Below are 57,671 nucleotides of genomic sequence, written 5' to 3' on the forward strand. Positions count from 1 at the left end.
ATGATCGGGCAGGCTCAAGCTTTGCCGTGATGGAAAAGGCTGAATGGGAACTGGAGGAATTATTCCAGAACACCGATATTTTCCATTTATCTGGCATCACCCCTGCCCTTTCAGCTAGCTGGCGAGAATTGACAGTAACGCTTTTGAAGGCGGCCAAAAAAGCGGGCTGCAAGATCAGTTTTGACGTGAATTACCGCGGCAAATTATGGACGCCGGAAGAAGCGGGAAAATCTATCCGAGCTATTTTACCTTATGTCGATTATTGTTCGGCAGGCAGCTTGGATGCTCAGCATTTTCTAGGTATCCCCGCTTATGCTGGTGCGTCAGATAAAGAAGAAACGATTTATTACTATCAAAAAATGCAGGAAGCCTATCCGAATATTTCTGTTTTTTATTCTACAAAACGGACGGTTCATTCGGCCAGTGTAAATGAACTGACTGGAACATCATGGGCTGATGGCACCTATTATGAATCTCAATGCCATCTAATTGATCCGATTATTGATCGGGTCGGCGGCGGCGACGCGTTTGCCGGTGGGATTCTTCACGGACTTTTAATGAAGGATTCGTATCAAAAGGTGGTTGATTTCGCGACAGCGGCCTCAGCCTTGAAGCATACCGTTCATGGCGACTGCAATCAGTTTAGTCAAGAAGAAGTGGAAGCCTTTTTGGCCCTTGGATCAGGAAAAATTAAACGATAAGATTTAAACGCTACGAAAAATTACTATTATATAAACCCATTTGATTCACAACACAAGGAGGAATTCAGCAATGCAAAACATGGAAACACGCTACACCCATAGCCCAGAGGATATCCGTCACTATTCGACAGAACAATTAAGAGATGAATTTTTGGTGGAAAAAGTTTTTGAGCCGGGAACCATCACCTTAACTTATACCCACAACGATCGTATGATTTTCGGCGGCGTTACCCCTACAAAAGAGCCCTTAGAAATCGTTCTATCTAAAGAACTAGGTGTAGATTATTTTCTAGAACGCCGCGAGTTAGGTGTTATCAATATTGGCGGGCCTGGATTTATTGAAATTGACGGAAAAAAAGAAGAAATGAAAAAGCAAGATGGCTATTACATTGGTAAAGAAACTCGTCAAGTCATCTTCTCTTCACAAGACGCGGACAATCCAGCAAAGTTTTACGTTAGTTCGGTGCCAGCACATCACAAATATCCCAACGTGAAAATCAGTATCGATCAGATCAAACCGATGGAAACTGGCGAACCGTTGACCTTAAATGAACGCAAAATTTATCAATACATTCACCCGAATGTCTGCGAAAGCTGTCAACTGCAAATGGGCTACACTATTTTAGAGCCCGGCAGTTCTTGGAATACGATGCCGTGTCATACCCATGAGCGCCGCATGGAAGCCTATGTTTACTTTGATATGGAACAGGATACGCGCATTTTCCATATGATGGGCAAGCCAGATGAAACCAAGTATTTAGTGATGAAGAATGAACAGGCGGCTATTTCACCAAGCTGGTCGATTCATTCCGGAGTAGGAACAAGTAATTATTCCTTTATCTGGGCGATGTGCGGGGAAAACATTACTTACACTGATATGGATATGGTACCGATGGATCAACTGAAATAGAAAATACAACAAAAAAATAAATTAAGAAGGAGTTTTATCATGACATTTAGTATGAATAATTTTCGATTGGACGGCAAGGTAGCTTTGGTTACAGGCGGCGTGTATGGGATTGGTTTTGAGATCGCTAGTTCATTGGCAGCAGCAGGAGCGACCATTGTTTTTAATAGTATCAATCAGGAATCAGTGGATCAAGGAAATGAGAACTATAAAAAAGCTGGCATCAAGGCTACAGGCTATGTGTGCGATGTAACCGATGAAGAACAGGTCCAAGCGATGGTTGCTAAGATCAAAGAAGACGTTGGTTCGGTTGATATTTTGGTAAATAATGCCGGGATCATCAAACGGATTCCAATGGTTGAGATGGCGGCTGAAGACTTCCGCCAAGTCATTGATGTTGACTTAAATGCCCCATTCATTGTGTCTAAAGCAGTCCTGCCAGACATGATTGAAAAGAAAGCTGGGAAAATCATCAATATCTGTTCCATGATGAGCGAGCTTGGGCGTGAAACCGTTAGTGCTTACGCTGCCGCAAAAGGCGGACTAAAAATGTTAACGAAAAACATTGCCTCTGAATATGGACAATACAACATTCAATGCAACGGCATCGGCCCTGGCTATATTGAAACACCTCAAACAGCTCCACTACGTGAGGAAGGCCATCCATTTAATAACTTCATTTTAGGACGGACACCTGCAAGTCGCTGGGGTACTACCACCGATCTAGCAGGACCAGCAGTCTTTCTAGCTTCAGAAGCTTCTGACTTCGTTAACGGACACGTCCTATACGTTGACGGCGGTATCTTAGCCTATATCGGAAAACAACCTTAAATCCTTCAGCCCCCTAGCTGAAACGACTAAGAGTGAGCCAAACATCTACGGGTGTTTGGCTCACTCTTTTTGTCTTTAAATCAATACTTTTTGGATACGATTTGTAAAATTTTTTCAGGATACCAACGATTAAGTATCTCATCGCTTCAATCAGCTATTTGATCATTTTTTAAATTACTTCTTAACTGCTAACTCTTTAACCGTATCAAGTTCCAATCCAGTAGCTTCCACAACCTGTTCAAGCGGCATTTTCATTTCGATGAGGTTACGCGCAATCAAATATTTCTCACGTTCACGCCCCATCCTCTCACTCTCTAGTCGAACAGAGGAGATGACTGCATCGTTTATTGCTTTGGATTTATCGATTTTCATAATCATCTCTTTTTCCTCCCTTCCAAGTTTGTAAGAGTCTATTTTTTGTTTCGCTTTTTTGATGTAATCTGGGGCGTCAGCGTGGACTATACCGCTTTTGAAAAAGTATTGCCAATGATAAGCAGCGCTTTGTTGTTCGATTGTTTCGTTTTTTAAGCTAAGGAAACAGGCGATCAGCAGCTCTTTGCCAGTGGTTCCGAGAAAGGGAACCGAACTTTCTTCATTTAGTAAACGGAAGCGTTGCAGAGCGGGCTGTTTTTTGTCAAACAAGTGAAAATCGATAATATTGATTCCATATGCGGGACGTAATGCGGAAAAATTGTTTCCTTTAATAAAATCAGCGGTTTCTAAATTTCCGAAGGGACTGCAAAATGCTTCCGCCAGATAAAAAATGGTGCGTTCGCGAAAGTACATATGCGGCTGAATCTGACACTCAATCGTGGTGTGACTGCCATCCTCACCGATCGCTAAGATATCTACTTCGGTGCAGGTGATATCCAGCTCGTCAAAAGATTTTTTATAGCTATCGATGTGATATGTTTCTTTTGGCTTCAGTTGCTTGAATTCAATACCGAGTAAATCTTTGACAAATGCCTTTAGTATATGCAGAGAATCTTCAGAGGTAAAACTTTTCTTGAACAGTAGATCGTTTGTTGGTAAGTATTTTTGCATCGTTCTCACAGCCTTTCAGATAGGACACGTTTCCAAATTGAAAGGCTTTTCTCGCCTACATTATAGCATGGATATTTGTGTGCCACCTATATTCGTTTACTTTAAAATACGCAAACAAGTAGAGAAGATTGCGAGAATATCGAAACCACAAAAAAGATTAAACAACTAAACAAAGGGAGCATACTTCGCAAATAATTGCGTTGCATGCTCCCTTTGCTTATGAAAAATTATACCTACCGCTCAAGCAATGCTACAGCTATATATTCAAGCTTCGTCGGTCTTTTGTATTGTTTACTTTTATTCCTCACTCTTTTTAGTATCCAAGGAACGAATGACCTCTCTAAGCTGCTTGCTTGATGCGGCGAATTTCTTTCTTTCCTCTGGATCGATATTTAGTTCGATGATTTCTCGTACACCGTGTTGATCTACGACTGATGGTACACCGGTAAATAGATCCTTTTCGCCATACTCTCCATTGAGATAAGCAGATACAGGCAGCACCGCTTGCTCATTATTCAAGATGGCTTTCACGATTCTCGCGACACTCATCCCGATGCCGTAAAAAGTCGCTTGTTTTCTGTTTATGATTTCATAGGCGGTGTTTTTTACACTATCAGAAATCGTGGTTAGATCATCTACTGTTAGCCGATTGTTCTTTACGATAAATTCCAACAATGGTTTTCCGCCAACTGTGGTATGGGACCAGGCAGCTACTTCTGAATCACCATGTTCGCCAATGATATAGCCATGAATACTTCTTGGATCAATTTGTAATTTTTCGGCCAGCTCTTTACGAAATCTAGTGGTATCAAGAGTAGTTCCTGTTCCTACGACTCTGCTGTTTGGTAGGCCAGATGCTTGCCAAGCAACGTAGGTCAAAACATCTACTGGATTTGAGGCGATTACTAAAATACCATCAAAGCCTGATGCCATGACTTCTTTCACGACACTGGTAATGATTCCGGCATTGATATCAATCAGCTCCAAGCGTGTTTGACCGGGTTTTTGATTAACACCTGCTGTGATAACGACAATATCAGCATCCTTACAGTCCGTATAATCGCCGGCCCACACCTTAATATTTTCTTGTGCCCAGGACATACCATCTAACAGGTCAAGCGCTTCTCCTTCTGCCTTTTCTTGATTGACATCGATTAAGACCAACTCATTGATAATTCCTTGATTGATCATAGAGTAAGCAATACTTGTCCCGACAAAACCTGTTCCCACTACAGCAACTTTTCTACTTGTACGTTTCATATGAATTCACTCCATTTTTTATTTTTCTAGTATTTATCACTGATTGCACGCTTCAGTGGACCGTCTGCATTACACGCTTCGATATTTTGAAATAGTGAATTCCGTATTTCCAATGATTGGATCGCTCATTTCTTCTATCGAATTACCCATTTGATAAATTTCTTTCTTACAGACAAGCTGCGAGGTGGTTTGACTCAACACTAAAACAGAGTTCGCGTAAATTTTCTTAATTTCTCCAGAAATCATTTCCCCATGGACATTCTTCGCAGTGATCGTATCCCCTATGCCAACCATTCTTGTCATCCCTTCTAATTGCTTAAACATTTCTTTTTTCGTAGCTTTATTAGATAGCCCTCAATACCAAAGATCGTTTCTAATATCTCATTTACCTGTTTAAATAATAGATTTTTATCCTCAAATTGTTTCGGACTTTCAATGCGGCTCCGTTCTTTTGTATAGCAAATTTCATGATTGGTCTCATCCATCGATACTACCTGTGAATTCTTTACAAGATGTACTCGCTCTTCACCTATCCCAATTATTTCCACCCATTCTCGCCAGCCTTTTTTTAAAGCGATCGTCCGAACCAATGACGGCAAATCCAACACGTCCAAAGCCGCATTTCTTCCATCTTCGAAATGAATCGTGTAGGTGATGCATTTCACAAACCCGCAGGCATTACATCCGCCTTCAGTTATTCGCTCTTTGCTTGTAATTATCGCTTTTTCATTGATCACATCTCCAATGAATAATCTTTGTTTACTTGAAATTTGATAAGGATTCCTGCCAAGTTGGAATCTCAAAGCCTAATGCCCTCGCTTTACTTAGATCCATGATTGACGTTCGCGGACGTGCTGCTTTTTGCGGATAATCTTTTGATGCTACTGGGAAGACCTCTACATCCGTATCTTTTAGAATTTCCTTGGCAAACTCATACCAAGAACAGCTATTTTCATTCGATAGCTGATAAATACCAAAGGGCGCTTCCTGTTCAATCAAGAAATACATGAATTCGGCCAATGTACGTGTCCAAGTAGGCCGTCCAAACTGATCCGCCACCACGGCTAGGCGCGTCTGTGTCTCCGCCAAATTTCGCATCGTGGATACAAAATTGTCTCCAAACCTCCCAAATACCCATGAGGTACGGACGATGTAATACTCAGTCAATATTTCCTCGACGATTTTTTCGCCTAGATGCTTTGTACGTCCATATTCATTGATAGGGTTGGGCAGCTCTTCTACTTGATACGATCCAGCGTCCTTCATCCCATCAAAAACGTAATCCGTGCTGATGTAGACCAAAATTGAACGGGCAGCCTTGGCTGCTTCTGCTACATTACGTGTTCCTTCGACATTGATTTTTTCGTTTAATTCTTTGTCGACATCTTCTGCTCTATCAACAGCGGTGAAGGCTGCGCAATGATAAATGATCGCAGGCTTCAGTTGGGTGATGAACTGGTAGGTCCTTAGTCTATCGGTAACATCCAGCTGATCAGAACTAGCCGCCACGTATTCGATAGCTTTTTCATCTAATAGATAACGCAGCTCCGTTCCTAATTGACCTTGACCACCTGTAATTAGAATCATTGAGTTTCCCTCCTTTTTTCGTAACAGTTGTTTCCCCTTATTGAATTGCACTGCTGATTTCCAAATGATCATGAGAAAAATTCGGTTATTTATTTTATCTCTTGCAGTAATGAAAGCCCCAGCGATGCACTCTGCTTAAAATTCCCGATTTAACTTTAGGACCTTTGTTTGATCATATAGATGAATCACATACTTCACTAAGACATAGCAAACAACGAGAATTGCTAAAAGCGTTTCTAAAATACTTAACGCTTTAGTAACTGTCAGTAAAATCGGAAGCTCTTCAAAAACTTTGGAGGCCTTGAAGATCGCCGTTGCTGAGATAACTAGTGGAAACGTGAATGCTGCATAGCTAGGGTAGAAGCCGACCTTTAGCATTTTTTTCATATTAAAAACGATGCAAAGATAAATCAATTGCGATAAGATCAGCAGCCCGATAACAAATGGAAAAGAGACTTGATTGCAAACAGATAGATAACCAGCTAAACAAAGTGAGCCTGGCGCTGTCAGAATTGTAATCAAAGGAATCGCTGAATCCTCAAACATTTTCTTATGAAGGATTCGTTTGACGATGATTGGCAGCAAAATCAAATACAAAGCTAAAGCGATCCAAACAGCGACCTGCCCTAATTCCTTGATAAACACGGTAGAGGTATTCGGAATGACGCCTATTCCAACAAAAGTAATAAACCAGCTGGGATAAACATACTCAAGTGTGACCTCCACAGGCAGGATATGCACGGCAATGAAATAGCCCATCAACGCCAGATGCAATATGATTGCCGTTACCCATAGCGCGTTATTCATGATTTGATTAGGAAACAATCTGTCTAAAAATACGGAAACGACCATTAATGCCATCGTAAATGTCGGAGCTACAGAGGCAATGATCGGATTTCTCAATGCAGCCATCGTATCTTTAAATGTAAAAATGATTTTTAAAAGAAATACAAGGATCATCAAAAGACCTGTATAGCAAAAAATATTGCCAATCCTTTCAAAGCCTTCAGAAAATAATAGATTGCCCAACGATACCGTTCCTAAAATCAGACCGCAAATAGGTATTGGTATAGCCTTCAGAAAATTCTTTAGTTTGTTATTCATAGGTATATCCTTTCTAAACGATCAAATTATTTGATAGCACTTGATCTATTTTTTTTACACCCCTATAATAAGCACCAGCAAACTATTTGTAAAATAATGATTTTACATATCCGTTATAAATTTTATTAATAGAAAAGAGGTCGTACCGTTGTTAGAATTATTACGAACATTCATTATTGTGTATGAAACGAGAAACTTCAGTACCGCAGCCAAACTCATGTTTAAGACACAACCAACCATCTCCGTGCAGATCCAAAGATTAGAAACAGAATTAGGCTTCAAGCTGTTCGATCGAAAAGGAAAGCAGCTGATCCTGCCTACGAAACAAGCCGAATTCTTGTATCCTAGGGTAGTCGAAGCGTTACACTCCCTATCTAACGTATTTGCCCAAGCAAAAAATTCTAAAAATTTTAAAACCGACTGCATCCTTGGCTGCTCCAACACCACCGCCGTGCACCTATTACCCAAAATTATGGAGCAGCTGATCGTTGAATTTCCATTAATAGCTTTTGAAATCAAGATTATGAACTCGCAAGAAGTTATTGATGCCGTCGAAGGAAACAAAGCCCATATCGGCTTGATTGAAAAATCCATTGTTTCCCCATTGATCCAAAAGGAGTTCGTTTATAAGGATGAACTCGTTTTAGCAGGCAATATTGATTCAGATTATTGGATTCTTAGAGAGCATGATTCTGGGATGTATCTTATTAATGAGACCTATTTGTACTCTAATCATCTAAACCCGCAAATCATCAAAGCAAATAACAGTGAGGTAATATTGTCTCTATTAGAAAACAATATAGGCAAATCAATTATCTCCAAATTAGCACTAACAGATTCCTTGAAGTGGCAGGAACTAGACGATGAATACAGATACCGAGACCTCTTTATCATTCAAAATATCCAAAGTCCAATCCCTGAAACAGCGGCCGTTTATGATCGGATCAAAACATTACTGACCAAACTATACAATCAGTCAATTGAATAAGAACGCATTCAACTAAAAAACTCTGCGAAAATCATGACCTGATTCATTCGCAGAGTTTTTTTGGTGGACGATATTTGAAATCCCTATTAGACCAGCTGACTTAATATACCGATTTACAACTTTTCTTAAGGGGAAACTCAGCTACAGCTATAATTGTAACCGTTTTACAAAAGCTTTTTATTATACTACATTTTTGTTCCACTTGTAAAATCGCAAATTGACCATTTCACCCCCAATTTGACCGCTTTTTCATCAAAAACAGCACTTTTAACCCAAAAACAGGTCAAATTGACCCCCTTTTGGTCAATTTGCGATTCGCACTTTTTTTTGAAATCGTTTATCTTTTAGTCACCGGCCGGAACCAAAAAAATTTAGGAGGAAACAAGGATGATTCAAACTATTGGAAACAAGCTTCAAGTAGAAATCGATGCAGGTGGAGAAAAAAACAAGAAAATAACCTTTACGAATGTGATGGATGACCCCAGCGAAGAAAAAGTGTTGGAATTGGGAGAAATTATGAAAGCACTATCCGTTGAAGGCAGTCAGCTAGATGGCGTGATCCTGACAAGTCAATCGCGCTATACCAAATAAATCATAGAAAGGAACATGAAAGATGTTAAAAATCGTCGCAACCTTTAAAAACAGCTTAGGAAAAAACCATACCTGGAGCTTCAATGATCCTGATACTCAAAAGACCGACACAGAGATCAAAGGATTATTACAACGAATGACAGAGGTAAAGCTCTGTCAAAAAGATGGTGCTGAACTATTCAACACCATTGAAAGTGCCAAGTACGTCGAAACGATTGAAACAATTATTTTTTAAACCAATACGTTGAGGAGCCGCGGCGCTACTGCCGCCTCCTCTACTACTAATGAAAGGATGAGAATCAATGAACGTTATACAAACACTGTCGTTTCGGCAGTTATTCAACTTAAAAGCCAAAACACTCGAACAACGAATCACTAATTTTTACCATGAAACGCAAAACAGTAGTGTCACCATCAAATACATTTTAGCCTTGAAAGTACGCTGCCAATTGGGAGCGGCGGAGTTTGATCACTTTCTAAAGGATCTTGTCCGTGAAGTATTTATGCACACTAAAGCGACTCGCACCATGAAACGTCTTTTTTATTATTTCGAAGACTACTTTATGGCACCGGAATGGCGGACTTTGAAATTAAGAGTCTTTCCAGTAAAGAAATTTGGTGAGAAGGTTGTCTCTATTGCTCGCTCCCTTATGTCATTTGTCCGACCTGAAGAAACTAGCGAAACTTGATAAAACCAACCTACGCAGATTAAACACTAAAAGAAAGGAAAAGAACAATGACCAAGGATTTAATTGCCACCTTTGGAAAAAGCGATGGCGGCACCCACAATTGGAAATACAAGGGCCTTGATCCTAACTTATCGGCCCCGCAGATCAAAGAAGCTTGCGAACTATTATCGAACTTAGATATTTGTACACAAAATGGCGTAAAACTATTTGATTCTGTAGTCACTGCCAAGGTCTTGACCTATAAAGAAACCCTGATATTTGATCCAGAACATGAGACGAGAGGTGTTCGTTATGATGGCGAGCCCGTTGAGGAAGCAACCTGTGAGGAAGTACGTTGCTTTGAAGTTAAGGAAAAACCGGAAGAAAAAGTCGCTTTGCCGACTCCGAAAGCTTCCCTACTAACAGAAACACCACATGGTCGCTATTTTAAACAATTAACGACTATCGCTCCAGCGGAAAAAACAGAAACAGCGATCAAAGTAGAAAAAGAGTCGCTTCCACAATCAAGCAATAACCAGCTTAACGAACAGCAGCCAGTCGCTATGCCTTTAATGGCAGCCGAGTCATCAAGTCAAGACACAAAAGAACAAAACAGACTACTTCTATGGCTTCATCGGATCAGAAGGAAGAAAAAAGATGGACCGCCTGAGACACCGCGGGAATAACTCTTTTCCCAATTAAATTCCGTTCATTGACAATCAAATACTGCGTAGGGATCAACAGCTATTAACCCCTGCGAGTTTCTTTTCGCAGGGGCTATCAATTACTTTAGAAAGCGAGGAATCTATATGATACAAATTCCCTTAATCAATTATTCATTCGGCGGAAGTCTGCCGATCATGGGCGTTTTTTTGGCCATGGTGGGCCTGGACCTCACCACCGGATACGTCAAAGCATTGAAAAGCCATACCTGGGTGTCTTCGATTAACCTGTATGGCCTGTTTACAAAATTCATTATCTTTTCCACAATCATTTGCGCCGCTGCCTTAGACAAAATCGCGCCAACTGTAGGAATCACTTTGCCAATTAACGTGGCCTTAATCTGGACAGCTTTGTTAATCGTTTACGAGATCGGTTCGATTTTAGAAAATGCCCATGAATTCGGTTTGAAAATCACTTGGCTGCAGAAATGGCTGAGAGTGTTTGAGCGCAATGTTGGGAAAACTCCTGATAAAGATGATCAGGAAAATAATACTCGGTAGATGGCAGTTTTGCGTATCTCATTGGCCTTTTATTGTGGCTCAATAAACTCTGAAGCGCAACGAAAACAAGGCATTTTTCGTATTTAGGAAAAATGCCTTGTTAAATCCGGGGTAGCTTCGTATTTATAAATGAGAGAAATTATATATATGCACTTTCTTAGTAACAACAGATCATCGCTTGAGGCTGGGTTCTTCGTAAATATGGTTCAGCCAAAATTCTTCTACTTTTTGATTAAAATCTTTAGTAGGATACTTTCCTCTCAAATCAAATGTATGAGGCAAGTCACCAGAAAACTTTATTTGATAATTGTATACAATACTAGATTTCTTCGATTCTTGTTTAAACAATCCGTCATCTGAAATTTCTGACCAAATTCTGGTTTTTAACAACCGTCCTTCTTGGTAAGTAACTCCCCTTTGATCCAGACGATAAAGTATGCCGCCATGTTTCAATACAAAAATAGAATCCTTGATACCCAAATAGATTAGTAAAGAAGCAAAATAAATAAGAAAACCAAAAAAGAAAACGACGCCTGTCAATAAAGCTATTCCAAGCAAGGTTAAGCTAAGCAATATATTTAGCGCATTAGGATTATTAAAATAAGGGAATAAAAACCAAAAAGAAATTCCGAGTACTAACAGTAGGATCATCGTGCCTGCACAAATTAGCATGGCAGCATCTCGCCAGGTGATTTTTAATTCAAAAATTTTATCCATTTTTAGCTACTCCTACTATTGTTACTTCTTCCTTTGACTGATTTCGAACAATAATAATGCTAACGAAGAGCGCTCTAATAGTCAAGATAGGAAAAATAGGTGAGTGTAATAAGTAACCATCAATCAGAAATGTCAGTGAGATGGTTTCAAAGATAAATTGACTGTCATACTTCGGATATTTTCTTAATTATTCTGTACTATTCATTTGTATCTACTCTAAAAATTAAGATTGAGCAGATTCCTCACTTATTTGATTGATCCAATCAAGAATATTCCTAGTGTAATTACTGCTGCTCCAGCACTGATCATGCATAATTCCTTCTTAGTCCTTCGTACCTTCAAAATAAAGATGCCCGCATAAATAGAAATCAATACCGCCATCTGGGAAAAGGTAAAACTTTTTGCTACTCCAATGATTGGCATGGCAAAAAATAAACTTAAATTAGCGATACTCCAAGCAATCCCAGTTCCCAAATTCTTTACAACCTGTGACCAAGCGAATTCTTCTCGTTTAATAATCGTTAAGCATAGTGAAGAGAACCACATCCCAATCGACTGTGGAAATAATACCACTGCTCCGCTAACTAGAAGAGCTTGCGGCAAAGTCACATAAATTGTTAATGCGGCTGAGGATAGTAATAAAAGAGTGATAGCTTTGCTTTTTATCGTATTCGACTGTTTTTTTCCCTGTTCTTCTATATAAGAGGTTAAACGAATTCCTAAAATAATTAACAAAATACCAGCTATTCCAATCATTATCATAGTAAGATTGGTCCATTCTTTAAAAAAAACTGCCGCGATAAAGGTTATCCCAATTAATTGAGTTCCATTTGAGATAGGCATCGCTTCAGACACTGGCAGTAATTGAAAGGAATTGAATTGCAAATATTGTCCGACAGACCAGAAACAGCCTGAGAGAAATGCTGCTGCAAAACTAAGCCAATCATACGTAGGCTGAACAATCACGGTAAAGATAATTCCCAGTAAGAGTGCCGTCGTAGAAGTTCCCAGCAGCTGATTGATTGGCTTCGCTTTCGTTAAATTCGCAATAATCGGCATAAGTCCCCACCCAAGAGCGGGTAATAAATATAAAGTAGCCATTAATTTCTCCTAAACACAAAATAATTTGCTCAAGAAAAAGACTGAGCATAAACCCCAGCCTTCCTTCTTGGTTTAAAATTTAAATAGTTCATCCTGTAATGTCACGATCTGATTTTCGATTAGCAGATGTCCCTTAGTCATCTCCGGAAAGATCACGATGATCGTGTTATCTTTTCCACTTTTTTCTAATTGGTGTAGATCCATTGAAGCCAATAGAGTACCAGCTTTTACCTTTTTTCCCTTTGTTACTTTGACTGAAAAAGGCAACCCCTTTAGTTCCACCGTGTCCAATCCCATATGGATCAAAAGTTTTTCACCAGACTTACATTCAAGTGTAATAGCGTGCAGCGTCGGGAAAATGCTCTCAACAATTCCTTCAATCGGAGCATAGACATTGCCATCATGTTGAGTGATTGCAAAGCCCTCCCCCATCATTTTTGAAGAGAAAACCTCATCTTGAACTGCTTCTAAAGGAAGAACTCGTCCATTTGCTACAGATTTCAGAATATTTTTCGTTTTAAAAAAGAGCATCCTCTCATCACCTCTATACTAATTTTGGCCAGTATTCTTTATTGGCTTCAATCATTTCATCTAAAATTTTCTTTGCTACGCGAGCATTCGGTACCGTTTGATTCAACGTAAATGCTTGCAATGCTTTTTGATAAGAACCTTCAAAATAAGCATCAACTAATAATTTTTCTGCTGCTACCTGTGCTTCCATCAGCCCTTTATGGAAATCACAGATCGGTTCTCTTAAGGAAATCGGTTCTACACCTGTTGCTCCTACATACGCAGGTACTTCAACCACTGCATCTGGACGAAGATTCGGAATCGCTCCTTGGTTCGGCACGATCAGCATGAAGCGGCGACGTTCGTCATTCAGTAAAGAGGTTGCCATGTCTACTATGTACTGACCGTGCTCCCCAAAGTTAAAGTTCAGGACATCTTCCGTTACGCCCTCCCGAATCTTTTCCGCCATCTCCTTCGTGTTCTTTTCCCGACCTTCCATCACCATATTGGCGCGTGTGTAATTTTTATCCGCATGTTCCACGACCATATCTGGATATAGATAATACTCTAAATAATTATTCGGAATATTTTGCGGGAAATTTTTTGTGATAACAGACATCATGCTGAAAGCCTCCTGCCATGTTTTATCTCCAGCATTAAAATCCGCTACTTCCATTTCCTGAGTCGTTAATTTTTCAATGATTTCCGGCATCACATCACGCTTCAGATCTTTATCATAAATCGAGGTATACCAGCCGAAATGATTCAGTCCATAATAAGTTGGAATCCAATTTTTTCGATCATAGCCATAATTGACAGCTATCGTTTCTTCGATTGAAATCGTCATATCGCAGGCATTGATCATTTTCGCTTTTGGATACTGTCTACGAACAGCTTCTGAAACAATTGATTCCGGATTTGTATAATTTAAAATCCATGCTTCAGGCGCATACTTTTGAACATAGCCAACTATTTCTAATAGGCCATTCATTGATCGCATGCCATAAGCAAATCCGCCTAGGCCACAGGTTTCTTGTCCGACTAAGCCATGACTTAAAGGAATTTTTTCATCCTTTTCACGCATCTTCATACCACCAACACGAATCTGAGAAAAAATGAAATCACAGCCGCTAAACGCTGTTTCGGGATCTTCGGTTGATGAAATGACCACATCCTTAAATCCTTCTTTCTTTAACATGTATTGAATAATCAAATACATATCGGCATTTCTCTGAGCATCAATATCGTATAAGCGAATCTCTGAAAGTGGTAAACGATCCGCATTATTCAGCACCGCTTGAATGATTCCTGGTGTATAAGTACTGCCTCCGCCGGCAATCGTAATAATTTGTTTCTTTGTCATTATTCTCTTCCTTCCTATTGTTCCAATAATTTATTGAATTCCGCCATTACATAAGTGACCTCTAACCCAATAATGATTTGATAATTTTTTTCTGTTGGTTTGATCACACCGCTGACACCTAACTGTTTGATTCGTTGTTCATCAACAATCGTTGGGTTTTCAACCTCAACTCTCAAACGGGTATTACAACTGAAGGCATCTGAAACATTCTCTTTTCCGCCAAAGGCCTGCAGCATTTTCTTTGCCATATATTCATAATTCTTACTGGCCAATCCAAGTTCTTTTTCGTCTTCTACCGCTTCAATTCCGTATTCTGTAGCTACTTCTCTGCCTAGCGTTTGAATACTGCGTTTCTTGATAAGGTAGTAGAAAGTAAAATAGTACAAGGCAAAAAATACGATTCCGACTGGGATGATAAGAATGGCATTGGTCGCAATTCTAAAATTAATTAAATAATCTACGATACAAGCGCCAAATGTAAAGCCAATCCGAATATTCAACAAGTAACACACGATTCCGGCAAGCCCGGCAAATAGCGCATGTACGACATAAAGCATAGGAGAAAGGAACATAAAGCTGAATTCGACTGGTTCAGTGATGTTGGAAATAAATGACGTTGCCGCACCACTACCCATGATCCCTTTAACCATTTCTTTGTTTTCTTTGAAAGCCGCACGATAGATAGCAAAACAAATTGCAGGGACGCCAAACATCATGATAACGAAGAAGCCTGATAAGAATAATCCTGCTTGTGGATCACCGTTGATAAAGCGTGTCATCTCACCACGGAATACTTCGCCACTTGGCGAGGTGTAGCTCCCAAGGTCATAGTAAACATAGGTGTTCAGTACATGATGGAGTCCAAAAGGAATCAGCAGCCGATTAAGAAACATAAAAATTCCCACTCCTAAAGCTCCCATATTAACTAACAAGCGTGCGAAGTTGTCGATTCCGGCCTGTGCGAAGGGCCATAAGAAGCCGAATACGACTGAGGTGACTGTCTGTAATATCATCACCATCGTCAACGGAAACTTCTCACCTGCAAAGTAAGAGAACACCATCGGTAATTTTTGTTCTTTGAAACGATTGTACGTCCAAGCTGCGATAAGCCCCGAGAGTATCCCGCCGAAGATTCCCATGTTGACAGCTGGATTCATAATTTCTAAGCCCTTTTTCAATGTTGCGATCGCTAGAAATCCTGTTAGTGCAGGAATCCCTTTATCCTTGGTCTTAGCAAAACCAATCGTTACTCCGATGGCAAACAAGATATCCAAATTCCCAAATACCGCATTTCCCGCAGCCCCAATAACAGGGATATTCAACATATCATCTGCTGAAAGACGCATAATCAATCCGGCCAATGGCATCGCTGCCACTGGAAGCAGCATCGCTCTCCCTAATTTTTGTACGTTTGCTTTTAAACTCGACATTTTAAACTCCTCCTCATTTTAAATATCTTTGTAAGTTACTAACTCAATCAAACAATCCCTTTTAACCTGCAATGCAAACTCTGAATGGATCAGAAATTCCACCTGATTAACCCTTGGATAAACAAAACTTGAGCCCTCTAATAATTGCTGATCAAGATATGCTGTGTGACACATAATTTCGATGGTTTTATTTTCGCGTAAAAGCGTCAGCAGCTGTTCTAAATAGTCTTCAATCGAACAATCAATTTGCCTTTTTTCTTTAATTGTTTCGCCAACATCATCAAAATACGGTTCAAAATAATCGACGTGCTGAACCTCTGCTTTTCTCTCGAAATTCCCGCGAACTGGCAGATCATATTTTTTAGCCAATGCAATGACAACTTCCTGATTATTCCTAAAGGTGTGCGTATGATGGTGACTATCTAAGTGGGTTGGGATAATTCCGGCTCGATAAACCTTTTGAATTTGAGCATTCCACTCTTGATATAGCTGATCGTTGTCTATTTCAAAAGGCTTTGTATAAAAAGATAATTGCTTAAATTGATCGCCCTCCACCAAACTATCGACATTTTCCAATAAAGGTTTCCCACAGGTTAGTGTCAGATGAACACCCACACCTAAATCTGGTAATTCTTTTTTCAGCTTCACCGCATGTTCAAATCCCGGCATATTTGCCATCAAAGTTGTTGAAGTTAATATTCCTCGTTGATAAGCATCAACTATGCCGTAATTCACACCATGGCTGTAGCCAAAATCATCTGAGTTAAAGATTACTTTTCCCATTCTTTCCATCCTTTCTTTTTTATACTAAAAATAGACGCAACCTAATGATCGCCAAAACGAATACTCGCTCTGCATCAAAAGGTTGCGCCTACCGAATAGTTACGCCCTTGATTATTGAATTCTTGCTAAATGAATGGCCAGATAAACGACTTCGTTTTCCTGCACATCCAACTGAAATTTCTCTTCGATCATTTTTTTGATCGCTGTTGCGGTTTGATATGGTTCACTTTCTTTAAAGGTACTGGTGAAAAATCCAATATTTTCAGTTGGTGACTCTTCTTGATAAATCAGACGTTTCACTAAAAATTTGATATGAATCATCATACGATGGTAGGTCAATGAATTTTTGTCAAAATGATAGCCATAAGATTTCTCCAAATCCTCAAGAATTGTCTTTGTCATTTCTAATATCTTTAAGCTGTTTAAACTATTTCTTTCGCCTAATTCCGCATTGATAATATGCATGGTAATAAAACCAATTTCATTTGCTCCCAACTCTGTGTTATAGCGTTGATTGATTAACGCCACGACTTCATTCGCCGTTTCATACTCTTCCGGATAGAGCAATTTCATTTCTGGCAGCATGATCGCTGTCACCTGACTGTCTTCTTTCTTACGTTGAATCGCAAAATAAATGTGATCCGTCAAGGCAATGTAAATGTTTGAATCTAACGGTGTAGAGATTCTTTTCGAGATAAATTGAATGATCTCCTCGGAAAAATTAATAAATTCGATCGGAATTTGAGCCGCCATCTCACTAAACATCTTGGTTTTCTCTTTGGAATCCAAAGTAAAAAACTTATCCGCCAGTGCTGGATCAAACACCTGATCAACGAAAGCAGAAAATCCAATTCCCTTACCCATAGCGATTTTTTCGATTCCCTCATCATCAATTAAAATCACATTATGACTGATCTTTTTAACAACCTTCATTAGTTGCACCGATCCTCTCTAAAAACATTCAAATTTTATTTGAAAAACAAAAAAACGACCCAAGGAAAGTGTCTTTCCTAGGTCGTGCCTAATTTAATAGTTGCACCCTATCTGTTTACACGCTCAATATAGCAAATAAAAAAAGCGCTGTCAACGCTTTTTTTATTTATTTGTTTTCTAATTTTAAATTCTACCAATAGCAAAGTGAATGATTATTGATAGATATTTCAACACTTTTTCTTTAGAACTAACAGTTTTTTAGATAGTTTGAAAAATCCTTTTAAGATCATGCAAAACACTTCCCAAAAAACATGGGAAGTGTTTTGCATTCTTTCGCTACTTTTTTATATTTCTATAGCTAACTCTGCTTCATAGGGTATAGAAGGTTGAGCACCATATCGTTGAACTGTCAAAGAGGCCGCTTTGCTTCCATAAGTGATTGCTTCTTCGATATTTTGTAAATCATGAGATAATTTTGATGCAAACGCACCGATGAATGTATCTCCTGCAGCAGTTGTATCCACTGCATGAACTTCAAAAGCAGGTACCAATCCTGATTTACCTTCTGCGATAGAGTAGAATGCTCCTTTATTTCCTAATGTGACTATGAGAACCTTAACTCCCAATTCGTGAATTTTATTTGCTGCACTAACTAAATCACTTTCACTAGTAATTTTAACACCAATAATTGTCTCTAATTCTATTTCATTTGGTATTAAAATATCTGTCGCGCGAATAATTTTTTCAGGTAACATTTCAGGTGCAGGAGCAGGGTTTAAAATTGTGGAAGCAGAGCCTTTTCGAGCAATTTCAAAACTTCTTTCAATACTCTCAAGATTGGTCTCTAATTGAGCAATTACATAGTCACTCGAAAAAATCATTTCTTGATTCATTAAAACATGTTCATTAGAAATTTCTTGGTTGGCCCCTCCGTAGATTACAATACTGTTCTCCCCGCTATCATCAACAGTAACATAGGCACTTCCTGTTCTTACGCTATCCAAATGAGCAATTCCTGATGTATTGATTCCATCTTGTTCAAGCAAATCTACAAGAGTTTTTCCACCATCATCATTTCCTACAGCTCCTATAAAATTCACATGAGCACCACTTCTAGCAGCAGCAATTGCTTGATTTGCGCCTTTTCCCCCACCATTCGTAAATACTTCTTTTGAATGAATTGTTTCACCTGGTTTTGGAAAATGCTCTGTACGAATCGTTGTATCTAAATTAACACTTCCTACTACTGTAATCTTATTCATCTCTGCACTTCTCTCCAATTGTCTTCACTTACATGTATTCGATACTAAATTATCTTATGAAAAATACTTGATCGTATCCATCGTCAATTTTCTGAATTTTTCTAAATCAAGATTAAAAGCAACCTGAACATTTTTTTCTTTCTTATAGACATCATCATAATCAACTACGGTACTGCCTAATGCTAATGTATCACTGGTCTCTACCTGTACATTCATTGGATATACAGTAAACATATCCGGATCAATAACATAAGCGACAGCACATGGATCATGCATATGGATACCCTCGGTGTGCGTTTCATCAGCCCAGAATGGTCGTGTAGTTGTTAAATTGAAAAAATCTAATAGATCAGCCATTGTTGTGGCTACTTGATTCCCAATATTACGAATTTCTTTGATATCGTCTTCAAATAATTGAGCTTTTAATGTCACATCTAAACCAAACATAGCAACTGGAACTCCTGATTTAACTACGATATCTGCCGCTTCAGGGTCCACATAGATGTTAAATTCTGCATGTGGCGTCATATTTCCGCCAAAACAAGCGCCTCCCATAAAGGAAATTAGTTCGATTTTTTCTTTTAGTTCAGGATGCGATAACAAGAAAATCGCAATGTTTGTTAATGGACCAGTAGCGATCAGAGTGATCTTTTCTTCTGATTCTCTTAAAATTTTTGCTATTAGATCGTTCGCTGAAATATCCAAATCAGCAATTGTGGATTCTGGTAGTTCAGCACCATCTATACCAGATTCACCATGAACATCATCTGCAATTATCAATTCACGACGCAACGGCTTTTTCGCACCTCTAGCAACAGGTATCCCTTCACTTTTTGCCAGTGTTAATAATCTCTTCGCATTAATGTATGTTTTTTCTGGAAGTTGATTCCCAGCTGATGTAGTAACTGCTAATAAATCAATCTTCTCTGAAGCAATAGCCATCAATAACGCTAATGCGTCATCATGACCTGGATCACAATCTAAAATCACTTTTTTTGCCATTTTGAATCCTCCAATGCTTTATTATTCCTATTTATTTTGTTGAATTTTTTCACCGTGAGTGTAAATCATTTTTTTAGTGACAATGAATATCACAAGCGCTGCTAGAACTATTACACCGCCAATTAAGAAAATATTTGCATATGTTGAAGCCGCTCCTGCTGCTGAACCGACAACACTACTACCAGACATAACACCAGAAGACATCATCCCTCCAAATACGGCAACACCAACTGACCCAGTGATAGCTTGTACCAAGTCATTGACACCTAATACACGCCCAGATTCCTCAGGAGCAACTGTCAAGGTTGCTGTATCAACAATTGGTGAGTAAAAGAATGAGGTTCCAAAATAATAAATACATGGTGCAAATGCTAACGCCCAAACTTTACCGTGAGGAATAGCAAAAGCAATAGCTAACAAACCTAGACCCATAAAAGATAGTGCCATGATAATAGCAGCTGAACGACCAATTTTTTTAACAACCGGCCCACAAACGAATCCTAAAACCGCTGCCAATAAAATTGAACCAACCAACAACAGTGATACTTCTGCTGAATCAATCCCAAAAACATTTAGTCCGATGGCATTAACACCCGCATTTAATGTGTAGCTAAAGAAGTATCCAATGAATATAACTGACATTGTTGCTATCAATGCAGGATTTTTCAAAAATTCTGGTGTGATAAAAGGATTTTTTGCTTTATTAATATAAACAATAAATAGTACTAACGTTACAACAGATGAGATAGCCCAAAACGCATTCATATCAGTGAAAAACATCGTCATCGCACCAGCGAATGCACCAATCAAGATGAAGCCAATCCAATCAATATTTGCTCCTTCTGCACGTTCATCAGGTAAATTTTTTGCCAACGAAGGAATAAATAGAACAGAAATAATCGGAACAGCGAATAGCCAACGCCAATCAATTTTTGTAATGTAGCCAGCGGCAACAACTCCTAAAGCTGCTGAAAAACGAAAGACAGCCACAAAAATACCATAATAGATTACGCGATTTTCTTTTGCAATATACTTTGAAACTAGAACTAAAAAGACAGAACCGGCCACTTGTCCACCAGCAGATTGTAAAACTCGAGCAATAACGACTGCCCAAATACTACTAGGTCCAAACCCAAAGCCAATGATGGAACCCAAAACAAAAATAATTACTCCAAATAATGTCATTTTTTTCAATGAAACAAAGTCACCCAACGCTCCATAAACCACGCAGACAATTCCTAAAATAATTCCTGGAATTGAAGTGATTAAAGGAGCTAAGTTGGTGGCTCCCAATTGTTGTCCAATATTGACAAAAATCATACCAAAAGCCTGTTGCTCCAAAATACCAAATGTAAATATCAATAAAATCAATGGTATAGCTTTTTTAGCCATTCGATTCATTTTTTCAAACTCTTTACTTCCCTCTTCTGGTATCGGAACACCTATAATTCTCTCATTTTCTTTTGTTGCATCCATATTTTTATCCCCGCTTTCTTAATATATCTATATAAAGGGTGACTTCACCCATTTATCTTTATTGAAGTCTCTTTTTCTCAAAAACCTGCTGGAATTCATTCTTATTAAAAACAGGTTCTGAAAATCCTAATTTTTGTCCCACTCTTGTAATTGGTGGAGGACTTACATAACTAGCTTCTAATACTTCTGGCGAAGAAAATATTACTTCTTTTGTTTCTCTTTTTAATATTTTCCCTTGCGACATAACGACGATTTGATCAAAATTTTTTACAACAAATTTCATATCATGAGTAATCGTTAGACAGAGTTGATGATTTAATTTCAATGCTTCAATAATCCTAGTTAAACGCTGATTTCCTATGATATCTTGCCCGCAAGTAGGTTCATCTAATATGATTACCTCAGGATTCATCATGAGAATAGATCCGATCGTACAGAATTTTTTCTCTGTCGCATTTAAATCGAATGGATGGACGGAAAGTTTATCAGTTAAACCTACTAAATCAGCAATCTTTTCTAATCTTTTATTGATTTCTTTTTTCGATACGCCTTGTTGTTTTGGACCAAATTCAAATTCTTTTTTTACACTTTCCAAAAACAATTGATTATCTGGGTTTTGAAAGACATAACCGATTTTTCGAGACCAAAAAGCCGTCGTATGTTTCTCGATGTTTTCACCATTGATTAGTACCTCTCCCTCAGTCGGTCTCAACAGACCGTTTAAATGCTTAACAAAAGTTGTTTTTCCAGCACCATTTTGACCAATAATCGCGATTGGTTCTATTCCTTCAAATATCGTATTAAGTCCATTTAGGGCAATATCTCCAGAAGGATATTTATGTATGAGATTTTTTATTTCAATCCTCATTCATCAACACCTCCTGCAACCTTTTGACAGCCTGTTCCTCAGTCAAAATAGTCGTATTTAAAAAATAGTCTTTTGTTATTTCATAAAAATCAGGAGCACTCACGCCATATTCCATTAGTCGTGGATTACTAAAAACTCCTTCTGGGGTATCATTTAGGACTAATTTTCCTTCTTTCATCACAAGAATTCTATTTGCCAAACTAGCTATTTTCTCCATGTCATGATCCACCATTATGATTGTCATGCCATTTTCATTCAACGTTTTAACCGTTTTCATAATTTGATGGCTACCCACAGGATCTAGTTGAGTAGTGCATTCATCTAAAATCAAAATCTGAGGCTCTAAAATAATTGCAGCAGCAAGAGCTACTCTTTGTACTTGTCCTCCTGAAAGCTCCAATGGATTTCTGTTTAATAAGTCGGTAATCTGCACTATTTCAGCTACTCTATTGATTTTTTCGATCATAGTTTCTTTGGTTAACCCTCTATTTCCTAAGCCAAAAGCTAATTCCTCACTTACAGTATCAGCTGTATAGGATAGTTGATTAAACGGATTTTGAAAAACTAGACCAACTGTTTGTGATAACTCACCAACTCCAATGTCCGAGATACTTTTCCCCTTAACTCTTATTTCTCCATCTGTATGACCTATAAAATAATTTGGAATTAATCCTGATAATGCATTACACAAAGTTGATTTTCCAGCCCCGTTTGCTCCTATTACTGCAACAAAATCTCCTGATTGTACTTTAAAACTTATGTTCCTTAGAGCTGCTTTTGGAGCTTCATTGTAGCGATAAGAAAAATTTATTGATTCAACTAAGTTATTCATCTACTCACCTCACTATTTCCAAAATCGAACAATCAAACATAGTAATAAGAAAAAAAAGGAAAACCCTTTTAGAAAGGAATCACTAGGTCTATGTTTCACTTCAATCAATGTTGTTGGTTTGATTCCTTTAATACTAAAACCCCTTGTCTCAAGGGTCATCCCTCTCTCTTGAGCATCTGTCAAAGAAGATAGAACAACCGGTCCTATTAGCGGTAGAAACGCTTTCGCTCGTTGTAAGAAAGACCCTGTTACTTCAACCCCGCGAGATTCTTGTGCTTCTTGAATAATTTTCACTTTTCTTTGCATTTGTGGAACAACATTGAGGCTAGCCAAAATAAGATAGCCGATTTTCATATTTAGCCCCGATTGAGTTAATGCAGCAACTGTTTCTGAATTTTTAGTTGTATTTAAAAAAAGATAGAAAGTCGTCAAAAAAACTAATAAGGTAGAAGAAATTTTTAACGCATACAAAGTTCCTTCTAAACCGAGGCTAGCAAACCCTAAATCAGCTATGATTATCGTATTTTTAGGACTATATAATCCTTGGATAAAAAGTAACATCAACGTAACTGGAATTCCGAAGCCCAGTATCAATAAACTAACTTTTCTACCTGTTCCCATGAAAAAAGAAAGAATTAGAATAACTGCTAACAGATAGTATCCTAAAAAAGAACTGGGATAGATCATACAACCTATTCCTAAACTTAGGACTAGTAATAATTTAGTGATCGGATTCAACTCTCTAATAAATCCATATATTTTATTATTCGTCTTCACAAAATTTCACCTTCAGTTTTTCGTTTTTACATTGGTCAGCGAAGCATTGTCTAGTGGCGCATATTGGCTAGAAAAACGTTTAGGTATTTTTTTTACCAACCAATAGACGATTAGAAAAACTAATCCCTTATCAATTAAATTCTCTATTAATGATGTTGAAAATACAGAAAAAACGATTTCTTTTGTAGCCGCTATCAATGCTGCTGTTGCAAGTGAACTCGTGTTAATTCCTGTTGCTCCACCATATACAAAGATAGTAATTAAAGATGAAGTGAAAGAATTCGTCAACGTACAGGCTAACCAAGTGAATATCGCTCCACCAATGTTCTTAAAAAATCCAGCCATTACTAAATATCCTGTTACTAATCCACATAAGATACTGACAAGTGCATAAGGGAAAAAAACTGGATTTGTCACAATTGCCAAAAATAGATTAGTGATCAGACCGCAAAGCGCTGCTACCCAAGGGCCGGCCAAACATGCTACTAAAACGGTACCAATCATATCTAGAAATAGTGGTAACTTTAACGCTGAACAGAGTGTGCCACCAATCAAGTTGATTCCAACAGCGATTGGTATCAATACAAGTACCTTTGTCGAAAAATTCTTATGGAGAAATGCTTGAAAGTATTTTTTCATTGTAGTTCCCCTTTTTAAAGTATGATAAAATCAATTTAAGAAAACATTTTCGGAAAACGTTTTCCTTGATTAGAATTTATCATCACGTAAAAGGTTTGTCAATACAATTTTTTGAGTACTAAAAAATTTTTGTTCTTTTTAATCAAACTCACTTGACCCTTTTTGAATTGGTTGAGTATGATGAGAAGGAAGATAACGAGGACAAAGGAGAACTGTATGAATATAAGAGATATTGCAAAATTGGCTGGAGTATCTGTATCTACGGTTTCAAAAATCGTAAATAAAAAGGACGCCAGTATTAGTAACGAAACTCGTGAAAGGGTTTTAAAAATAGTTCATGAATACAATTACACTCCCTATTCATCTACTATTAACTCCACAACAACTACTGGCTCTATTGGTATATTGGTTAACTCAGATAAATATGTGGATAATGCCTTAAACGGAATGATTGAGTACGCGCAGCAAAGGGGTTATAGTCCAATAATTCTTAATAGTCTTGGAGATCACAAACAAGAACTCAGAAATATTACCTCCTTATGTACAAAACAGGTGGACGGAATAATTTGGGACCCGATAAATGAAAGCAGTTTAAAAAACTTAAAACATATTGAATCCTTGAATATTCCGCGTGTGTTATTGGGAAAATGGAAAGATGGACTATCCTATTTTATTCCATATGAAGAGAATTCCTACTTTCTAACAAAACAATTGATCGAGAAAAAACACAAAAGAATCGCCTGTATTGTCCGAGATGATAAAAGTAAAGAACATTTTATTAATGGGTATAAAAAAGCTCTCTTTAAGTACAATTTGAAGTTCAATGATTCAATGATCATCAATACATTAGATTTTTCAATCAATGATTTTATTATTGAAAAACAAATTTCTGGGTTCGTATCTGCTGATTTTTATAAATCAATTGAACTCTACAATTTGACCATGCAAGGTGGTCTTAAAGCACCTAAAGATTATTCATTACTTTCTATTCGTAACGATACAGATATAGAATTTAAGAATTATCAAAATTCCCTTTCTACTATCACTATCAACCAGACAAATTTTGGTGCTCATATATGCCAAGCACTCATTAACTTGATTACCAATGCGGAAGAGCCAGAACCATTTTATGAAAAAATGGTTTTGGACAATACAAACTCAATTGGAATTCCAGCAGAAAATGACCGCCAAAAAATTCTGGTAGTTGGAAGTATAAATATGGATACTTATCTCTATTCTTCAAAGCTTCCTCATAACGGTGCGACAAATTTTTTGTCTAATCTAAGCAAACGTCCAGGTGGAAAAGGACTAAACCAAGCAATTGGAACAGCAAAACTTGGGCATCAAGTTCGTTTGATCGGTTGTATAGGAACAGATAGTGACTCAAATACAATGTTTCAAGAGCTCAAAAAAAATAGTGTGGATACTGAGGGCATCATACGCTCAAATGATACAGAAACAGGTCAGGCTTATATTTCTGTGGAATCTAGTGGTGATTCAATGATTTCGATTCTACCAGGAGCAAATGCAGAATTATCACCTACATTTATCAAAAATAAACATGAGCTATTCTCAAATGTGAAATATTGCCTTGTACAAACAGAGATTCCAATTGATGCAGTAGAAATCACTTGTACATTAGCTACAGAAAATGACGTTAAAACAATATTGAAACCTTCTGCTTCAAAAAAAATTCCTAATTCTCTTTTGGCCAAAGTAGATTACCTCATTCCAAATGAGGAAGAATTAACTTCATTATGCCCAGATTATGAAACGATCGAAGAAAAGGCCAATTTTTTGATTTCAAAAGGTGTCGGAAATGTTATTGTTACGTTAGGTAAAAATGGCTGTTTCTTAAAGAATTCTAAGCAAGAAAAATATTTCCCAGCTGCCAACTTCTCCGCAATCGATAGCACTGGAGCAAGTGACGCGTTTATTAGTGCATTGTCTGCATATTTGTTACGAGAATATTGTTTAGAAAAAGCTATCCAAATCGCTATTTATGCAGCAGGATTCCTTGTCTCGCGCGACGGTATTACAACTGCTCTCGTTGATCGAACGACACTAGAAAGCTATATTGCTAAAAAAGAACCTCAACTATTGTTAAAAGATTAGTTCTTTGTCTTGATTGGATATCTCTCTTTGAAAGCATTATTTTACATTTATGCTGTATTCAAGAGTTAATTTTTCCGAATAGTTTATTTCCGTTAATATGAGAATAGATGAAAAAAAGCGAGTAGTTGAATGATCAAAACTCCGATCATAACTACTCGCGATAAAAAAACGGCATAATCACCGTTTTTTTTATTGAAAACTGGCAATAAAATGCGGATTTCTCCACTATTTTAAAGTTGATTTTATTGTCTCTGATATTATTTCCGATACATCTTAAACTCCAAATACAAATCATTATAAATCCCCAGATACTTAGGACCTAAATCTTTATAAACTTCCAAATGACTAATGGTCTCATCGTCTGGATAAAATTGCTTGTCACCAGAAATACTTTTTGGCAGCATCGCCAACGCTTTTTTATTCGGTGTTGAATAACCGATATATTCGGCGTTTCGCTTGGCTGATTCTGGTTTCAGCATAAAGTTGATAAAGTCATAGGCGCCTTCTTGATTTTTAGAAGTCTTGGGAATGACGATATTATCAAACCACAGATTTGAACCTTCGGGTGGGATCACGTAATGGAGATGTTCGTTTTCCGACATCATATCCGCTGCTTCCCCAGAAAAGGTCACCGCAACGGCACTTTCTTCATTGGCCATATACATTTTGATCTCATCAGCAACGATCGCTTTGACATTAGGCGTCAAGCTGCTTAATTTCTTGATAGCCTGATTTAGCTGTGTCATATCCTTACTATTGATGGAATAGCCTAAGGTAGTTAATGATAAGCCCATGACCTCTCGGGCACCATCGATTAGCATGATATTGTTCTTTAATTCTGGACGCCATAGATCATTCCAGTGTTTGATTTTGTCTCCAGCGACAAATTTATCATTATAGACAATTCCTAAGGTTCCCCAGAAATACGGAATCGAATACTTATTGTCCTTATCAAAATCTAAATCCAAAAAGCGCGGATCAATATGTTCTAAGCCCTGAATTTTTGAATGATCCAATGGCAATAGTAATTTCTCTTTTTTCATTTTTTGGATCATGTATTCGCTAGGAATCGCGATATCATAGGCTGTTCCGCCTTGTTTGATTTTGGCCTCCATGGCTTCATTTGAATCGAAGGTTTCGTAGTTGACCTTATAGCCATATTCTTTTTCAAACTGCTTGATTAACTCTGGATCGATGTAATCGCCCCAATTATAAATGTTCAAAACTTTTGAACTGGCATTAGAAGAATGATTTAAGCGAATGACCAAAAATGTCAGTAAGAGAATGATGACGACGACACCGATAAAAAGTGATTGTAATTTTCTCATTTCAGTACTGCCACCTCCTCAAAATCACGTTTGCGTTTCCGCGCTTTCTTTGAGGTATCGCGACTAATAAAGTAATAACCCACGACTAATAGTAGAGAGAAAATAAAGACGAGGGTCGATAAGGCGTTGATTTCTAAACTGATCCCTTGTCGAGCCCGTGAATAGATTTCGACTGAAAGTGTCGTAAAGCCATTTCCGGTAACAAAGAAGGTTACGGCAAAATCATCCAATGAATAGGTGAAAGCCATAAAATATCCGGCAATGATTCCCGGTGTCAAAAACGGCAAAATAATATTGGATAACACTTGAAAATTGTTCGCCCCTAAATCTCGTGCCGCATCGATCATGGAATCATTCATTTCCTTCAGCTTCGGTAACACCATTAAAACAACGATGGGAATACTAAAGGCGATATGAGAAAGCAGCACACTGACAAAGCCCAGCTGGAAGTTCTTCAAGACCCCGCCAAGCATGGTAAAAAGAATCAAAAAGCTGGCGCCAATGATAACGTCTGGCGAAACCATCAAGATATTATTCAACCCCAATAGGACATTTCTCGAATTGCGCTTGCGTGTATAATAAATCCCCATCGCACCAAAAGTCCCAATAATCGTCGCCAACAATGCGGACAAAAATGCCAGCACAAAGGTCTGAACGACAATACTAATCAAGCGACTATCTGAAAACAGGCTTTGATAATGTTCCCATGTAAATCCTGTAAAGCTGCTCATATTACCGCCCTGATTAAAGGAATAAAAAATCAAATAAAAGATCGGAATGTACAATAGAATAAACACAAAGATCAAATAAACAGTGGACCAGGAAAATTTTCTTCTTCTCATTTCACCCGACCTCCCTTACGCTTTTCACCGGTTAGCATCATCACAATAAACATAGCCACGATCAGAATCACACCGATCGTAGACCCCATGCCCCAATTCTGTGTCACCAAGAAATGTTCTTCGATTGCTGTACCTAGCGTGATCACGCGGTTTCCACCAATTAAGCGCGTCAGCATGAAGAGTGAGAGCGACGGGATAAAGACAGCCTGAACACCGCTTTTTACGCCATTCAAGGAAAGCGGAAAAATTACTCGACGAAATGTATCAAAGTTATTTGCGCCTAGATCGCGACTAGCACTGATCAACGAAGGATTGATTTCCTCTAATGCATTGAAAATCGGCATGATCATAAACGGCAGTTCGATATAAGCCGCCACAAACATAAAACTAAAATCCGTGAAGAGCAGTTGCTTCTGTCCGATCCCGATAAAACTCAAGAAATCATTGACCGATCCGTTCGCACTAAAAATACCGATAAAGGCATATGCCTTCAGCAATAAATTAATCCATGTCGGCAAAACAACCAGCAGCAGTAATAGTTGGCGATGCTTCAATTTTGATAAAAAGTACGCCGTCGGATAGCTGATCAACAGCGTCATCAACGTAATCAAAAACGCAAACAAGACTGAATTGACGGTCATCATCAAGTAAGTTTTTGAGGTTAAGTACGTGTGATAATTGGTTAACGTAAAATTACCATTCATATCAAAGAAAGACTGATAGACGATCAAAATCACTGGCGCAATGACAAAAAACAGCAGCCAAAAAAAGTAAGGAATCGAGTATAAACGACGCATATTTTTCATAGTGATCCCTCCCTAATCTTCATAGCTTTCCAAACGAGCTTCGAAGTCTTCTTCACTTTCGTTGAAGCGCATGACGTGAATGTCCTCTGGTTCAAAGTACAGTCCAACTTTGCTGCCTTTTTTGGCTTTCTTCGTCGAATGAACCATCCATTCGTTTCCGTCCGCATCAATACAGTTCATTTCGTAATGAACCCCACGAAACAGCTGCGTGTCCACCGTAACCACCAGCTTGCCTTGTTCAGGCGTGGTCAGCGTTAAGTCTTCCGGACGCAAAACCACTTCAACCGGTTCATTAGGACGCATCCCACCATCGACACATTCAAAGGTTTTGCCGACAAATTTGACCAGGTTATCCTCCACCATTTCACCAGCAACAATATTACTTTCTCCGACAAAATCCGCGACAAAATGATTGATTGGTTCATCATAGATATCAACTGGTGTACCGCTTTGTACGATCTTGCCTTTATTCATCACAAAAATCTCATCACTCATAGCCAACGCTTCTTCTTGGTCATGGGTCACGAAAATAAAGGTAATGCCTAAACGTTTTTGCAACGCACGCAATTCATACTGCATATCAGTTCGTAATTTCAAATCCAAAGCTGACAATGGTTCATCTAATAATAAAATCTTCGGTTCGTTGACAATCGCCCGCGCAATCGCCACCCGCTGACGTTGACCACCAGACATTTCGGTGATTTCACGATTCTCATAACCAGGTAGCTGAACCAGCTTCAATGCCTCTAAAACTTTTTTCTCAATCTCCTTTTTAGACAGCTTTTTGATCTTCAAGCCAAAGGCAACATTATCAAAAACATTCATGTGAGGAAACAAGGCATAATCTTGAAAGACTGTATTGACCTGACGTTTATTAGCCGGAATATCGTTCATCCGTTTTCCCTCAAAAAAAATATCGCCTTCACTAACGTCTGTGAAACCGGCGATAATTCGTAAAATCGTTGTTTTTCCGCAGCCAGAAGGTCCTAATAAGGTATAAAAACGTCCCTCCTCGATATCAAAATTTATTTTCTTCAATACGGGATCATCATCATCGTATTGTTTGATCACATCTTTAAAGGAAATAATTGTGTTTGTCATGACTTCACGTCCTTTTTCTATAAGTAAGATTCTGTAGCGACGATCAACACTTTGCTGACTCCATTCGCTTGGTTTTGCAGCCGATGCGGTTTACTCGCTTCGTAATAGATACTCTCGCCTTTTTCCGCCTCATATAAGGTTTCGCCAAATTGCAGCGCCACCTTGCCTTTTAGTACATAGATAAACGTTTCTGATAAGGAAGGTGTAAACTGTTTATATTGTCCCTCTTTATCTAGCGTTAATAGAATTGGTTCCATTTCCTTCTCATTCGATTCAGGAATCAGCCACTTAATATGATAGCCGTGTTCCTCATCACTGTAAAAAGTAGTGTCTTCATCCTTATAGACGATTTTCTGATCACCGGTCTTTTGCTTGAAAAATTCAGCTGGTGTCACACCTAGAACTTCTAAAATATCAAAAAAAGTCTCCATAGAAGGAGAACTTAGGTCACGTTCCAACTGAGAGATGTATCCCTTGGATAAATCGGTTCGTTCACCTAACTCTTCTTGCGTTAAATTTTTTTGGATTCTAAGATTTCGCAGCTTCTCACCAATCTCCATACTCTCAGTCCTCCATTCCTTGTTTGCTAATAGTAAACTTCTTGTTTAATAGCACCATTCCAGTATACGAACTTTTTCCTAAAAATCAAGCGATCTGAATGAAATTCTTTCACGATTTTAATGGAAATTAATAAGAAAATAAATTTGCTTTTTCTTTCATTTCCGCTAAGATAATAGTAACCGATTTTGCGAGTCCAACTTTTCGCAGTTTGCTTTGACTGAGATGGTTATAAACTTATTCGATCCAAGTATTAGACATGATGTTTAGTTGGATCGTATGCGTACGAAGATCCCAGTATTTTTCGCGCTTTTAGAAAAATGCTTCCTTTACCATGAGCTAGCTGCGAGTCCAACTTTTCGCAGTTTGCTTTGGCTGAGAAGGTTATAGAGCTGTCCGATCCAAGCATTAGACATGATGTTTAGTTGGATCGTATGCGTACGAAGATCCCGGTATTTTTCACGCTTTTCGAAAAATACTTCCTTACTATGAGGTAGCTGCGAGTCCTTTTTCGGCTCAAATATGATTACCCAATATTTATCAAAAATCATGGGATTTATCCCAATAAAAAAATCCTAACAGGAACAAGGAGGAGAACCAATAGTGACTTATCGCCGTTTACGTGTAATGAATGATGAAACCCTTCACACAGAGATTGAGAGCTTTACCAAACCTGAGATAAAAGAAAATGAAGTATTGATTAAGGTGGATTATTCTGGTATCAACTATAAGGACGCCTTAGCAACCAAAGCCAATACTGGTGTATTGCGCGAGTATCCAATGACACCGGGGATTGATTTAGCTGGTACCATCATTGAAAGTAAAGATGAAAAATTTCATGCTGGTGACGAAGTATTAGTCACTGGCTACGGCCTAGGTGTCAAGCACGATGGCGGCTTAAGCGATGTACAAGCTGTTCCCGCTTCGTGGATTGTTGCATTGCCTGAAGGCTTGTCTGCAAAACAGGCGATGACCTTTGGGACAGCTGGATTTACGGCTGCACTAGCGGTGGATGCACTGCAAACTCATGGATTAACTGCTGAGAGTCGGGTATTAGTTACTGGGGCGACCGGTGGTGTTGGCGGTTTTGCTCTGCATTTTCTAAAACAAATCGGCTGTAAAGAGATCACTGCGCTAAGTCGAAAAGAGGATCAACAGAGTTACTTGCAGCAGTTAGGAGCAACCTCGGTTCTCTCTCCTGCTGAACTGTTTCCAGAAAAAGCCCGTCCGTTGAATAAGCAGCTCTTTGATTTTGTCATTGACACGGTCGGCGGCGATACGCTTGCTCAGGTTCTGCCTTTTATTAACTATGGCGGCAGTGCTGCTTTATGCGGAAATGCTGGCGGCATCAAACTGAGTACAACTGTCTTGCCTTTTATTTTACGAGGTGTTAACTTATTAGGCATCGATTCAGTCGAAGCCTCTATGGAGCAACGTCAAAAGCTTTGGCAAAAAATGGCGAATGAATGGGCTTTGCCTGATCATTTCCAAGTCCAACAAATTGAATTAGAGCAAGTATTGGAAACGGCAAATGCCCTGTTAGAAGGAAAACATGTAGGACGTACAATCGTTGCTTTAGGGGGAACAAACCAGTGAGAATTCTAATAACTTCAGGCGGTACTTCAGAAAAAATTGATGATGTCCGCGCGATAACGAATCACTCCAGCGGAAAGCTAGGCAAAGCGATTGCGGAAAGCTTTGCGAAAGAGAACGCGACAATTGATATGATTACTACACGTCACGCGGTAAAACCTGAAGGGAAAATGATTCATCATCACTTAATCGACTCTACCGCAGACCTTGAAAAAACATTGAAGGATTTAATGACAGAAAATACGTATGATGCAGTCATCCATAGCATGGCGGTCAGTGATTTCACACCAGAAAGTTCGGTCACTCTTGAAGATCTTGAAGCAACAATGGCAGCAAAACCAGTAGACTTACCAAAAGCCTTAGTAGAAGTTGCCAATGAGCGAACAGAGAAAAAAATCTCTTCTGATACCGATCATCTAGTCGTTGTTCTGAAGAAAACACCAAAAATCATTTCTTTGATCAAAAAATTGCAGCCGCAAACGATTTTGGTTGGCTTTAAATTATTAGTTGACGTACCGATGATTGAATTATTAAATGTAGCAAAGGCCAGTCTTGAAAAAAATCAAGCTGATTTTATCTTGGCAAATGATTTAACGGAAATTCGCGGTGAAAAACATCATGGCTATCTGATCAACAGGCAGCATAAAGTAAAAGAAGCACAGACAAAGACTGAAATTGCTGAACTGATCAAACAAGAAGTTATGAAACTGGAGGAAGCAAAATGAAAAACATCTTACTAGGAGTCAGCGGCAGCATCTCTGCCTATAAAGCAGCCGACATTACCAACCAATTGACCAAATTAGGCTATAACTTAGATGTTGTGATGACCAAGAGCAGTACGGAATTCATCACGCCCTTAACGATCCAATCCTTGTCGCATCGCCTTGTCCATCTGGATGTAATGGATGAACCCGATGCCGCATTGATCAATCATATTGCTTTGGCTAAGGCAGCCGATCTCTTTCTGGTTGCCCCTGCTTCAGCCAATATTATCGGCAAATTAGCCAACGGCATCGCTGATGATTTACTATCAACCGTAGCTTTAGCATTGCTGCCGGATACACCAAAAGTTATCGCGCCAGCTATGAATACTTATATGTATCAAAATCCGATCGTCCAACGAAATTTGGCGACACTAAAAGAAGTCGGCTATCAAGAAATCGAACCCAGAGAGGCCTTGTTAGCTTGCGGCGATTATGGCCGTGGTGCTTTAGCAGATATTGCTGAAATTGTGCATATCGTAAATTCAAAATTGAAGGAGTAACAAATGAAAGAGAAAAATGTTAGAAGTTTCACTTTGACCGCGATGTTTTTAGCCATCATGATTATTTTAGCGGTCACACCCCTGGGATTCATTCCAATCGGCCCGATCTATGCGACAACAATGCATATCCCAGTGATTATTGCTTCGATTGTCTTGGGACCGCGAATTGGGGCTGGACTAGGAGCCGTCTTCGGTGTCATTAGTTTGGTCAGAGCAACAATCATCATCACACCAATGTCATTTGTCTTTTCGCCTTTTATCGCAAATCCATTAACGAATCAAGGCGATTGGCGTGCGATTATCGTAGCAATTATTCCTCGTATTTTAATTGGTGTGGTGCCCTACTTCGTTTACAAAGGATTACATGCCCTAATGAAGCAAAAGGCCCTGCCAGTTAGTCTATTCATTGCTGGACTAGCAGGCTCAATGACAAATACAATTTTAGTCATGAACTTGATCTTTTTCTTCTTTAAAGACAGCTACGCAAATGTATTGCAAGTCACAGCAGATGCCGTCTATGGTGTCATCCTGGGAATTATCTTCGGCAGCGGTTTAGTTGAAGCAGCGGTTGCCGGTATCGCAACGATGGCCGTTTGTGCTGTTCTATTGCGCTTAATGAAAAAATAGAAAAATGCTTGGAAGAAAGCCATCACGGTTTTCCTCCAAGCATTTTTTATTTCGGTTCTTCACCTAGAATTCGGACCTCTGTTTCTAAGGTCACACCAAATTTTTCTTTAATCGTTTTTTGAATATGAGCAATCAACTCAATGTAATCTGTCGCTGTCGCGTTGTTGATATTAACGATAAAACCAGCGTGCTTTTCAGAGATTTGCGCGCCACCCCATACTAACCCTTGCAAGCCAGCGTCCTGAATTAATTTCCCCGTGAAATGACCAATCGGGCGTTTGAAGACACTTCCGCATGAAGGGTATTCTAGCGGCTGCTTCAATTCACGCAATTCTGTAAGTTCCTTCATCCGTTTTTCGATTTGGTCGTGATCACCTGGTGTTAATTTAAAGGTCGCACTCAAAACAATTGCTGGTTGATCTTGAATCGCTGAGTGACGGTAAGAAAAATTCATTTGATCCTTATACCATGTTTCAAATGTACCATCAGCTAATAATACATCCACTGATTCAAAAACATCTTCCAGCTGCCCATCATATGCACCAGCATTCATGAAGACCGCTCCACCAATACTCCCAGGAATACCACAAGCAAATTCGAATCCGGTCAACGAATGATCCAACGCAACGTATGTTGTGTCGATTAACTTAACACCAGCCTGAGCAGTAATCGTATCTTCTTCAGCACGGATCGTTGTCATATCCGTCAGCATGATCACTAATCCGCGAATACCTCCGTCACGGACAATTAAATTGCTGGCATTGCCTAAAACAATCCAAGGAATGTCATTTGAACGGCAGTAATCAACTAATGCTTTCACTTCTTCGTTGTCTTTGGGAAATGCTAGAGCGTCCACAGGTCCGCCAGTTTTTGTAAAGGTATAATTCATTAAAGGTTCATCCAAAAGGACTTTCACATTTGGTAGTGCGCTCGATAATTCAGTAATTTTCACTTTGATAAGCCTTTCTCGTTCATTACGGGTAAATTTTTCAAACATCTTTGCTATTTTAGCACGCGAGAAAAAAACTTACCACCCCTTATAGCTGATGACGAATGTGCTGCTGGAGCATTTTCTCACACAGCTCATGACTTAATGAAACATTTTCTTGGCGCAAATCAACAGCCTCGCCTTTTAATGCGGTAATAAAGCTGACAACTAACTGCTCAAATCCGCGTTTTTCTAACGTGGTCGTCCAATCCCCGAAACGTTGAACTTCTTCAACTGTTCCCTTTTTGATCGTCAAATCGGTCAATTGATTTAAAATCATCGTTTGTTCAGGCGAGCTGACTTGGTAACGCTCCATTTTCCCACCACTCATCAGGTCCATCGACAGAATACATTCTGTTGTAGCCGTTGAAAGCAGCAGTTGTGCATAGGTCATTTTCCCTTTTTCTTCACGGATTTTTGAATGCACCGCCATAATTTCATCATCCAGCAAATAAACAGCGGTATCCACTAAATGAATGAATAAGTCATAGATACCATATTGCATATTCATCGCATGATTCGGCTCATTTTTTTCCAAATGAATGACATGCTTTTTCGGAAGCTGCTTTAACTGATCCACCATCGGTGCAAAGCGACGATTAAAGCCCACCATAAACAACAGCTTGTTCTCCTTCGCCAGTTCCTGCAATTCACGTACTTCTTGTAGATTTTCACTAACAGGCTTATCAATAAATACTGAGACACCAGCCTCTAGGCATTTCTTGGCGATCTCAAAATGGACCTTTGTAGCTACATGGATGAAGCAGGTGTCGATTTTTTCAGCTAACAGTTCATCGATGGTTGCAACCGTGTTGGCGAAATTGTATTCGCGAGAAATCTTATCCCTGGTTTCATCGTTACGCGTCGCGAAAACGAATGTCGCTTCCTTGCGCATTTTTGCATAGGTTGGTAAATAAGCTTTTTGGGCGATTCCCCCAATGCCGATAACTCCGATTTTCATTTTTCATTCTCCTTCTTCTCTGTAAGTTTTTTACATCTCATTAAATATCTCTTATCTACAAAATTATGGATTGCCGATCTGGCATCCTTTGCTTTCTAACTAATTTTCGTTACAATGAGTCCATGAGTAATCACTAAATTTACTATGGAGGAATGTATTGTGAAATTAATTTCTTGGAACGTCAATGGCTTGCGAGCTGTGATGAAAAAGAACTTTATGGACGTCTTTAATGAATTAGACGCCGATTTTTTCTGTCTGCAGGAAACCAAACTGCAAGCTGGTCAAATCGAAATGGATCTGCCCGGCTATTATGAGTATTGGAATTATGCAGAGAAAAAGGGCTATTCAGGTACCGCCATTTTTACAAAACACGAACCTATGAACGTGACTTATGGGCTTGGCATTGAGGAGCACGATCAAGAAGGCCGCGTTATCACGCTGGAATATCCTGAATATTACGTGATCACCTGCTATACGCCTAATTCGCAAAATGAATTGAAGCGTCTGGATTACCGCATGACTTGGGAAGAAGCCTTCCTAAACTACCTAAATGCGTTAAAAGAAAAGAAACCGGTCATCTTCTGCGGTGATTTAAACGTCGCTCACGAAAACATCGACTTAAAAAATTGGAAAACCAATCAAAAAAATGCTGGGTTCACGCCACAAGAACGGGAAAAATTTAGTATCTTATTAGAGAACGGCTATATTGATACCTTCCGTCATTTCTATCCAGATCAAGAAGGCATTTACTCTTGGTGGAGCTATCGCTTCAATGCTCGTAAAAATAATGCTGGATGGCGGATTGATTACTTTGTCGTTTCTGATGACCTAAAAGAAAAACTGCAAGATGCTAAAATTCACACTGAGATTTTCGGCAGCGATCATTGCCCGGTAGAATTGGATATCAATCTTTAAAATGTTTGAAATTTTTACCGCAAGCCTTTCGCCGCTGAAAAAAATATGTTAAAACAATGGCGAAGAGGTGACCCTGTTGAATTTTATTGCAATGGACTTTGAAACAGCCAATTACCAAACCCATAGTGCTTGTTCATTAGCACTCGTAATGGTTAAAAACAGCCAAATCGTGGGTGAGTATTATTCCTTAATCAAACCAGAAACAGAATTCTTCTGGAAAAACATTCAGATCCATGGGATTCATCCAGAGGACGTGGAGGATGCACCAAAATTTCCTGAAGTATGGCAAGAAATCCAACACTACTATCAGGAGAATCGTTTGATTGTCGCTCACAATGCCGGCTTTGATACAAAGATATTAGCCGGTTGTCTGGATTATTATCATTTAGAGCAGCCTTCTTATTTGTCACTTTGTACTGTAAGAACCAGTCGCCGCCTATTTCCTGAAATGCGAAATCATCGACTGAACACTGTCTGTGAAGAATTAGCGATCCCACTAGAGCATCACCATGATGCCCTAGAAGACAGTCGAGCCTGTGCAAAAATATTGCTTTATCAAGAGGATCATTTTGGTGTAGATCCTTTGAAAAAATTAGTCTTACCAATGTAGGTCGACTGAAAGCGAAGCGCTCTGCTTCGCTTTTTTAATTGATCAATTTACTCATCAGCAAAACATCTAAAAATTCTCCCTGTGCATCTCGTGCCCCACGCTTCATTAACGCCTCTGTTTCAAATCCAAATTTTTGATACAAATGAATCGCCCGTTCATTGCGTTTCTGGACGGTTAGCTCCAATCGCCGCAACGGTGAAGCATTTTCGCTCCAGTAAATGACCTCATCTAATAAAGCAGAACCTAAACCAATCCCCCAGAATTCTTTTAACACACTGATACCAACCTCGCCAATATGCGCGACAGTGAATTCTGGTGCCGCCTTGACTGAAGCCATCCCAACGATCTTTTCATCTGCCAAAGCTAACAGTAATAAATTGTTCTCACTTTCGTATAAATCAGCCAATTGTAGGCTTAACATTTCTTCACTCAAGCCTAAACCAACTTCATCCATGATTAAAAAATCTGTCTCCTCGGCAATTTTCTGACTCACTTGCAATAAAGCTGCAGCGTCGTCCGGGATTGCTTCTCTTAGCGTGATCTCGACCTCACTCATTCCGCTTCCCACGCTTTCAAAATGCGACTCTGAAATTTTTCAGCCTGCATCCCCTTTGCATGCAACTCGACTTTACGCAGATTTTCATCCTGATCATCTTTAGATAAAATCAACTCCAAATAATCCTCCGGCATATACTCGCCTAATTGCTGGCCCCATTCGATTACGGAAAGACCGTCGCCTTCAAAATAATCATCTAAGCCTAAGTCATCCGCCCCAGCCTCAATGCGATAGACATCCATATGATAAAGCGGTATGCGTCCCTGCTGGTATTCCCGAATGATGGTGTAAGTCGGGCTCTTAATCATTTGATCAATTCCTAAACCCAAAGCAATTCCTTTTGTTAGCGTTGTCTTCCCCGCTCCTAGATCACCCGTTAATACTAAATTATCGCTAGGCTCTGCCACTGTGCCAATTATTTTTCCTAATTTTTCTGTTGCTGTTGTATCTACTAATGTTATCACGCTGTATCCCTCTTTTCTGCTACCAATTTAGTATAACGATTTACGCTTAGAGAGAAAAGAAAAAGATGCTTCCTTTTTCTGGACACAAAAAAGCAAGCATGATGATCTCTTCACCATACTTGCCCTTACTTAAAAATGCTCAAGCGATTTCTACATCAAATGATCTCATCACCAGCATTTACTGTTTTCGCCTCAATCGAATAGGTATCCGAACTGCCGGGAAACAACACCATGATCGTACTTTCTTTTCCTTGTTCTGCTAAATACGCGCGATCAACAATCGCCAGCTTCGTTTCAGGTGTTACTTTATTGGCTTCACCTACAAGTACATCGAAGCCTTCACCATTTAGCTCGACTGTATCGATGCCAATATGGATCAGAACCTCTTTTCCGTCACTCATTTCCAGACCAATCGCATGTTTAGTTGGAAAGACACTGGTTACTATTCCCGTAATAGGAGAAAAAATCTCATTTGATGCAGGTTCAATCGCAAAACCTGGTCCCATCATTCCTTGAGAAAAGACCGGATCACTTACCCCAGATAGCGGGATCAATTCGCCATCCACTGGACTGAAGATGCTGGCTTGGTTCTTCTTCTTAAAAATAGAAAACATTCTTATACCCCTTTCAACCGCGTAGCAATAACTATGACGATCACACTGATCAAACTTATAAATCCAATCGCAAAGCAGAAGATAAATTTCTCATTCCGTGAAGCAGTCTGTTTTTCAGCAAACATGTTTCTACTATAGAAATAGCATAAAGCCGCTCCAATGATATTTCCTGTCAAAATCTGTTGAAACAAGCTGAAGGTCAAAAAGCGTTTTTCAATCAACGACTTCTTTTCATTTTGAGCGCCAATCAGATAAAGACAAGCGGCCTGAAAAAGCATTAAAAAAGATAGCAGAAATGCTAGCATCAATCCCGGAATTTGAAGAATAAGCTGTTGAATCGTTACCTGCTGATTAAAGCTTACCAAAAATAAATAAAAATAAAAGAGCACCGGCAGCACAATCCAATAACCAAGTAACAGATTTCTTTTAACATTCATCGATTTAAGCGCTATCATTTAAGCTCTTCCTTTCATAACAAAAAGTAAATAAATCTTACGTTGTTGAATCAGTACTTTTATCAAGTGTGTAAATGCCATAAGAGCGAAGCAAGTAGTCCATTAAACAGCTTAGTCCAATCAAGGATTGTGATTGAAGTCTTCTTCTGCCAATAACGAAAAAGTCACAATAAAAATTCAAATGATGCGTACTGTGTCTAGCAAAATAGTTATCTCCGACTGCCGTAACCGCCAGTACTGGAATTTTCCGAACTTCAAATGCTGTTAGATTCTCTTTGATATCATCTGTTTCTCCACTTAAGGAAGCAATTACTACACAGTCATTTTGAGTAATCATCGGCATGACCATATCCAACTCTGTTTTGTTCGGCAAAACCAATGCACGTTTATCGACGTTTAATAACATTTTATAGAATTCATCGATAATGTTTTTTTGAGAAAAACCAGTTGCATAACAATAAATCGTTTGACTTTTGTCGAACATCTCATTGATTGGCTCCAAGTTCACTGATTGCATATACTCAAGCGTCTTTTTGATATCATCTAGTTGCTTCTCAAAAATATCCTTATCGCTAGTTTCTTGCTGCTGGCTAATTTTAGTGTGTCGCAGAAAATACTTTAATTCTGAATACCCTGAAAAACCAAGCTTTTTAGTTGTCCTTAACACAGAAGATTTGGAGGCATGAACCATTTCAGCAAGCTCCATGATTCCTAAAGACTGAACCTTATCAGGATTTGCAAGCATAAATTGTAAAATATCTTTATCCAGTTCACTTAGCTCATCTAAATGCTGGTGGATCAACTGTTCTAATGTCATAATTTTCCCCCTCCTACACTATTATACGTGATGGAGGAGGGAAAAATGATTTTTTTCTTATCAATTATTTTAATTCCGGCCAAAATTCTTTGTTCGCCTCAATCAAATCATCTAACAATTCTTTGGCAATCCGTGCATTCGGTACAATTCTAGATAATGCTAACGCTTGGTATAATTTTTGATAGGATTGTTCTGCCCAAGCTTCAACAACTAATTTTTCAACCGCTACTTGCTGCTCCATCAATCCTTTTTGGAAACGCGGAATTTTCCCTTGAGTTAATGGCTCTGGACCATTGCTACCCACCACACATGGAACTTCTACCATTGCTGTTTCGTCGAAGTTGACGATGGCACCTTCATTTGGCACGATCAGCAGCATTCTTTCGTGGGTGTTATAAGCAATCGCTCGTGCTAAATCAACAATATAGCTTGCGTGCTCGTCCACTTCTAATGATGTTCCTTCAGCCGTTCCTGCTTCTGCAATCCGGTCACATTCGCTAAATACATGCTGTTCACGTCCAGCCATGACTTCATTTGCCCGTGTATATTCTGGATTTGCATGAGCGACCTCATCTTGTGGATAGAAGTAATATTTTAAATACGTGTTTGGTAATGTATCTGGGTCCAATGCGTAAACTTCTTTTGCCTTGGCAAATGTATGCATCCAGCTAGCATCAGTATGTTGAGATTCTTCAATCTCTTCTGGTAATGAATAACCGTGATCTTTGACATGTGCTTTAATCTGTGGCATCAAATCATTGCCTTCCTTATCACGGATATCTGTCCACCAGCCAAAATGATTCAATCCGTAATAACGAACAACCATTTCTTTCCGTGATTTCAAACCAATTGAATGAGCCATCCGTTCCTCGATTCCTACTGGCATATCGCAAATATTGATGATTTTTGACTCTGGTCTTAGTTTTCTGGTTGCCTCAGCTACAATGGCCGCAGGATTTGAATAGTTCAACATCCATGCATTCGGTGAATATTTTTCCATGTAATCTACTAATTCTAATACGCCGCCAATTGAACGCATCCCATAAGCGATTCCACCAGGTCCGCAGGTTTCCTGACCTACCACTCCATATTTTAATGGGATTTTTTCATCCTGTTCACGCATTGCGTACAATCCGACACGAATATGTGCCATCACAAAATCGACATCCGTAAAGGCTGTTTCTGGATCAGTCGTAGCTACAAACTCTATTTCTGGCGCACGTTCCTTCAACAGGATTTCACAGGCGCTTGCAACATGGTTCTGGCGCTCCTCTAGGTTATCGTAAAACTTGATTTGTCTGATTGGGAACTTGTCCAAGTTATCTAGTAGCATCAATACGATCCCCGGCGTAAATGTGCTTCCTCCGCCTGCAATAACAATTGAAAATTTCTTCATCTTAATTCTCCCCTTTAATTTCTAATTTTCGACATTCATCAGTGTTTCAAACTGTTCTCTCACTTGCGGCACGTCGAGACCAACAATCACTTGGAACGCATTACCATTCCTGACCACTCCATGGGCTCCACCAGATCGAAAAACATCATCTGGCTGAACAAGCGCTTCATCTTTGACCGTAATTCTTAAGCGAGTGGCACAATTATTAACCTTTTCAATATTCTCAGCGCCCCCAAAGCCATCTAAATAAACAGCTGCTTGTTCCGTATATTGATTCGCACCTTCCATTACTGGCACGTTACCACCTTGTTTGACTTTATAATCTTTTTTCGAATATAGCTTAATATCTTGCGAATTTTCCTCCCGCCCTGGTGTTGCCAAATTAAACTTCAGTATCAAAAAGCGGAACACGAAGAAATAAATCACGATAAAGGCAAGTCCAATAATCAATTGGGTGACTATCATACTTTTATGGTTTTGGAACAATGGAATCCAAACCTTCGCCAATAGATCGATTAGACCTCCACCCATATCCCCTACGACTCCAAAACCATACATCGTTGCAGCCATTGTCGCCGCTAAAAGAGCATGTACAGCAAATAGTGGCGGTGAGACAAATAGGAAGGTGAATTCTAATGGTTCAGTAATTCCTGCCAAGACTGCTGTTAAAGTTGCTGGAATCAGAATTGCCAGCACTTTTTTTCTATTTTCAGGCTTCGCTGTAAAGTAGAAGGCGGCGGCAATCCCAGGCGATGCAAAGATTTTTGAGTTCCCATGTAAGGCAAAACCACCTTCTGGGAATAATTGTTTCAACGGTGTCGTTGTTTGTGCGAATTCCTGTAAATGTCCCATCCAATATTTGGTAATTCCATCTTCGACAACAGCCGGACCATAAACAAAGGGAGTATAGATAAAATGATGCAGTCCTGTTGGTATCAAGATTCGTTCCAAGAAAGTATAAAGCCAAACTCCGAAGATCCCTGCACTTGCCAGAAAGCCTTGTAGTGAGCCGATCCCTTGCTGAACCTTTGGCCAGATCAAGCAAATTAAAAAGGCAATCGGCAGCATTGCGAAGAAACCCAAGATAACAATGAATGACGACCCTTGAAAGATTCCTAAGAAGTCAGGCAGTTTCTTTTCGAAATAACGATTGTGCAGAAAAATAACAATTGCTGAAATAAAGATTGCTCCAATAATGCCGGTATCTAGTGTCTTGATTCCACCGATTAATTTAAGTCCGCTTTCTCCCCCAGGTTCAGCGGCAAAGTTTACACCGAAAAATTTGCCAAAATATTCAAGCATGGATGAAATAAAATAGTTGCAAGTTGTATAAACAACAAACGCTTCCATCGCTGCTCGTGCATTCGCTTTTTTGGCTAACCCGATCGACAAGCCGATAACGAACAACAATTCCATTTGATTGAAAACTGTCCACGCACCATTTTCTACAATACTCCAAATGGAATACCACGTCGTTCCTTCACTTGCGATGTTGCCTACAAGCATTGGATTTTTGAAAATGATACAAAGTGCGACCATTATCCCCGAGAACGAAAATAGTAGGACCGGGGTAAACATCGCCCCCCCAAAGCGCTGAATCTTTTCCATCATGACAAAAACACATCTCCTTCCAATAAATTCTTTTTCCTGTTTACACGTCTGACTATACAGACAGTAAAAAGCGTTTACAATACTATGGGAAAACACTGGGAATAATGTTCCATGATTGAACTTAAGTGTCTAACGCTGGGAAATTTCCCAACGATCTCTCAAAAAGAGCAAAAAAAGCGAAAATTCGTATGATACACGAATTCTCGCTTTTTATCTTAATTAATCTAAATGAAATAATTTAGCTCATCAATGATTGTGCTGCTGTAATAATAGAAAGTTTATAAACATCCTCTTCGTTACAGCCGCGTGATAAGTCAGAAACTGGCTTGTTCAAGCCTTGTAATACCGGACCAATCGCTTCGAAACCACCAAAACGTTGGGCGATCTTGTAGCCAATATTTCCTGATTGTAATTCAGGGAAGACAAAAACAGTCGCTTGTCCAGCTACTTGAGAATCAGGGGCTTTCAATTGTGCGACACCTGGAATATAAGCAGCATCAAATTGTAATTCACCATCTATCAAATAGTCTGGTGCCAATTCTTGAGCAATCTTCGTAGCTTCTGCAACTTTTTCAACCTCAGGAGATTTAGCAGACCCTTTTGTTGAGAAGCTCATCATCGCAACTTTAGGCTCGATATCGAATAGTTCAGCTGTTTTAGCAGATTCGACAGCGATTTCAGCCAGTTCTTGAGCAGTCGGATTTACATTGATGGCACAATCAGAGAACAGATATTTCTCTTGGTCACGTCCACGAACCATCAAGAATGCTCCACTTGTACGGCTAACGCCTGGTTTTGTTTTAATGATTTGTAGCGCTGGGCGTACAGTATCACCCGTTGAATGAATCGCTCCGGAAACCATTCCTTCAGTGATTCCCATATAAGTCAACATTGTACCAAAGTAGTTTTCATCTTTAAGAATTTTTTCTGCGTCTTCTTTGCTGACTTTTCCTTTACGACGTTCAACAAACGCTTCAACCATTTCATCCCAGCGATCAAAGTGATCAGGGTCAATGATCGTGAAGTTCTCTAAAGCGATTCCACGAGCACCCGCAGCTTTTTCGATTTCAGCTAAATTCCCAATCAAAATCGGTTCAATTAATTCTTCAGCTTTCAAACGAGATGCAGCACCAAGAATACGTGCGTCCGTTGCTTCAGGAAATGCCACTTTAATGTTGCGACGAATAATCTTAAATTTCAAACTATCAAATAGATCCACGATAAAACCTCCAGATATTTATTTCCTTCTAATCATACAACACTTCACATGAAAAGAAAAGGACAGAATAAAACCTCTGTACTACTCATTAGAATCTAGTAAACATGAATTAAGAGGTTTTTCACAAACTGTCTCTATAACAGAAACCGTTGTCATACTACACTGTTTCAGGCAGCTGCCAATCGATTGGTGATTCGCCCCACTCTTTTAGGATTTGGTTTGTTTTGGAAAATGGTTTTGATCCAAAGAAGCCTCGATGAGCGGATAAAGGAGACGGATGAACAGACTTTATGATCGCATGCTTATTGGTATCAATCATTTTGATCTTTTCTTGAGCGGGCTTGCCCCATAGAATGAAGACGATTGGCTTTTCTCGCTCATTTAAGCGTTGGATAATTGCATCAGTCAATTGTTCCCAACCTTGACCGCGATGTGAATAGGCTTGCCCTTCGCGTACAGTCAGCACCGTGTTGAGCATCAGAACCCCTTGCTTGGCCCAGCTTACGAGATTGCCATGCTGAACTGGCGGAATCCCTAAATCATTTTGCAATTCTTGATAAATATTTCGTAGTGAAGGTGGTATTTTTACTCCCGGCTGTACGGAAAAGGATAAGCCGTGCGCTTGATTTACGCCATGATAAGGATCTTGTCCTAAGATTACAACTTCGACTTTGCTGTAAGGCGTCAATTCCAACGCTTCAAAGATATGATACATATCTGGATGAATTCTTTGAGTGCTGTATTCCTGCTTCAAGAATTCTCGCAGTTTCAAATAGTACGGCGCTTGAAATTGATCTGCTAAAACCGTCTGCCAATCATTATGGATAATTTCTTTCATGCTCTACACTCCTACTTCTATTCTTAGTAAAAACTCTCCATTTTACATGGAACGAACTAGCCTATGCGTCAAGAAGACCATTTACTACCCAAATAATTCTTTTTAAAGAATTCTCTCGACATGGCTATCCTCTTTAGGATTATGGTACACTATCGGTGTATGACAGGAAAGCTAGGTGAATAATTTTGATAAAACTCATTGCCTCTGATATGGACGGTACACTGTTAAACGATCAAATGCAAGTCCCAACAGCAAATATCGCAGCCATTCAGAAAGCTCAAGCACAAGGAATTGAATTTATTACAGCGACCGGACGCGGAATGAGCCACGCCAAAATCTCTTTGGATGAAGCGGACATTCACGTACCGATGATTTTATTAAACGGCGCTCATGTGGTGAACGCCAAACGCGAAACCATTTTTACCATTCCGATCGGCAAGGAAAAGACATTTGAAGTGATGGATGCCATTGAAGAAGCTGGCCTTTATTATGAAATTTTTACCGCCGAACATGTCTATTCTTCAAATCAACCGAAGCGGATTGAATTTTTCTCAGAGCATATCATTGATAAAATACCTGGTATTTCTAAAAAAATGGCCATTGCTGCCTCTTCGCGACATTTATCACTTACACCGATCACTTTTGTTGAAGATATGCGACAAACGCTGATCGATAAAGAGGAAGATGTTCTGAAAATTATCGCATTTGATAAGAATGGTCCAGAACAGCTTAAAGCGGTAACGGGAGAATTAGAAAAAATCGGGGACCTCGCTATTGCAGCCTCTGAACTGACAAACATCGAGATCAACCACGTTAACGCACAAAAAGGAATCGCCTTGAAGCAGTTTGCTGAAGAACGCGGCTTTACTGCAGATGAGGTCATGGCTCTTGGTGATAACTTTAATGACGTTAGTATGCTGACATACGCTGGTACGAGTGTTGCGATGGGAAATGCGGCAGAGGCTATCAAGAAAATCGCAAAGCATGTAACTGACACAAACGAAGAAAACGGAGTAGCAACGGCAATCGATCGAATCCTTTCTGAATAATAAAAATCAAAAGGTGTGAGCAACATGACTGAATTTTTTATTCAAGAAAAACAATTAAGTTCCACGACACGAACGATCGTCAAAGACAACAAAGGGGTTCCACTTTATTTAATGGTAGGACATTGGGGGCGCAAAGGAAACGTGCTCTCACTCTACGCAATGGACGGTCAGATCGTAGCATATATCAAACAGGCCAGCGTGATTTTCGGGCGCAAGTTTGAGATTTACTGTGACCATACAAAAGTTGGCGTGCTTCACAAAATCTTCCATTGGCCCGGAGATTTTTATTACATACAGCAGCTTCATTGGGCCGTCTATGGCGATATCTATAACCATAAATATAAAATCAATCACTTCAACCAGCCAATCATGACGATGGATAAAGCCACCTTATTGACCGGTGATTACTATGTCTTAGATGTCACAGATCCGGCTGATGCGCCAGTCTGTATTTGTGTGGCAGCCATCATGGACTATTGGTTGTATAATCGTAATAGAAATAAAGAACCAGAAACTTTGTTAGAAGTAACCTTCTCTCAAAATTGTTAAAACGGCTAATATGTTTACTACGCAAAGTAAACGTATCAGCCGTTTTCTTATCTTACATGCTTATTTGTGACGCTTGATGCGATCAAAGCCTTTAACCTCTCGTTGCATATGGTCGTATAAATGACCGCTAATCACAATTTCTCCAACGTCTTTGAAGCCATCACGTAAATATAAACGTTTAGCATTTGGATTAGCCTTGTCGACATTTAGTCCGATAACTTTTTCGCCCTCATGGGTCGCTAGCCGATCTACTGCTGTTAATAATCTCGAACCAATTCCCTGTCCACGAAATTTTTCATCCACTGCGATTGAATCCAAATACCATTCACCTGGAAAAGCTTCAGGATCAATAAACATCTTGACCTCATCGGTAATTCCTTGCGAACGCAAATAATTTTCTAAAGGCAAATCGATAATCTCCTCTTTATTTGCAGGATAACCAAAAACAGCACCTGCGATTTCGCCATCAATTTCTTCAACTAGACCTCGAGCATAGCCGAAACGATAAGTCGGATCTTCAAAGCAGGCCGCGATAATCTCTAAAGCCTTCTCTTCACCAAACTCATCTAAAAAATCTAGCTCCATATCTTTTAAAATAACCAGTATTAATTTTGCAACTGCTGCACCATCTTCTTTTTTGGCAAATCGAATCATTTTAAAACCTCTCTTTTAATAACGTATATTCCCTATTTCTTAGTGTAACACGAGGGAATTTTTTTCGAAAGTCAGGAACTTTGTGAATAGTTAAAATTCTGCTATGATAAACTTGAAAAGAATACTAGGAGGCGCAACATGAAAAAAATAGGAAAGATTCTTTTAGGAATCATCGCAGCCATCATTGTGGTTCTAGGCGGTTATTTGATTTATTTATTCGCCAGCTATGACCGATTACCTGACAACCTTACTTTAAAACCTGACAATCAACACAATCAGGTTTTGGAAACTAATAAAACCTATCGGGCCATGAGTCATAATATTGGCTACGGAGCCTATCCCCCAAGCTATAGCTTCTTTATGGACGGTGGGAAATACTCACGAGCATATGATAAAAAAACGGTAGAAAAAAATATGCAGGGAATTGTCACCACGACAAAAGAATTAGAACCTACTTTTGCCTTTTATCAAGAAGTCGACCAAGATGGCGATCGTTCACAGCATGTAGACGAAGTGGCTTTTCTGAAAGACCATTTATCTGACTACAACAGCTTGTATGGACAAAATTACGACTCTTCATACTTGTTCTATCCCTTTACGGACCCAATCGGCCAAGCTAAATCAGGCCTTGTCACCCTGAGCAAAGCTGAGATCACCAGCAGTAAACGCTATTCTTTACCGATCGAAACAAATTTCAACAAATTTTTTGATTTGGATCGTGCCTTCACTGTCAGTCGTATTCCAGTCAAAGGTGGTCACGAATTTATTGCGATTAATACTCACTTGTCTGCTTTTACGAAGGATCGTTCTATTCAAGCGGCTCAATTGAAGAAAATTTTTGATGTCATGGAAAGCGAATATAAAAAAGGCAATTATGTGATGGTCGCCGGAGATTATAATCATGATGTGTTGGGAAACAGTCCAGACGTATTTGGTACAAGTAAAAAACGCGAAACCTGGACACATCCATTTCCAAAAGAAGATTTACCTGCGGGCTTTCACCTGCCTACTGGTAAGCTAGCAGAAGAGAAAACGCCCTCTGCTCGAGCATTAAACGAACCCTATAAACAGGGCAAGACCTACACGACTTTGATTGATGGGTTTCTTGTTTCAGATAATATCAATGTTGAAGCTGTTCACGTCAAGGATATGCAATTTAAATATTCTGATCATAATCCAGTATATTTAGATTTCACTTTTAAATGATTCATTTTTCTCGAATGATTAGTCCTGCTAAAAAGGCAAAATCTTCTAATTAAGAAGGTTTTGTCTTTTTCGTTTTACACACATGTAGGTTAGCTTTGGGGTTAACTTCAAGATAAATTGCGTTTTTTCACTCGCCTTGATAAAATGAAGGAAATTATAGAAAAGGACTAAGTGTAATGTGGAAGTTCACCTTCAATATACGCACCATTACTCTACTCCAAACAAGCAAACTACTGTAGATGAAACATTGTTTGGAGATACGATAAGAGTTGTTTCATCGCCCTAATTTAAACGCGGATTAACGCACGTTTATTTGTTGCGGCTTGAAACCTCTTTTTATAGACAAAATTGGAGGAAAAATAGAATGTTGACAATTAAACAAGTTGAACGAAAAAATAAAAACGAACTAGATACACTGATGGCCATTTGGGAATCAGCGGTTATTGCTACCCACACCTTTTTGACAAAGAATGATATTGAAGCCTTAAAGCCAGAGGTAAAAAAAGCATTTCAGCTGATTGATCAGCTTTATGGCTATTACGATCCTGAGCTTTTAGGATTTATCGGTGTCCAACAAGATAAGGTTGAAATGCTTTTCGTTGCAAACGAAGCTCGAGGAAACGGGATTGGAAAAAAATTACTGCAATTTGCGCTTGATTCGCTAAACATACACTATGTAGACGTGAATGAGCAGAATCAGCAGGCCTTCGGTTTTTATCAGCATATGGGCTTTCATGTCATCACTCGATCAGAACTAGATGAGCAAGGCAATCCATTCCCAATTTTGCATTTAAAAAAAATGCAGATTAAAGAAGTTGTCACGGATAAGAAAAACTATTTAGACTTGCTGCTTTTAGCTGATCCGCAGGAAGACATGATTGATCGTTACCTTGATGACGGCCGCATGTTTGTTTTATATGATGATGATGCTTTGAAGTGCGCAGCCGTTGTCACAGAGTTGAATAAGCAGGAATGTGAGCTGAAAAACATAGCGACTGTCCCAGCTGTACATGGACAAGGCTATGGCAGAGCCATGATCCAGTTTTTATTCCATGAATTTCTAGGTCATTATCAAACGATGTATGTCGGAACTGGTGATGAGCCTGGAATATTGGACTTTTATAAAAAAAGCGGATTCCGCGAATCGCATCGCGTGAAGAATTTTTTCACCGATAATTACCACGAACCAATCATTGATCAAGGAGTCCAATTGGTTGATATGGTTTACCTGCGGGCAGACGTCAATAACGAGTAACATAAAAAAAGTGATAAGATCAACTTCATGATCTTATCACTTTTCTTTATGAACTTATGCTTGCCGCAGCTGTTTGATAATTGTTTCCGCTGTCGAAAGATTCATTTGATCTGCTCGACGCAATTGGCTTGAAACCTGAGCGATCTCTTTTTCGGTCGCGCCAGCAGTGATGGCCAATGAGCGGCTCTGCATCGCCATGTGTCCTTTTTGAATGCCGTCTGTCACTAGTGCCCGAATGGCTGCCAAATTTTGCGCCAATCCAACAGCAACAATCATTTCGCCTAATTCAGCCGCCGTGGAAACTTCTAATAATTTCAAACTTAGCTGAGCCTTCGGTAAAACCTTCGTTGCCCCACCGACAATACCGACTTTCATTGGTAAGGTTAATTGTCCAACGAGTTTTTCTTCTTTTATGACCCAATCCGTCAAACCTTCATAACGTCCGTTTCGTGCAGCATAGGCGTGACAAGCTGCCGCCACCGCACGTGTATCATTGCCAGTAGCCAGTACGACCGCGTCAATCCCGTTCATAATCCCTTTGTTATGAGTTGCCGCACGGTATGGGTCCAGCTTGCTAAACTCACTTGCAGCAGCAATCTTTTCCGCGACTTCTGGCGTTAGCTGCGTCAGTGGAAGCTCGCATCGTGCCTCGATCAATGATTCAGTTGCATAGTTGCTTAAAATGCTGAACAAGATATCCGCCATTGGAATCAGTTGTCGCAGCTCTTGCGCGACTGCTTCCAGCATCGTATTCAAGATATTGGCGCCCATCGCATCTTTTGTATCGACAACTACATCGATCGAAATGTAGCCTTCTTCAAAGGTGCGTGCATGAATGGATTGCAATCCACCGCCACGCTGATAGATTGAAGGATAACTTTTCTCTGCTGCTGCAAAAAGAGCTTTTTTATTTTCGTTAATCGTTTTAATTACTGCATCGAAATCAGTGACCTTTCGTAAAACGATCTGTCCAACCATCCCTTGATTAATCACTCGCGTCTGAATCCCGCCCGCTTTTGCAATGATTTTCCCTGCATTGCTAGCTGCCGCAATCACGGAGGGTTCTTCGGTAGCCATTGGAATTAGTTTTTTTTTACCATTAATAACAAAATTTTGAGCAACACCTAAAGGAATCGAGCATTCACTGATTTGGTTTTCAATCAGATTGTTCGCGATTTTTTCTGGCAGCACCGTTTCAGTCGCTAATTGTGCCGCTTCTTTAGCTGATAACTTTTTTTCTTTCACCAGTTTAGCTAAACGTTCAGCTTGGGTCATCTGATAGAATTTTTTTTTTGCGATTTCTTGATCCTCTGCTTTGGTGATTAACAACGCTAGACCTAACCCGCCGCCAATACAAAGACTTGCTACACCACGCTGCTTCTCCTCTTGAATCAGCTCTGAAATTAGGGTGGTCACAATTCGCGTCCCACTGGCACCAATTGGGTGTCCTAAAGCGATTGCGCCGCCGTAACTGTTAATTTTTTGATCAGATAGTTTTAATTCTTTTTGCACTGCAACAGAAGCTGCCGCAAATGCTTCATTGATTTGGAAGGTATCAATTTCATCAATTGTACGATTCGCTTTTTTTAATAATTTATTAATTGCGGATACTGGAGCCATCCCCATAATACTTGGATCAATCCCCACTTCACTGTAGTTATTAATAACAGCCAGATAAGCTAGTCCATGTTCAATTGCATAGGATTTCGCTGCCAATACGACAGCTGACGCACCATCGTTTAGCGTTGAAGCGTTAGCCGCTGTGACGACCCCATTCTCCTTAAAAGCTGGTTTTAAGGAGCCAATTTTCTCCAAAGTTGAATCAAAGCGAATCCCTTCATCTTCCCACATGGTACTACCGTCTGATAGTGCAATCGGAACGATTTCTGATTCAAACTTGCCATCCTTACTGGCTTTCGCTGCCTTCATTTGCGAATCATAGGCATATTGATCCTGCATTTCACGGGTAACATGATAGTCTTCAGCCACCTTTTCTGCTGTCAACCCCATATGCTTTCCACTAAACGCATCTGTTAAACCATCATAAATCATACTTGATTTGGGCTCTTGCCATTCTTGCGTAGCGTAATCAAAGCTTGTAACCTTTGGAGCCTGAGACATATTCTCTGTTCCCCCAGCAATCACAACGTCCGCCTCGCCCAACAAAATCTGCTGCATCCCAAAAATGATCGATTTCATACCAGATCCGCACACTTCATTGATCGTAGTTGCCGGAACAGCATAGGGTATCCCTGCTTTAACTGCCGATTGCCGAGCCACGTTTTGACCATTGCCCGCCTGTAACACATTGCCCATAAATACCTGATCGATTTGATCTGCCTCGATCTCCGCACGTTTGATTGCTTCTTTCACCGCAATCGCACCGAGTTCAACAGCTGAAACAGTTGTTAATTTGCCTTTATATCTGCCAATTGGTGTTCGTACAGCGCTTAAAATAACTACTTCTTCCAAGGGTGCACCTCCAATGTTTTCATTAAAAATCAGAGGTAAGTATATCACAGATAGTTTTATAATTTCTTAAGATTCAAACTCAACTAATTATGACCTTTCTGTGATATATTTACCTTTGGAAGAAAAGATGTCTGTTCCACTTAATATTTTAGTAATTTAGTGGAAAGATATGTGTGGTTTATTCATTTTTATTAAGGAATGGATGAATCAATAAGAACTAGGAGGAGCAATATGAATATAGGGATTGATAAAATCAGTTTTCACGTACCAAATTATTATCTTGATATGACGGACTTAGCAAACGCTCGTGAGACTGACCCCAACAAATTTCACATTGGTCTTGGACAAGATCAGATGGCAATTATTCCCGAGACACAAGACATCGTCACTTTAGGGGCAAGTGCTGCTGCCAAAATTCTTACAGATGAGGACAAAAAGGACATCGACATGGTGATCGTCGGAACAGAATCAAGTACCGACTTCTCAAAATCTGCCGCGGTAATTATTCATGACCTGTTGAATATTCAACCATTCGCTCGTTCATTTGAAATAAAGCATGCTTGTTATGGCGGAACCGCCGCCCTGCAGCAGGCTCATGATTATGTTGCCCTACATCCCGATCGTAAAGTTTTAGTGATCGCTGCTGATATTGCAAAATATGGTTTAGCAACTGGTGGCGAACCTACACAAGGCTGTGGTGCTGTCGCTATGCTAATAACCAAGGAACCAGATTTATTAGCCTTCAATAACGATAGTGTCTTCTATTCAGAGGACGTTTATGATTTTTGGCGACCTGCAGGACATGATTATCCATTAGTCGATGGACACATGTCTAACCAAATCTATATTGATTCTTTTACTCGGATCTGGGAGCAAAATAAAAAAGTCAATCAAACCGATAGTACGGATTATGCCGCAATCACCTTCCATCTACCTTATACAAAGATGGGGCGTAAAGCTTTGCGGGCAATCTTTCCAGAAATGCCTGAATCAGAACAACAACGTTTAGAAGCTCGTTATGATGAAGCAGTGGTGTATAGCCGTACAGTCGGTAATCTCTACACCGGATCGTTATATCTAGGTTTGATATCCTTGTTAGATAATGGCAATCTAGCTGCCGGTGATCGAATCGGATTATTCAGCTATGGTTCTGGTGCCGTTAGCGAGTTCTTCTCAATGACATTGATGGATGGGTACAAAAATCATTTAACTAGCCAAGAGAACCAGGCATTGCTTTCCGAGCGTAAGCAACTATCAATCGATGACTATGAAAAAATGTTTAACGAAAAACTCCCAACTGATGGAGAAACGTATACCTTCTCTGATTCAACTGAGTTTGCCATTCATAAAATCAGTGGTGATATTCGTTATTACAATAAGTAGTGCTCAATAGGAAAAGGCCAGTCGACTGATCAGTCAACTGGCCTTTTTTAGGCACAAAAATAATCTAGCAGGTCTAATGGCTAAGTGTTTGTTCTTCATTCCAGTTTTCTGGAATATTTACACTCTTCTCTAGGTCTTAAACGTTTTTTATAATTGAATTTCGTTTAAGCCTCACCATTAAGTGAAGAAATGGTTCCACTGTCTACATTTCTTTTCCCCGCTAGATTAGAATAACTTGGTAAGGAGACTTCAAATCCCTACTTCCTTTCTGCCATTTTTGGCATTCTCTTTGAAATGAACACTGCTTCCGTCCATTCCTGTTGTATCATTTTACAACCTTAGGGACCTACCCCTTACATCTATATTTATACCATATTTTACACTTTTTTGCAACCGTTTACACTTTATCTACTTGTCCTTTTTCATGTTATAATCTTAACGTTAAGACTACAATTAAGACTCGGTTTTTTTCAAAATAAATCGGCGATTAACTAAATTAGGAGGAATCATTTTTTATGAATATATTATATATTTCTATCTCAGGAAATACCCGGGCATTTATTAAGCGTCTGGAGGCCTACGCAATAGAGCAGCATCAATTAGATCCACAAAATCCTTTAATCAGCTCAAAGGAAATTTCTGAAAATAGTCCTTTTGAAATTGAGTCAGCTCCCTTCTTTACCTTTGTCCCTACCTACTTAGAAGGAGGAAATGGCGTCGATAGCGGAGATACCGAGATTTTGACAGAAGTGATGCGCGAATACCTCGAATATGAAGATAATTTTAAACAATGTCTGGGAGTCGTCGGCAGCGGGAACAAAAATTTCAATTATCAATATTGCCTGACCGCAAAACAATATAGCGAAGCCTTCAATTTTCCATTCCTAGCAGATTACGAGCTACGTGGAACCTCTGCTGATTGTGAGCGTGTGTATCGTATTTTAAAAGAAAGCAGTTTAAATTAATCGTTTACTAATTATTCTATTGACTTTTTCTCATGTTAGAGGCATTCTTTTTAAAATAGATAAATCTATGAGAGAGGCGTGTTGCAATTGAGAAAAGTCGCAATTATTGGTGTAGGACATGTAGGAAGCACAACTGCTTACACTTTGATTTCAAAAAATATCGTCGATGAGCTCGTTCTTTTCGACTCGAAAGATACGATTCTAAAGGCTGAACTAAATGATCTGATGGATGGGCAAATGGAACAAACGAATCAAGTTCGGCTGATTGGTCCAGATATCGCTGAACTTGCCGATACAGATGTGATTATTTTTTCTGCTGGTGACATTTCGATTTTTGAAGGAAATCCTGATCGCTTTGCTGAACTGAATTTAACCAAAACAATCGTGGAAGAATGGGCACCAGTCATCAGAGATTCAGGTTTTAAGGGAATTATATTGAATATTACAAATCCTTGTGATGTCATTACCCAGTATTTGCAGGAATTGACAGGATTTCCTCAAGAGCGAGTTATTGGTACGGGGACTTCACTAGATACGGGCCGAATGAAGCATGCTGTCAGCAAAAGTATGAAGGTCCATCCTTCAGCTATTGACGGTTATGTCATTGGAGAGCATGGTGAAAGTCAATTTGTCGCGTGGTCTAGTGTCCGAATCGGCGGTGTTCCTATCAGCGAAACGTTGACTGCTGATAGGCTTGAAAGTTTGGATAATGCCGCTCGTGATGGTGGTTGGGTCACCTTTAGAGGAAAAGGCTATACTTCCTATGGTATTGCCATTCAAGCCGCACGGATTGCTGAAGCGATTTTAAACGACAATCAGCTTGTTGTACCAGTCAGTCATTATCACCAAGCTGAGAATTGCTACGCAGGCTCTCCTGCAAAGATCTCAAGACAAGGGATCAGTGAAAGCCTTCCATTAAAGCTTTCTGATGCAGAACAAGAAAAATGGCGTCAAACCATCCAGACGATTCATTCAATGCATGCAACGATCTAAAGAAAAATACTGTTGAGCAGCAACACTTGCTCATTGAAAAAACGAACGATTGTGAAACTATCAATATGATAGCCTCACAGTCGTTCGTCTTGTATTCTCTGTATAATCAAAAGTATTTCAGGCACTTTTGACAATCGAGAGAGCTTTCCTCCACTCAAACCCGATCAACTTAGCGTTAGGTGTGCGATAGTTAAAGACCTTTTCATTTTCTAATGGCTCAAAATAGTTCTTAATCGCACGAATCACCGAATTATGACAGACCAATAGATACGTATTCTCAGAATCTTGTTCTAATTCTGCTAATAATGGAACAATTCGAGCATAGACATCCATCAAAGATTCCCCATTGGGATAGCGTACAGCAAATTGAGTACGAATTTTTAAGTACCCATCCAGTTCATCACTCTTTCCATCATAGTCTCCATAATCCAGCTCGATCAACCGGTCATCGACACTCATGGGTAAATGATTGGCTTCACTCACTATTCGTGCTGTTTCTCCCGCACGTTTTAAGGGAGAATGGATGATTCTGGTAATAGGCGCGTCAAGGTTAGCCACTTCTTCTGCTAATAAAGCTGCTTGGTGATAACCTACCTCAGATAAAGCAACATCGCTTCGCCCTGAAATGATTCCTTTCTTGTTCCAATCTGTCTCCCCGTGTCTAGCTACATAAAGCAAATACAACAGTCCTCTCTATCAAAAGAATTGAAAATCCTACGAAAATGATCCTAGGATTTTCAAAATAAGCATTCATAAAAACGCTGGTAGTAGCCAGTTTCTTTACTACTTTATCATTAGAATGAAAGAACGTCTATATATTTACTGAAAATATCTGTTAGTTTTTCACTCCGTAAGCTCTTGGAATAATGA

The 57,671-nt window shown here is 39.3% G+C and carries 63 protein-coding genes (2 of these 63 cut by a window edge); 23 read left to right on the forward strand and 40 right to left on the reverse strand.

Going from position 1 to position 57,671, the window contains the following annotated elements; genetic code table 11:
* The 3 genes from KQI58_RS08750 to KQI58_RS08760 form a co-directional block, all read left to right on the forward strand.
* Positions 1-701, forward strand: partial view of a sugar kinase gene (locus KQI58_RS08750; protein WP_216408321.1) — the 3' portion only. Its footprint begins 310 nt before the window's first position; 701 of the gene's 1,011 nt are visible here — the last part of the coding sequence; the start codon falls outside the window, past its left edge; its stop codon occupies positions 699-701.
* Between the two features lie 70 nt (positions 702-771).
* Positions 772-1,611, forward strand: coding sequence for a 5-dehydro-4-deoxy-D-glucuronate isomerase (gene kduI / locus KQI58_RS08755; RefSeq protein ID WP_216408324.1), 840 nt, complete (start codon positions 772-774; stop codon positions 1,609-1,611).
* A 39-nt stretch (positions 1,612-1,650) separates the two neighbouring features.
* Positions 1,651-2,439 (forward strand): gluconate 5-dehydrogenase, encoded by a 789-nt coding sequence (locus KQI58_RS08760; RefSeq protein ID WP_216408326.1) that lies wholly within the window; start codon positions 1,651-1,653, stop codon positions 2,437-2,439.
* A gap of 174 nt (positions 2,440-2,613) precedes the next feature.
* Here the strand turns inward: KQI58_RS08760 and KQI58_RS08765 are convergent, their stop codons facing one another.
* The 6 genes from KQI58_RS08765 to KQI58_RS08790 form a co-directional block, all read right to left on the reverse strand.
* A complete protein-coding gene (locus KQI58_RS08765) occupies positions 2,614-3,483 on the reverse strand; it encodes an Rpn family recombination-promoting nuclease/putative transposase (RefSeq protein ID WP_216408328.1) in 870 nt (289 codons plus the stop codon).
* Between the two features lie 297 nt (positions 3,484-3,780).
* Complete coding sequence (locus tag KQI58_RS08770; RefSeq protein WP_216408330.1) at positions 3,781-4,743, reverse strand: L-lactate dehydrogenase; 963 nt, start codon at positions 4,741-4,743, stop codon at positions 3,781-3,783.
* Between the two features lie 69 nt (positions 4,744-4,812).
* Complete coding sequence (locus KQI58_RS08775) at positions 4,813-5,067, reverse strand: hypothetical protein (RefSeq protein WP_253295856.1); 255 nt, start codon at positions 5,065-5,067, stop codon at positions 4,813-4,815.
* Complete coding sequence (locus KQI58_RS08780; RefSeq protein WP_367397927.1) at positions 5,052-5,480, reverse strand: DUF4809 family protein; 429 nt, start codon at positions 5,478-5,480, stop codon at positions 5,052-5,054. The genes KQI58_RS08775 and KQI58_RS08780 overlap by 16 nt, the downstream gene beginning before the upstream one ends.
* A gap of 22 nt (positions 5,481-5,502) precedes the next feature.
* Complete coding sequence (rfbD, locus tag KQI58_RS08785) at positions 5,503-6,330, reverse strand: dTDP-4-dehydrorhamnose reductase (protein WP_216408332.1); 828 nt, start codon at positions 6,328-6,330, stop codon at positions 5,503-5,505.
* A 135-nt stretch (positions 6,331-6,465) separates the two neighbouring features.
* Positions 6,466-7,434, reverse strand: coding sequence for a TDT family transporter (locus tag KQI58_RS08790; protein ID WP_216408334.1), 969 nt, complete (start codon positions 7,432-7,434; stop codon positions 6,466-6,468).
* A gap of 148 nt (positions 7,435-7,582) precedes the next feature.
* On the opposite strand from KQI58_RS08790, the gene KQI58_RS08795 reads away from it, so the two are divergent.
* The 6 genes from KQI58_RS08795 to KQI58_RS08820 all read left to right on the forward strand — a co-directional run bounded on the left by KQI58_RS08795 (position 7,583) and on the right by KQI58_RS08820 (position 10,904).
* A complete protein-coding gene (locus KQI58_RS08795) occupies positions 7,583-8,422 on the forward strand; it encodes a LysR family transcriptional regulator (RefSeq protein ID WP_216408335.1) in 840 nt (279 codons plus the stop codon).
* Positions 8,423-8,809: 387 nt separating this feature from the next.
* Positions 8,810-9,013: a hypothetical protein gene (locus KQI58_RS08800; protein WP_216408337.1), complete on the forward strand. Its 204-nt coding sequence runs from the start codon at positions 8,810-8,812 to the stop codon at positions 9,011-9,013.
* Positions 9,014-9,035: 22 nt separating this feature from the next.
* Complete coding sequence (locus KQI58_RS08805; RefSeq protein ID WP_216408339.1) at positions 9,036-9,248, forward strand: DUF2922 domain-containing protein; 213 nt, start codon at positions 9,036-9,038, stop codon at positions 9,246-9,248.
* A gap of 67 nt (positions 9,249-9,315) precedes the next feature.
* Positions 9,316-9,702 (forward strand): hypothetical protein, encoded by a 387-nt coding sequence (locus KQI58_RS08810; protein ID WP_216408341.1) that lies wholly within the window; start codon positions 9,316-9,318, stop codon positions 9,700-9,702.
* 47 nt (positions 9,703-9,749) lie between these two features.
* A complete protein-coding gene (locus tag KQI58_RS08815; protein ID WP_216408343.1) occupies positions 9,750-10,367 on the forward strand; it encodes a hypothetical protein in 618 nt (205 codons plus the stop codon).
* A 123-nt stretch (positions 10,368-10,490) separates the two neighbouring features.
* Positions 10,491-10,904 carry a phage holin family protein gene (locus KQI58_RS08820; RefSeq protein ID WP_216408345.1) on the forward strand — a complete coding sequence of 138 codons (414 nt, stop codon included), beginning with the start codon at positions 10,491-10,493 and terminating at the stop codon, positions 10,902-10,904.
* A 171-nt stretch (positions 10,905-11,075) separates the two neighbouring features.
* On the opposite strand, the gene KQI58_RS08825 is transcribed toward KQI58_RS08820, so the two are convergent.
* The 14 genes from KQI58_RS08825 to KQI58_RS08890 all read right to left on the reverse strand — a co-directional run bounded on the left by KQI58_RS08825 (position 11,076) and on the right by KQI58_RS08890 (position 24,597).
* A complete protein-coding gene (locus tag KQI58_RS08825; RefSeq protein ID WP_216408347.1) occupies positions 11,076-11,621 on the reverse strand; it encodes a hypothetical protein in 546 nt (181 codons plus the stop codon).
* A 246-nt stretch (positions 11,622-11,867) separates the two neighbouring features.
* Positions 11,868-12,722: a GRP family sugar transporter gene (locus tag KQI58_RS08830; protein ID WP_216408350.1), complete on the reverse strand. Its 855-nt coding sequence runs from the start codon at positions 12,720-12,722 to the stop codon at positions 11,868-11,870.
* 72 nt (positions 12,723-12,794) lie between these two features.
* Positions 12,795-13,253, reverse strand: coding sequence for a PTS sugar transporter subunit IIA (locus KQI58_RS08835; RefSeq protein WP_216408353.1), 459 nt, complete (start codon positions 13,251-13,253; stop codon positions 12,795-12,797).
* A gap of 13 nt (positions 13,254-13,266) precedes the next feature.
* Complete coding sequence (locus KQI58_RS08840) at positions 13,267-14,595, reverse strand: maltose-6'-phosphate glucosidase (RefSeq protein ID WP_216408355.1); 1,329 nt, start codon at positions 14,593-14,595, stop codon at positions 13,267-13,269.
* 14 nt (positions 14,596-14,609) lie between these two features.
* Positions 14,610-16,025: a PTS transporter subunit EIIC gene (locus KQI58_RS08845; RefSeq protein WP_216408357.1), complete on the reverse strand. Its 1,416-nt coding sequence runs from the start codon at positions 16,023-16,025 to the stop codon at positions 14,610-14,612.
* Between the two features lie 18 nt (positions 16,026-16,043).
* Positions 16,044-16,808, reverse strand: a complete 765-nt coding sequence (locus tag KQI58_RS08850; protein WP_216408359.1) for a carbohydrate deacetylase — start codon at positions 16,806-16,808, stop codon at positions 16,044-16,046.
* A gap of 111 nt (positions 16,809-16,919) precedes the next feature.
* Positions 16,920-17,741, reverse strand: a complete 822-nt coding sequence (locus tag KQI58_RS08855; RefSeq protein WP_216408361.1) for a PRD domain-containing protein — start codon at positions 17,739-17,741, stop codon at positions 16,920-16,922.
* Positions 17,742-18,085: 344 nt separating this feature from the next.
* Entirely contained in the window at positions 18,086-19,003 is a 918-nt protein-coding gene (gene rbsK / locus KQI58_RS08860) for a ribokinase (RefSeq protein WP_216408363.1), read from the reverse strand.
* A gap of 54 nt (positions 19,004-19,057) precedes the next feature.
* A complete protein-coding gene (locus tag KQI58_RS08865) occupies positions 19,058-20,005 on the reverse strand; it encodes a nucleoside hydrolase (RefSeq protein WP_216408366.1) in 948 nt (315 codons plus the stop codon).
* 27 nt (positions 20,006-20,032) lie between these two features.
* Positions 20,033-21,481: an MFS transporter gene (locus KQI58_RS08870; protein ID WP_216408368.1), complete on the reverse strand. Its 1,449-nt coding sequence runs from the start codon at positions 21,479-21,481 to the stop codon at positions 20,033-20,035.
* 58 nt (positions 21,482-21,539) lie between these two features.
* The gene (locus KQI58_RS08875; protein WP_216408370.1) at positions 21,540-22,349 is read right to left on the reverse strand and encodes an energy-coupling factor ABC transporter ATP-binding protein; all 810 of its coding nucleotides are present in this window, start codon (positions 22,347-22,349) and stop codon (positions 21,540-21,542) included.
* On the reverse strand, positions 22,339-23,181 hold the full coding sequence (locus KQI58_RS08880; protein WP_216408371.1) for an energy-coupling factor ABC transporter ATP-binding protein: 843 nt from the start codon (positions 23,179-23,181) through the stop codon (positions 22,339-22,341). The genes KQI58_RS08875 and KQI58_RS08880 overlap by 11 nt, the downstream gene beginning before the upstream one ends.
* A gap of 12 nt (positions 23,182-23,193) precedes the next feature.
* Positions 23,194-23,958 carry an energy-coupling factor transporter transmembrane component T gene (locus tag KQI58_RS08885; protein ID WP_216408373.1) on the reverse strand — a complete coding sequence of 255 codons (765 nt, stop codon included), beginning with the start codon at positions 23,956-23,958 and terminating at the stop codon, positions 23,194-23,196.
* A gap of 12 nt (positions 23,959-23,970) precedes the next feature.
* Positions 23,971-24,597, reverse strand: coding sequence for an ECF transporter S component (locus KQI58_RS08890; RefSeq protein ID WP_216408376.1), 627 nt, complete (start codon positions 24,595-24,597; stop codon positions 23,971-23,973).
* A 216-nt stretch (positions 24,598-24,813) separates the two neighbouring features.
* Between KQI58_RS08890 and KQI58_RS08895 the strand changes: the two genes are divergently transcribed.
* Positions 24,814-26,712: a PfkB family carbohydrate kinase gene (locus KQI58_RS08895; RefSeq protein WP_216408378.1), complete on the forward strand. Its 1,899-nt coding sequence runs from the start codon at positions 24,814-24,816 to the stop codon at positions 26,710-26,712.
* 257 nt (positions 26,713-26,969) lie between these two features.
* On the opposite strand, the gene KQI58_RS08900 is transcribed toward KQI58_RS08895, so the two are convergent.
* Genes KQI58_RS08900 through KQI58_RS08920 form a run of 5 tightly spaced genes read right to left on the reverse strand, consistent with a single transcriptional unit; the run spans position 26,970 to position 31,349 of the window.
* Positions 26,970-28,040 (reverse strand): ABC transporter substrate-binding protein, encoded by a 1,071-nt coding sequence (locus KQI58_RS08900; protein ID WP_216408380.1) that lies wholly within the window; start codon positions 28,038-28,040, stop codon positions 26,970-26,972.
* Positions 28,037-28,882: an ABC transporter permease gene (locus tag KQI58_RS08905; RefSeq protein ID WP_216408382.1), complete on the reverse strand. Its 846-nt coding sequence runs from the start codon at positions 28,880-28,882 to the stop codon at positions 28,037-28,039. The genes KQI58_RS08900 and KQI58_RS08905 overlap by 4 nt, the downstream gene beginning before the upstream one ends.
* On the reverse strand, positions 28,879-29,688 hold the full coding sequence (locus tag KQI58_RS08910) for an ABC transporter permease (protein WP_016181860.1): 810 nt from the start codon (positions 29,686-29,688) through the stop codon (positions 28,879-28,881). The genes KQI58_RS08905 and KQI58_RS08910 overlap by 4 nt, the downstream gene beginning before the upstream one ends.
* A gap of 12 nt (positions 29,689-29,700) precedes the next feature.
* The gene (locus KQI58_RS08915; RefSeq protein ID WP_216408383.1) at positions 29,701-30,789 is read right to left on the reverse strand and encodes an ABC transporter ATP-binding protein; all 1,089 of its coding nucleotides are present in this window, start codon (positions 30,787-30,789) and stop codon (positions 29,701-29,703) included.
* Positions 30,790-30,806: 17 nt separating this feature from the next.
* Positions 30,807-31,349, reverse strand: coding sequence for a helix-turn-helix domain-containing protein (locus tag KQI58_RS08920; protein WP_049218705.1), 543 nt, complete (start codon positions 31,347-31,349; stop codon positions 30,807-30,809).
* Positions 31,350-31,947: 598 nt separating this feature from the next.
* On the opposite strand from KQI58_RS08920, the gene KQI58_RS08925 reads away from it, so the two are divergent.
* From KQI58_RS08925 to KQI58_RS08940, 4 genes are read left to right on the forward strand one after another with little or no spacing between them, the layout of a single operon-like run.
* Complete coding sequence (locus tag KQI58_RS08925; RefSeq protein WP_216408446.1) at positions 31,948-32,943, forward strand: YhdH/YhfP family quinone oxidoreductase; 996 nt, start codon at positions 31,948-31,950, stop codon at positions 32,941-32,943.
* Entirely contained in the window at positions 32,940-33,665 is a 726-nt protein-coding gene (locus KQI58_RS08930; protein WP_216408386.1) for a phosphopantothenate--cysteine ligase, read from the forward strand. The genes KQI58_RS08925 and KQI58_RS08930 overlap by 4 nt, the downstream gene beginning before the upstream one ends.
* Complete coding sequence (coaC, locus tag KQI58_RS08935) at positions 33,662-34,204, forward strand: phosphopantothenoylcysteine decarboxylase (RefSeq protein WP_216408388.1); 543 nt, start codon at positions 33,662-33,664, stop codon at positions 34,202-34,204. Before KQI58_RS08930 ends, coaC begins: the two co-directional genes overlap by 4 nt.
* Before the next feature lie 3 nt (positions 34,205-34,207).
* A complete protein-coding gene (locus tag KQI58_RS08940; RefSeq protein ID WP_216408390.1) occupies positions 34,208-34,831 on the forward strand; it encodes an ECF transporter S component in 624 nt (207 codons plus the stop codon).
* A gap of 46 nt (positions 34,832-34,877) precedes the next feature.
* Here KQI58_RS08940 and murB read toward each other — a convergent pair whose 3' ends face one another.
* Entirely contained in the window at positions 34,878-35,783 is a 906-nt protein-coding gene (gene murB / locus KQI58_RS08945) for a UDP-N-acetylmuramate dehydrogenase (protein ID WP_216408392.1), read from the reverse strand.
* 85 nt (positions 35,784-35,868) lie between these two features.
* Complete coding sequence (locus tag KQI58_RS08950; RefSeq protein ID WP_216408394.1) at positions 35,869-36,780, reverse strand: Gfo/Idh/MocA family protein; 912 nt, start codon at positions 36,778-36,780, stop codon at positions 35,869-35,871.
* Positions 36,781-36,939: 159 nt separating this feature from the next.
* Between KQI58_RS08950 and KQI58_RS08955 the strand changes: the two genes are divergently transcribed.
* Both KQI58_RS08955 and KQI58_RS08960 read left to right on the forward strand, forming a co-directional pair.
* Positions 36,940-37,695 (forward strand): exodeoxyribonuclease III, encoded by a 756-nt coding sequence (locus KQI58_RS08955; protein ID WP_216408396.1) that lies wholly within the window; start codon positions 36,940-36,942, stop codon positions 37,693-37,695.
* Positions 37,696-37,771: 76 nt separating this feature from the next.
* Positions 37,772-38,305, forward strand: coding sequence for a 3'-5' exonuclease (locus KQI58_RS08960; protein ID WP_216408398.1), 534 nt, complete (start codon positions 37,772-37,774; stop codon positions 38,303-38,305).
* A 34-nt stretch (positions 38,306-38,339) separates the two neighbouring features.
* On the opposite strand, the gene KQI58_RS08965 is transcribed toward KQI58_RS08960, so the two are convergent.
* The 9 genes from KQI58_RS08965 to KQI58_RS09005 all read right to left on the reverse strand — a co-directional run bounded on the left by KQI58_RS08965 (position 38,340) and on the right by KQI58_RS09005 (position 46,275).
* Positions 38,340-38,861 (reverse strand): GNAT family N-acetyltransferase, encoded by a 522-nt coding sequence (locus tag KQI58_RS08965; protein WP_216408400.1) that lies wholly within the window; start codon positions 38,859-38,861, stop codon positions 38,340-38,342.
* A complete protein-coding gene (tsaE, locus tag KQI58_RS08970; RefSeq protein ID WP_216408402.1) occupies positions 38,858-39,325 on the reverse strand; it encodes a tRNA (adenosine(37)-N6)-threonylcarbamoyltransferase complex ATPase subunit type 1 TsaE in 468 nt (155 codons plus the stop codon). The genes KQI58_RS08965 and tsaE overlap by 4 nt, the downstream gene beginning before the upstream one ends.
* A 155-nt stretch (positions 39,326-39,480) precedes the next feature.
* A complete protein-coding gene (locus tag KQI58_RS08975; RefSeq protein ID WP_216408404.1) occupies positions 39,481-39,939 on the reverse strand; it encodes a PTS sugar transporter subunit IIA in 459 nt (152 codons plus the stop codon).
* A gap of 2 nt (positions 39,940-39,941) precedes the next feature.
* Positions 39,942-40,394 carry a hypothetical protein gene (locus tag KQI58_RS08980; RefSeq protein ID WP_216408406.1) on the reverse strand — a complete coding sequence of 151 codons (453 nt, stop codon included), beginning with the start codon at positions 40,392-40,394 and terminating at the stop codon, positions 39,942-39,944.
* A 37-nt stretch (positions 40,395-40,431) separates the two neighbouring features.
* Positions 40,432-41,211, reverse strand: coding sequence for a MurR/RpiR family transcriptional regulator (locus tag KQI58_RS08985; RefSeq protein WP_216408408.1), 780 nt, complete (start codon positions 41,209-41,211; stop codon positions 40,432-40,434).
* Between the two features lie 64 nt (positions 41,212-41,275).
* On the reverse strand, positions 41,276-42,613 hold the full coding sequence (locus tag KQI58_RS08990) for a 6-phospho-alpha-glucosidase (RefSeq protein ID WP_216408448.1): 1,338 nt from the start codon (positions 42,611-42,613) through the stop codon (positions 41,276-41,278).
* A gap of 15 nt (positions 42,614-42,628) precedes the next feature.
* Entirely contained in the window at positions 42,629-44,218 is a 1,590-nt protein-coding gene (locus KQI58_RS08995; protein ID WP_216408410.1) for an alpha-glucoside-specific PTS transporter subunit IIBC, read from the reverse strand.
* Between the two features lie 238 nt (positions 44,219-44,456).
* Positions 44,457-45,437, reverse strand: a complete 981-nt coding sequence (gene pta, locus KQI58_RS09000) for a phosphate acetyltransferase (protein WP_216408412.1) — start codon at positions 45,435-45,437, stop codon at positions 44,457-44,459.
* A 157-nt stretch (positions 45,438-45,594) separates the two neighbouring features.
* Positions 45,595-46,275 carry a uracil-DNA glycosylase gene (locus KQI58_RS09005; protein WP_016181840.1) on the reverse strand — a complete coding sequence of 227 codons (681 nt, stop codon included), beginning with the start codon at positions 46,273-46,275 and terminating at the stop codon, positions 45,595-45,597.
* Between the two features lie 185 nt (positions 46,276-46,460).
* On the opposite strand from KQI58_RS09005, the gene KQI58_RS09010 reads away from it, so the two are divergent.
* Together KQI58_RS09010 and KQI58_RS09015 are read left to right on the forward strand one after the other, a co-directional pair.
* On the forward strand, positions 46,461-47,324 hold the full coding sequence (locus tag KQI58_RS09010) for a Cof-type HAD-IIB family hydrolase (protein ID WP_216408414.1): 864 nt from the start codon (positions 46,461-46,463) through the stop codon (positions 47,322-47,324).
* Positions 47,325-47,348: 24 nt separating this feature from the next.
* Positions 47,349-47,873 carry an LURP-one-related/scramblase family protein gene (locus KQI58_RS09015; protein ID WP_216408416.1) on the forward strand — a complete coding sequence of 175 codons (525 nt, stop codon included), beginning with the start codon at positions 47,349-47,351 and terminating at the stop codon, positions 47,871-47,873.
* A gap of 60 nt (positions 47,874-47,933) precedes the next feature.
* Here the strand turns inward: KQI58_RS09015 and KQI58_RS09020 are convergent, their stop codons facing one another.
* Positions 47,934-48,527 carry a GNAT family N-acetyltransferase gene (locus KQI58_RS09020; protein ID WP_216408418.1) on the reverse strand — a complete coding sequence of 198 codons (594 nt, stop codon included), beginning with the start codon at positions 48,525-48,527 and terminating at the stop codon, positions 47,934-47,936.
* Positions 48,528-48,665: 138 nt separating this feature from the next.
* Between KQI58_RS09020 and KQI58_RS09025 the strand changes: the two genes are divergently transcribed.
* Both KQI58_RS09025 and KQI58_RS09030 read left to right on the forward strand, forming a co-directional pair.
* A complete protein-coding gene (locus tag KQI58_RS09025; RefSeq protein ID WP_216408420.1) occupies positions 48,666-49,733 on the forward strand; it encodes an endonuclease/exonuclease/phosphatase family protein in 1,068 nt (355 codons plus the stop codon).
* 364 nt (positions 49,734-50,097) lie between these two features.
* The gene (locus tag KQI58_RS09030; RefSeq protein WP_216408421.1) at positions 50,098-50,988 is read left to right on the forward strand and encodes a GNAT family N-acetyltransferase; all 891 of its coding nucleotides are present in this window, start codon (positions 50,098-50,100) and stop codon (positions 50,986-50,988) included.
* Between the two features lie 54 nt (positions 50,989-51,042).
* On the opposite strand, the gene KQI58_RS09035 is transcribed toward KQI58_RS09030, so the two are convergent.
* Positions 51,043-53,460 (reverse strand): hydroxymethylglutaryl-CoA reductase, degradative, encoded by a 2,418-nt coding sequence (locus KQI58_RS09035; RefSeq protein WP_216408422.1) that lies wholly within the window; start codon positions 53,458-53,460, stop codon positions 51,043-51,045.
* A gap of 231 nt (positions 53,461-53,691) precedes the next feature.
* On the opposite strand from KQI58_RS09035, the gene KQI58_RS09040 reads away from it, so the two are divergent.
* The 3 genes from KQI58_RS09040 to KQI58_RS09050 all read left to right on the forward strand — a co-directional run bounded on the left by KQI58_RS09040 (position 53,692) and on the right by KQI58_RS09050 (position 56,801).
* Positions 53,692-54,843 (forward strand): hydroxymethylglutaryl-CoA synthase, encoded by a 1,152-nt coding sequence (locus KQI58_RS09040; protein ID WP_216408424.1) that lies wholly within the window; start codon positions 53,692-53,694, stop codon positions 54,841-54,843.
* 515 nt (positions 54,844-55,358) lie between these two features.
* Positions 55,359-55,808: a class Ib ribonucleoside-diphosphate reductase assembly flavoprotein NrdI gene (gene nrdI / locus KQI58_RS09045; RefSeq protein ID WP_216408426.1), complete on the forward strand. Its 450-nt coding sequence runs from the start codon at positions 55,359-55,361 to the stop codon at positions 55,806-55,808.
* A gap of 87 nt (positions 55,809-55,895) precedes the next feature.
* Positions 55,896-56,801 (forward strand): lactate/malate family dehydrogenase, encoded by a 906-nt coding sequence (locus KQI58_RS09050; protein WP_216408428.1) that lies wholly within the window; start codon positions 55,896-55,898, stop codon positions 56,799-56,801.
* Positions 56,802-56,918: 117 nt separating this feature from the next.
* On the opposite strand, the gene KQI58_RS09055 is transcribed toward KQI58_RS09050, so the two are convergent.
* Together KQI58_RS09055 and KQI58_RS09060 are read right to left on the reverse strand one after the other, a co-directional pair.
* Positions 56,919-57,479 (reverse strand): histidine phosphatase family protein, encoded by a 561-nt coding sequence (locus tag KQI58_RS09055; protein WP_216408430.1) that lies wholly within the window; start codon positions 57,477-57,479, stop codon positions 56,919-56,921.
* A gap of 157 nt (positions 57,480-57,636) precedes the next feature.
* On the reverse strand, positions 57,637-57,671 hold the 3' end of the coding sequence (locus KQI58_RS09060; RefSeq protein WP_216408432.1) for an RnfABCDGE type electron transport complex subunit D. Its footprint extends 952 nt past the window's final position; the window shows 35 of its 987 coding nt (coding positions 953-987); the start codon falls outside the window, past its right edge; the stop codon is at positions 57,637-57,639.

Origin of the sequence: Enterococcus raffinosus, assembly GCF_018917525.1 — a bacterium.
Lineage (GTDB): Bacteria > Bacillota > Bacilli > Lactobacillales > Enterococcaceae > Enterococcus_A > Enterococcus_A raffinosus_A.

Excerpts from the sequence above, each read along its gene's own strand:
- kduI (WP_216408324.1), top strand. The coding sequence starts at position 772 with ATGCAAAACATGGAAACACGCTACACCCATAGCCCAGAGGATATCCGT.
- KQI58_RS08760 (WP_216408326.1), top strand. The coding sequence starts at position 1,651 with ATGACATTTAGTATGAATAATTTTCGATTGGACGGCAAGGTAGCTTTG.
- KQI58_RS08765 (WP_216408328.1), bottom strand. The coding sequence starts at position 3,483 with ATGCAAAAATACTTACCAACAAACGATCTACTGTTCAAGAAAAGTTTT.
- KQI58_RS08770 (WP_216408330.1), bottom strand. The coding sequence starts at position 4,743 with ATGAAACGTACAAGTAGAAAAGTTGCTGTAGTGGGAACAGGTTTTGTC.
- KQI58_RS08775 (WP_253295856.1), bottom strand. The coding sequence starts at position 5,067 with ATGTTTAAGCAATTAGAAGGGATGACAAGAATGGTTGGCATAGGGGAT.
- rfbD (WP_216408332.1), bottom strand. The coding sequence starts at position 6,330 with ATGATTCTAATTACAGGTGGTCAAGGTCAATTAGGAACGGAGCTGCGT.
- KQI58_RS08790 (WP_216408334.1), bottom strand. The coding sequence starts at position 7,434 with ATGAATAACAAACTAAAGAATTTTCTGAAGGCTATACCAATACCTATT.
- KQI58_RS08800 (WP_216408337.1), top strand. The coding sequence starts at position 8,810 with ATGATTCAAACTATTGGAAACAAGCTTCAAGTAGAAATCGATGCAGGT.
- KQI58_RS08805 (WP_216408339.1), top strand. The coding sequence starts at position 9,036 with ATGTTAAAAATCGTCGCAACCTTTAAAAACAGCTTAGGAAAAAACCAT.
- KQI58_RS08810 (WP_216408341.1), top strand. The coding sequence starts at position 9,316 with ATGAACGTTATACAAACACTGTCGTTTCGGCAGTTATTCAACTTAAAA.
- KQI58_RS08815 (WP_216408343.1), top strand. The coding sequence starts at position 9,750 with ATGACCAAGGATTTAATTGCCACCTTTGGAAAAAGCGATGGCGGCACC.
- KQI58_RS08820 (WP_216408345.1), top strand. The coding sequence starts at position 10,491 with ATGATACAAATTCCCTTAATCAATTATTCATTCGGCGGAAGTCTGCCG.
- KQI58_RS08825 (WP_216408347.1), bottom strand. The coding sequence starts at position 11,621 with ATGGATAAAATTTTTGAATTAAAAATCACCTGGCGAGATGCTGCCATG.
- KQI58_RS08830 (WP_216408350.1), bottom strand. The coding sequence starts at position 12,722 with ATGGCTACTTTATATTTATTACCCGCTCTTGGGTGGGGACTTATGCCG.
- KQI58_RS08835 (WP_216408353.1), bottom strand. The coding sequence starts at position 13,253 with ATGCTCTTTTTTAAAACGAAAAATATTCTGAAATCTGTAGCAAATGGA.
- KQI58_RS08840 (WP_216408355.1), bottom strand. The coding sequence starts at position 14,595 with ATGACAAAGAAACAAATTATTACGATTGCCGGCGGAGGCAGTACTTAT.
- KQI58_RS08845 (WP_216408357.1), bottom strand. The coding sequence starts at position 16,025 with ATGTCGAGTTTAAAAGCAAACGTACAAAAATTAGGGAGAGCGATGCTG.
- KQI58_RS08850 (WP_216408359.1), bottom strand. The coding sequence starts at position 16,808 with ATGGGAAAAGTAATCTTTAACTCAGATGATTTTGGCTACAGCCATGGT.
- KQI58_RS08855 (WP_216408361.1), bottom strand. The coding sequence starts at position 17,741 with ATGAAGGTTGTTAAAAAGATCAGTCATAATGTGATTTTAATTGATGAT.
- rbsK (WP_216408363.1), bottom strand. The coding sequence starts at position 19,003 with ATGAATAAGATTACAGTAGTAGGAAGTGTTAATTTAGATACAACGATT.
- KQI58_RS08865 (WP_216408366.1), bottom strand. The coding sequence starts at position 20,005 with ATGGCAAAAAAAGTGATTTTAGATTGTGATCCAGGTCATGATGACGCA.
- KQI58_RS08870 (WP_216408368.1), bottom strand. The coding sequence starts at position 21,481 with ATGGATGCAACAAAAGAAAATGAGAGAATTATAGGTGTTCCGATACCA.
- KQI58_RS08875 (WP_216408370.1), bottom strand. The coding sequence starts at position 22,349 with ATGAGGATTGAAATAAAAAATCTCATACATAAATATCCTTCTGGAGAT.
- KQI58_RS08880 (WP_216408371.1), bottom strand. The coding sequence starts at position 23,181 with ATGAATAACTTAGTTGAATCAATAAATTTTTCTTATCGCTACAATGAA.
- KQI58_RS08890 (WP_216408376.1), bottom strand. The coding sequence starts at position 24,597 with ATGAAAAAATACTTTCAAGCATTTCTCCATAAGAATTTTTCGACAAAG.
- KQI58_RS08895 (WP_216408378.1), top strand. The coding sequence starts at position 24,814 with ATGAATATAAGAGATATTGCAAAATTGGCTGGAGTATCTGTATCTACG.
- KQI58_RS08900 (WP_216408380.1), bottom strand. The coding sequence starts at position 28,040 with ATGAGAAAATTACAATCACTTTTTATCGGTGTCGTCGTCATCATTCTC.
- KQI58_RS08905 (WP_216408382.1), bottom strand. The coding sequence starts at position 28,882 with ATGAGAAGAAGAAAATTTTCCTGGTCCACTGTTTATTTGATCTTTGTG.
- KQI58_RS08910 (WP_016181860.1), bottom strand. The coding sequence starts at position 29,688 with ATGAAAAATATGCGTCGTTTATACTCGATTCCTTACTTTTTTTGGCTG.
- KQI58_RS08915 (WP_216408383.1), bottom strand. The coding sequence starts at position 30,789 with ATGACAAACACAATTATTTCCTTTAAAGATGTGATCAAACAATACGAT.
- KQI58_RS08920 (WP_049218705.1), bottom strand. The coding sequence starts at position 31,349 with ATGGAGATTGGTGAGAAGCTGCGAAATCTTAGAATCCAAAAAAATTTA.
- coaC (WP_216408388.1), top strand. The coding sequence starts at position 33,662 with ATGAAAAACATCTTACTAGGAGTCAGCGGCAGCATCTCTGCCTATAAA.
- KQI58_RS08940 (WP_216408390.1), top strand. The coding sequence starts at position 34,208 with ATGAAAGAGAAAAATGTTAGAAGTTTCACTTTGACCGCGATGTTTTTA.
- KQI58_RS08950 (WP_216408394.1), bottom strand. The coding sequence starts at position 36,780 with ATGAAAATCGGAGTTATCGGCATTGGGGGAATCGCCCAAAAAGCTTAT.
- KQI58_RS08965 (WP_216408400.1), bottom strand. The coding sequence starts at position 38,861 with ATGAGTGAGGTCGAGATCACGCTAAGAGAAGCAATCCCGGACGACGCT.
- KQI58_RS08975 (WP_216408404.1), bottom strand. The coding sequence starts at position 39,939 with ATGTTTTCTATTTTTAAGAAGAAGAACCAAGCCAGCATCTTCAGTCCA.
- KQI58_RS08980 (WP_216408406.1), bottom strand. The coding sequence starts at position 40,394 with ATGATAGCGCTTAAATCGATGAATGTTAAAAGAAATCTGTTACTTGGT.
- KQI58_RS08985 (WP_216408408.1), bottom strand. The coding sequence starts at position 41,211 with ATGACATTAGAACAGTTGATCCACCAGCATTTAGATGAGCTAAGTGAA.
- KQI58_RS08995 (WP_216408410.1), bottom strand. The coding sequence starts at position 44,218 with ATGATGGAAAAGATTCAGCGCTTTGGGGGGGCGATGTTTACCCCGGTC.
- KQI58_RS09005 (WP_016181840.1), bottom strand. The coding sequence starts at position 46,275 with ATGAAAGAAATTATCCATAATGATTGGCAGACGGTTTTAGCAGATCAA.
- KQI58_RS09015 (WP_216408416.1), top strand. The coding sequence starts at position 47,349 with ATGACTGAATTTTTTATTCAAGAAAAACAATTAAGTTCCACGACACGA.
- KQI58_RS09020 (WP_216408418.1), bottom strand. The coding sequence starts at position 48,527 with ATGATTCGATTTGCCAAAAAAGAAGATGGTGCAGCAGTTGCAAAATTA.
- KQI58_RS09025 (WP_216408420.1), top strand. The coding sequence starts at position 48,666 with ATGAAAAAAATAGGAAAGATTCTTTTAGGAATCATCGCAGCCATCATT.
- KQI58_RS09030 (WP_216408421.1), top strand. The coding sequence starts at position 50,098 with ATGTTGACAATTAAACAAGTTGAACGAAAAAATAAAAACGAACTAGAT.
- KQI58_RS09040 (WP_216408424.1), top strand. The coding sequence starts at position 53,692 with ATGAATATAGGGATTGATAAAATCAGTTTTCACGTACCAAATTATTAT.
- nrdI (WP_216408426.1), top strand. The coding sequence starts at position 55,359 with ATGAATATATTATATATTTCTATCTCAGGAAATACCCGGGCATTTATT.